50 protein-coding genes, 1 tRNA gene and 1 pseudogene (1 of these 52 running past the window's edge) are annotated in these 57,671 nt (G+C 62.2%); 34 read left to right on the plus strand and 18 right to left on the minus strand.

The features are described from left to right. Positions 1–23: 23 nt before the first annotated feature. From gabD to B2U07_RS05580, 4 genes are all read right to left on the minus strand, one after another. Positions 24–1,475, minus strand: a complete 1,452-nt coding sequence (gene gabD / locus B2U07_RS05565) for an NADP-dependent succinate-semialdehyde dehydrogenase (protein WP_275547408.1) — start codon at positions 1,473–1,475, stop codon at positions 24–26. Positions 1,476–1,528: 53 nt separating this feature from the next. Next, on the minus strand, positions 1,529–2,908 hold the full coding sequence (locus B2U07_RS05570; protein WP_275547409.1) for a hypothetical protein: 1,380 nt from the start codon (positions 2,906–2,908) through the stop codon (positions 1,529–1,531). A gap of 78 nt (positions 2,909–2,986) precedes the next feature. Beyond that, positions 2,987–4,135 (minus strand): iron-containing alcohol dehydrogenase, encoded by a 1,149-nt coding sequence (locus B2U07_RS05575; RefSeq protein ID WP_275547410.1) that lies wholly within the window; start codon positions 4,133–4,135, stop codon positions 2,987–2,989. A gap of 179 nt (positions 4,136–4,314) precedes the next feature. Then, positions 4,315–5,685, minus strand: a complete 1,371-nt coding sequence (locus B2U07_RS05580) for a sigma-54 interaction domain-containing protein (protein ID WP_275547411.1) — start codon at positions 5,683–5,685, stop codon at positions 4,315–4,317. Between the two features lie 226 nt (positions 5,686–5,911). Between B2U07_RS05580 and B2U07_RS05585 the strand changes: the two genes are divergently transcribed. Continuing rightward, positions 5,912–6,901, plus strand: a complete 990-nt coding sequence (locus B2U07_RS05585; protein WP_275547413.1) for an alpha/beta hydrolase family protein — start codon at positions 5,912–5,914, stop codon at positions 6,899–6,901. On the opposite strand, the gene B2U07_RS05590 is transcribed toward B2U07_RS05585, so the two are convergent. Genes B2U07_RS05590 through B2U07_RS05600 form a run of 3 tightly spaced genes read right to left on the minus strand, consistent with a single transcriptional unit; the run spans position 6,898 to position 9,350 of the window. Beyond that, the gene (locus tag B2U07_RS05590) at positions 6,898–7,659 is read right to left on the minus strand and encodes a DnaJ domain-containing protein (RefSeq protein ID WP_275547414.1); all 762 of its coding nucleotides are present in this window, start codon (positions 7,657–7,659) and stop codon (positions 6,898–6,900) included. The two genes, B2U07_RS05585 and B2U07_RS05590, sit on opposite strands and share 4 nt — an antisense overlap. Then, positions 7,660–8,331, minus strand: coding sequence for an N-acetylmuramate alpha-1-phosphate uridylyltransferase MurU (murU, locus tag B2U07_RS05595; RefSeq protein ID WP_275547415.1), 672 nt, complete (start codon positions 8,329–8,331; stop codon positions 7,660–7,662). Further along, positions 8,328–9,350 (minus strand): aminoglycoside phosphotransferase family protein, encoded by a 1,023-nt coding sequence (locus tag B2U07_RS05600; protein WP_275547416.1) that lies wholly within the window; start codon positions 9,348–9,350, stop codon positions 8,328–8,330. Before B2U07_RS05600 ends, murU begins: the two co-directional genes overlap by 4 nt. A 124-nt stretch (positions 9,351–9,474) precedes the next feature. Here B2U07_RS05600 and B2U07_RS05605 point away from each other — a divergent pair, with 124 nt between their 5' ends. The 11 genes from B2U07_RS05605 to B2U07_RS05655 all read left to right on the plus strand — a co-directional run bounded on the left by B2U07_RS05605 (position 9,475) and on the right by B2U07_RS05655 (position 23,619). Next, entirely contained in the window at positions 9,475–12,237 is a 2,763-nt protein-coding gene (locus B2U07_RS05605) for an LPS-assembly protein LptD (protein WP_275547417.1), read from the plus strand. Further along, positions 12,218–13,510: a peptidylprolyl isomerase gene (locus B2U07_RS05610; protein ID WP_197856919.1), complete on the plus strand. Its 1,293-nt coding sequence runs from the start codon at positions 12,218–12,220 to the stop codon at positions 13,508–13,510. The genes B2U07_RS05605 and B2U07_RS05610 overlap by 20 nt, the downstream gene beginning before the upstream one ends. A 97-nt stretch (positions 13,511–13,607) precedes the next feature. Next, a complete protein-coding gene (gene pdxA, locus B2U07_RS05615; protein ID WP_275547418.1) occupies positions 13,608–14,621 on the plus strand; it encodes a 4-hydroxythreonine-4-phosphate dehydrogenase PdxA in 1,014 nt (337 codons plus the stop codon). Positions 14,622–14,766: 145 nt separating this feature from the next. Further along, positions 14,767–15,576: a 16S rRNA (adenine(1518)-N(6)/adenine(1519)-N(6))-dimethyltransferase RsmA gene (gene rsmA / locus B2U07_RS05620; RefSeq protein ID WP_275547419.1), complete on the plus strand. Its 810-nt coding sequence runs from the start codon at positions 14,767–14,769 to the stop codon at positions 15,574–15,576. 29 nt (positions 15,577–15,605) lie between these two features. Continuing rightward, positions 15,606–15,986 (plus strand): Co2+/Mg2+ efflux protein ApaG, encoded by a 381-nt coding sequence (gene apaG, locus B2U07_RS05625; protein ID WP_275547420.1) that lies wholly within the window; start codon positions 15,606–15,608, stop codon positions 15,984–15,986. Next, complete coding sequence (locus B2U07_RS05630; RefSeq protein WP_296276307.1) at positions 15,986–16,804, plus strand: symmetrical bis(5'-nucleosyl)-tetraphosphatase; 819 nt, start codon at positions 15,986–15,988, stop codon at positions 16,802–16,804. The genes apaG and B2U07_RS05630 overlap by 1 nt, the downstream gene beginning before the upstream one ends. Positions 16,805–16,844: 40 nt before the next feature. Beyond that, positions 16,845–17,174 carry a thiosulfate sulfurtransferase GlpE gene (glpE, locus tag B2U07_RS05635; protein WP_275547422.1) on the plus strand — a complete coding sequence of 110 codons (330 nt, stop codon included), beginning with the start codon at positions 16,845–16,847 and terminating at the stop codon, positions 17,172–17,174. Positions 17,175–17,457: 283 nt separating this feature from the next. Further along, on the plus strand, positions 17,458–19,380 hold the full coding sequence (locus tag B2U07_RS05640; protein ID WP_197856913.1) for a PrkA family serine protein kinase: 1,923 nt from the start codon (positions 17,458–17,460) through the stop codon (positions 19,378–19,380). Positions 19,381–19,480: 100 nt separating this feature from the next. Next, positions 19,481–20,752: a YeaH/YhbH family protein gene (locus B2U07_RS05645; RefSeq protein WP_275547423.1), complete on the plus strand. Its 1,272-nt coding sequence runs from the start codon at positions 19,481–19,483 to the stop codon at positions 20,750–20,752. Between the two features lie 10 nt (positions 20,753–20,762). Further along, positions 20,763–22,328, plus strand: coding sequence for a SpoVR family protein (locus tag B2U07_RS05650; protein ID WP_275547424.1), 1,566 nt, complete (start codon positions 20,763–20,765; stop codon positions 22,326–22,328). A 61-nt stretch (positions 22,329–22,389) separates the two neighbouring features. Beyond that, positions 22,390–23,619, plus strand: a complete 1,230-nt coding sequence (locus B2U07_RS05655) for a multifunctional CCA addition/repair protein (protein ID WP_275547425.1) — start codon at positions 22,390–22,392, stop codon at positions 23,617–23,619. A gap of 155 nt (positions 23,620–23,774) precedes the next feature. Here the strand turns inward: B2U07_RS05655 and folK are convergent, their stop codons facing one another. Further along, positions 23,775–24,308, minus strand: coding sequence for a 2-amino-4-hydroxy-6-hydroxymethyldihydropteridine diphosphokinase (gene folK / locus B2U07_RS05660; RefSeq protein ID WP_275547426.1), 534 nt, complete (start codon positions 24,306–24,308; stop codon positions 23,775–23,777). Then, positions 24,299–24,655, minus strand: a complete 357-nt coding sequence (gene folB, locus B2U07_RS05665; protein ID WP_275547427.1) for a dihydroneopterin aldolase — start codon at positions 24,653–24,655, stop codon at positions 24,299–24,301. The genes folK and folB overlap by 10 nt, the downstream gene beginning before the upstream one ends. A gap of 74 nt (positions 24,656–24,729) precedes the next feature. Here folB and plsY point away from each other — a divergent pair, with 74 nt between their 5' ends. Then, complete coding sequence (plsY, locus tag B2U07_RS05670) at positions 24,730–25,299, plus strand: glycerol-3-phosphate 1-O-acyltransferase PlsY (protein ID WP_275547428.1); 570 nt, start codon at positions 24,730–24,732, stop codon at positions 25,297–25,299. 91 nt (positions 25,300–25,390) lie between these two features. On the opposite strand, the gene tsaD is transcribed toward plsY, so the two are convergent. Continuing rightward, positions 25,391–26,416, minus strand: a complete 1,026-nt coding sequence (tsaD, locus tag B2U07_RS05675; protein WP_275547429.1) for a tRNA (adenosine(37)-N6)-threonylcarbamoyltransferase complex transferase subunit TsaD — start codon at positions 26,414–26,416, stop codon at positions 25,391–25,393. 203 nt (positions 26,417–26,619) lie between these two features. Between tsaD and rpsU the strand changes: the two genes are divergently transcribed. The 11 genes and pseudogenes from rpsU (at position 26,620) to B2U07_RS23030 (ending at position 36,374) form a co-directional block, all read left to right on the plus strand. Beyond that, the gene (gene rpsU, locus B2U07_RS05680) at positions 26,620–26,835 is read left to right on the plus strand and encodes a 30S ribosomal protein S21 (RefSeq protein ID WP_003290642.1); all 216 of its coding nucleotides are present in this window, start codon (positions 26,620–26,622) and stop codon (positions 26,833–26,835) included. A 145-nt stretch (positions 26,836–26,980) separates the two neighbouring features. Then, positions 26,981–28,984, plus strand: a complete 2,004-nt coding sequence (gene dnaG / locus B2U07_RS05685) for a DNA primase (protein ID WP_275547434.1) — start codon at positions 26,981–26,983, stop codon at positions 28,982–28,984. Positions 28,985–29,051: 67 nt separating this feature from the next. After that, positions 29,052–30,899 (plus strand): RNA polymerase sigma factor RpoD, encoded by a 1,848-nt coding sequence (gene rpoD, locus B2U07_RS05690; protein WP_197856904.1) that lies wholly within the window; start codon positions 29,052–29,054, stop codon positions 30,897–30,899. Between the two features lie 127 nt (positions 30,900–31,026). Continuing rightward, positions 31,027–31,103: transfer RNA gene (locus tag B2U07_RS05695), tRNA-Ile, on the plus strand. 239 nt (positions 31,104–31,342) lie between these two features. Continuing rightward, positions 31,343–32,464 (plus strand): Fic family protein, encoded by a 1,122-nt coding sequence (locus tag B2U07_RS05700; protein WP_275547435.1) that lies wholly within the window; start codon positions 31,343–31,345, stop codon positions 32,462–32,464. A gap of 161 nt (positions 32,465–32,625) precedes the next feature. After that, a pseudogene (locus B2U07_RS05705) lies at positions 32,626–33,396 on the plus strand (NERD domain-containing protein). 476 nt (positions 33,397–33,872) lie between these two features. After that, a complete protein-coding gene (locus B2U07_RS05710; RefSeq protein WP_296276313.1) occupies positions 33,873–34,454 on the plus strand; it encodes a hypothetical protein in 582 nt (193 codons plus the stop codon). Beyond that, positions 34,451–34,687: an ABC-three component system middle component 6 gene (locus B2U07_RS22930; RefSeq protein WP_343252591.1), complete on the plus strand. Its 237-nt coding sequence runs from the start codon at positions 34,451–34,453 to the stop codon at positions 34,685–34,687. The genes B2U07_RS05710 and B2U07_RS22930 overlap by 4 nt, the downstream gene beginning before the upstream one ends. Then, a complete protein-coding gene (locus B2U07_RS05715; RefSeq protein WP_275547437.1) occupies positions 34,678–35,013 on the plus strand; it encodes a hypothetical protein in 336 nt (111 codons plus the stop codon). The genes B2U07_RS22930 and B2U07_RS05715 overlap by 10 nt, the downstream gene beginning before the upstream one ends. A gap of 189 nt (positions 35,014–35,202) precedes the next feature. Next, positions 35,203–35,937: a hypothetical protein gene (locus tag B2U07_RS05720; RefSeq protein WP_296276315.1), complete on the plus strand. Its 735-nt coding sequence runs from the start codon at positions 35,203–35,205 to the stop codon at positions 35,935–35,937. A gap of 65 nt (positions 35,938–36,002) precedes the next feature. After that, on the plus strand, positions 36,003–36,374 hold the full coding sequence (locus B2U07_RS23030) for a DUF2326 domain-containing protein (protein ID WP_419096323.1): 372 nt from the start codon (positions 36,003–36,005) through the stop codon (positions 36,372–36,374). 170 nt (positions 36,375–36,544) lie between these two features. On the opposite strand, the gene B2U07_RS05725 is transcribed toward B2U07_RS23030, so the two are convergent. Next, positions 36,545–37,741 (minus strand): type II toxin-antitoxin system HipA family toxin, encoded by a 1,197-nt coding sequence (locus B2U07_RS05725; protein WP_275547439.1) that lies wholly within the window; start codon positions 37,739–37,741, stop codon positions 36,545–36,547. Further along, complete coding sequence (locus B2U07_RS05730) at positions 37,741–37,992, minus strand: helix-turn-helix transcriptional regulator (RefSeq protein ID WP_275547440.1); 252 nt, start codon at positions 37,990–37,992, stop codon at positions 37,741–37,743. The genes B2U07_RS05725 and B2U07_RS05730 overlap by 1 nt, the downstream gene beginning before the upstream one ends. 291 nt (positions 37,993–38,283) lie before the next feature. On the opposite strand from B2U07_RS05730, the gene egtB reads away from it, so the two are divergent. Then, on the plus strand, positions 38,284–39,567 hold the full coding sequence (egtB, locus tag B2U07_RS05735) for an ergothioneine biosynthesis protein EgtB (RefSeq protein WP_275547441.1): 1,284 nt from the start codon (positions 38,284–38,286) through the stop codon (positions 39,565–39,567). A gap of 2 nt (positions 39,568–39,569) precedes the next feature. Then, positions 39,570–40,532 carry an L-histidine N(alpha)-methyltransferase gene (gene egtD / locus B2U07_RS05740; RefSeq protein ID WP_275547442.1) on the plus strand — a complete coding sequence of 321 codons (963 nt, stop codon included), beginning with the start codon at positions 39,570–39,572 and terminating at the stop codon, positions 40,530–40,532. Between the two features lie 351 nt (positions 40,533–40,883). Here the strand turns inward: egtD and B2U07_RS05745 are convergent, their stop codons facing one another. Beyond that, positions 40,884–41,042, minus strand: a complete 159-nt coding sequence (locus B2U07_RS05745) for a YqaE/Pmp3 family membrane protein (protein WP_003084988.1) — start codon at positions 41,040–41,042, stop codon at positions 40,884–40,886. Between the two features lie 158 nt (positions 41,043–41,200). Here B2U07_RS05745 and B2U07_RS05750 point away from each other — a divergent pair, with 158 nt between their 5' ends. Then, entirely contained in the window at positions 41,201–41,836 is a 636-nt protein-coding gene (locus B2U07_RS05750; RefSeq protein WP_275547443.1) for a response regulator transcription factor, read from the plus strand. Between the two features lie 3 nt (positions 41,837–41,839). On the opposite strand, the gene B2U07_RS05755 is transcribed toward B2U07_RS05750, so the two are convergent. Continuing rightward, positions 41,840–43,468 carry a hybrid sensor histidine kinase/response regulator gene (locus B2U07_RS05755; protein WP_275547444.1) on the minus strand — a complete coding sequence of 543 codons (1,629 nt, stop codon included), beginning with the start codon at positions 43,466–43,468 and terminating at the stop codon, positions 41,840–41,842. Between the two features lie 195 nt (positions 43,469–43,663). Between B2U07_RS05755 and B2U07_RS05760 the strand changes: the two genes are divergently transcribed. After that, a complete protein-coding gene (locus tag B2U07_RS05760) occupies positions 43,664–44,038 on the plus strand; it encodes a hypothetical protein (protein WP_197856895.1) in 375 nt (124 codons plus the stop codon). Between the two features lie 10 nt (positions 44,039–44,048). Here the strand turns inward: B2U07_RS05760 and B2U07_RS05765 are convergent, their stop codons facing one another. The 4 genes from B2U07_RS05765 to B2U07_RS05780 all read right to left on the minus strand — a co-directional run bounded on the left by B2U07_RS05765 (position 44,049) and on the right by B2U07_RS05780 (position 48,147). Then, positions 44,049–45,149, minus strand: a complete 1,101-nt coding sequence (locus B2U07_RS05765) for a GGDEF domain-containing protein (RefSeq protein ID WP_275547516.1) — start codon at positions 45,147–45,149, stop codon at positions 44,049–44,051. 81 nt (positions 45,150–45,230) lie between these two features. Beyond that, positions 45,231–46,526 carry a TRAP transporter large permease gene (locus B2U07_RS05770; protein ID WP_275547446.1) on the minus strand — a complete coding sequence of 432 codons (1,296 nt, stop codon included), beginning with the start codon at positions 46,524–46,526 and terminating at the stop codon, positions 45,231–45,233. Next, a complete protein-coding gene (locus B2U07_RS05775) occupies positions 46,516–46,992 on the minus strand; it encodes a TRAP transporter small permease (RefSeq protein ID WP_275547447.1) in 477 nt (158 codons plus the stop codon). The genes B2U07_RS05770 and B2U07_RS05775 overlap by 11 nt, the downstream gene beginning before the upstream one ends. A 153-nt stretch (positions 46,993–47,145) precedes the next feature. Next, positions 47,146–48,147 (minus strand): DctP family TRAP transporter solute-binding subunit, encoded by a 1,002-nt coding sequence (locus tag B2U07_RS05780; RefSeq protein WP_275547448.1) that lies wholly within the window; start codon positions 48,145–48,147, stop codon positions 47,146–47,148. Between the two features lie 293 nt (positions 48,148–48,440). Here B2U07_RS05780 and B2U07_RS05785 point away from each other — a divergent pair, with 293 nt between their 5' ends. The 6 genes from B2U07_RS05785 to B2U07_RS05810 form a co-directional block, all read left to right on the plus strand. Next, entirely contained in the window at positions 48,441–49,901 is a 1,461-nt protein-coding gene (locus B2U07_RS05785) for a sigma-54 interaction domain-containing protein (RefSeq protein ID WP_275547449.1), read from the plus strand. Between the two features lie 876 nt (positions 49,902–50,777). Further along, on the plus strand, positions 50,778–52,163 hold the full coding sequence (locus tag B2U07_RS05790; protein ID WP_275547450.1) for a GntP family permease: 1,386 nt from the start codon (positions 50,778–50,780) through the stop codon (positions 52,161–52,163). 99 nt (positions 52,164–52,262) lie between these two features. Then, positions 52,263–53,822, plus strand: a complete 1,560-nt coding sequence (locus B2U07_RS05795) for an acyl CoA:acetate/3-ketoacid CoA transferase (protein ID WP_275547451.1) — start codon at positions 52,263–52,265, stop codon at positions 53,820–53,822. 141 nt (positions 53,823–53,963) lie between these two features. Further along, positions 53,964–56,279 carry an FdhF/YdeP family oxidoreductase gene (locus B2U07_RS05800; RefSeq protein ID WP_296276323.1) on the plus strand — a complete coding sequence of 772 codons (2,316 nt, stop codon included), beginning with the start codon at positions 53,964–53,966 and terminating at the stop codon, positions 56,277–56,279. A gap of 73 nt (positions 56,280–56,352) precedes the next feature. Then, positions 56,353–56,910, plus strand: coding sequence for an NADPH-dependent FMN reductase (locus B2U07_RS05805; protein WP_275547453.1), 558 nt, complete (start codon positions 56,353–56,355; stop codon positions 56,908–56,910). Positions 56,911–57,151: 241 nt separating this feature from the next. Next, positions 57,152–57,671: the 5' portion of a TetR/AcrR family transcriptional regulator gene (locus B2U07_RS05810; protein ID WP_197856885.1), read on the plus strand. Its footprint extends 62 nt past the window's final position; 520 of the gene's 582 nt are visible here — the first part of the coding sequence; it begins with the start codon at positions 57,152–57,154; the stop codon falls past the right edge of the window.

The following is a 57,671-nucleotide window of genomic DNA, read 5'->3' on the forward strand; positions in this document are numbered from 1 at the left end:
CTCCCACGGCATTCACCCGTACTTCAGATACCCAGGCAGAGGTATTTGATCTCCAGGTACTCGTCCAGCCCGTACTTGGAGCCTTCACGACCCAGGCCGGAAGCCTTGATGCCGCCGAACGGCGCCACTTCGTTGGAGATCAGCCCGGTGTTGATGCCGACCATACCGTACTCCAGCGCCTCGCCGACACGGAAGGCGCGGCCCAGGTCGCGGGTGTAGAAGTAGCCGGCCAAACCGAACTCGGTGTCATTGGCCTGGCGGATCACTTCGGCTTCGTCGCTGAAGCGGAACAGCGGCGCCAGCGGGCCGAAGGTTTCCTCGCGGGCTATGCGCATGTCCGGCGTCACGTCGGCCAGCACGGTGGGCGCGAAAAAATTGCCGCCCAGCGCCTGACCACCCTGCAGTACCCTGGCGCCCTTCTCCAGCGCATCGGCCAGATGCGCCTGCACCTTGGCCACGGCATTGGCGTCGATCAGCGGGCCGGTGGTCACACCCGCTTCAGTGCCCTGGCCAACCTTGAGCCCCGCCACCGCCGCCGCCAGCTTCTCGGCGAAGGCGTCGTACACGCCGTCCTGCACGTAGATGCGGTTGGCGCATACGCAGGTCTGCCCGGCGTTGCGGTACTTGGCAACCATGGCGCCCTCGACCGCCGCGTCCAGATCGGCATCGTCGAAGACGATGAACGGCGCATTGCCGCCCAGCTCCAGCGACAGTTTCTTCAGGGTTGGCGCGCATTGCTCCATCAGCTTGATGCCGACGCCGGTGGAGCCGGTAAACGACAGCTTGCGCACGATGGGGTTGGAGCACAACTCACCGCCCACCTCACGAGACCGATCGGCGTCCGCCGGCAGCACGCTGAACAGTCCGGCCGGGATGCCGGCGCGTTCGGCCAGCACAGCCAGGGCCAGGGCGCTGAAAGGCGTCTGCGGCGCAGGCTTGAGCACCATGGCGCAGCCGGCGGCCAGGGCCGGGCCGGCCTTGCGAGTTATCATCGCCGCGGGGAAATTCCACGGGGTGATCGCCGCGGCCACACCGATCGGCTCCTTGGTAACGATCAGGCGCTTGTCGGCCTGGTGGCCGGGAATGGTGTCGCCGTAGACGCGCTTGGCCTCCTCGGCGAACCACTCAATGAACGAGGCGGCGTAGAGCACTTCGCCGCGGGCTTCGGCCAGCGGCTTGCCCTGCTCGGCGGTCATGATCTGCGCCAGGTCTTCCTGGTTGGCGAGCATCAGCTCGTACCAGGTGCGCAGGCGCGCCGCGCGCTCCTTGGCAGTCAGCGCACGCCAAGCCGGTTGCGCGGCCTGGGCGGCCTCGATAGCGCGGCGGGTTTCGGCTGCGCCCAGGTTCGGCACATGGCCCAGGGACTCACCGTTGGCCGGGTTGAAGATTTCCGTGACGGCGCCGTCGGGCGCATCGCACCACTGGCCGTCGATATAGGCCTGGTGGCGCAGCAGATCGGGATCGTTGAGTTTCATGCACTACTCCTGCAGCCGGAGACACAAGGCTCCGGCTGGTCAATTCGAAAAGCTCACTCGCTTGGCGGCAGATCCTTGGTGAAGGTCTGGTCGTTTTCGCCACGGAACATCTGCGCCCCGTAGATCAGCGCGCACAGGCCGACGCCGATGGCGAAGGCCCAGGCGGCACCCTTGATCGCCAGCACCGCGCCGATTACCCCGGCGATGCCCAGATCACGCTGGCTGCGCGCTTCCATGATCCCCAGGCGCACGCTGACGTAGCCCTGGATCAGCAGGGTCAGCGCCAGTGCCACGCCGAGAATCGGCTGCAGCAGGGTGACCACCGGCAGCAGCAACAGGCCGGTGTTGGTGCCCCAGCGGAACGAGCCGACGCCACCGTAGATGGACTTCATCGCCTGGGCGCCGCCCTTGAAACGCTCGGTGATGACCACCTGCATGGCCGACCACTGCGGGCCGCACATGGCCACGTCCGGGCCAAAAATGCTCATAAAGGCGTTGCGCCCGCCAAAGATCATGTGCGAGCGGTTGGGGTTGAAGTCGACCTTCTCGTCACTGCGGATATGGTCGGCCTCGGAGAGGATCGCCCTGGCGCCCAGCACGTCACCGAACACCACGAGGTAGGCAGCGAATACGGTAGGAATGGCGGTGACGAACATCATCAGCGGCGGCATACCGAGACCGAACACAGTGTATTCGTTCCACAGGGTGACGAAGTCAGGCTTGCTGATGCCCCACTCGATGCTTGGCCACGGTGCCTCGCCGAAGATCGGCGCGACGAACACGGCCAGCAGGATGATCGGGAAGATGCCCAGCTTGGCGAAATTCCACCACAAGCGGCTGCGTTTTTTCAATTGCTGGAAGTGCAGGGAAAAAACCAGGTAGAAGGCGATGCCGACGGCGATGGAAATGGTCCAGGGGAAGCTGTCGAAGCGCCCGCCCTCCTTGAACACGGTGACCACCGCACTGAGGCCGGCGCCCATGATGATGCCGGCCTTGAGCGCCGAGGGCACCAGCGACACCACCTTGCGCGCCATGCCCGTCATCCCCAGTCCTATGGAGAACGCCCCCAGCATCAACTGGAAGGCAATCAGCGCATGCACCCGCTCCGGGCCCTCCGGGAACTGGCTGCAGTAGGCCATCAGCAGGGGGATCGCCGGGGTGATCCAGCCCGGCACCACCGGGTCGCCGAGCAGGTGGTGGGTCAGGTACAGCAGGCCGTTGAGCATGACCACCGCCAGTGCCACCTCGAAGGGCATGCCGAGGAATTCGGTCATCAGCGGAATGGCCGCCAGGTCCACCGCGCACATGAGCAGGCCCTGCATGTAGTCGGAGAGCTCAAAGCGGTAGTGAATGAAAGGCAGACGTACCTTGAATGGCCCCAGCGGCCAGTACGGGGCTTCGACGCCCAGGTCTTGTTGATGCAGTTCGGACATTTGAATCACCCAGCTTTATTAGAGTTGTAAGCAGCAAGCCCCGGCATGACCGGGGCTATCGTTCATCGATTGTTGAAATCAGTAGGCGGCGCGGTAGATCTGCTCGATGTCGCCAGCGGTTAGACGCCGCGGGTTGTTGCGCATCAGGCGGTCGATCTTGCTGGCCTCCTCGGCCATCGCTGGGATGGCGTCCTCGGGCACATTGAAGCTGCGCATGCCCTTGGGAATGTCGACACTGGCGCACAGCTCGGCCATGGCCTCGACAGCCAGGTCGGCAGCAGCCTTGTCGCTCAGGCCGTGAGTCTGCACGCCCAAGGCGGCGGCGATCTCGGCCATGCGCTCGACGCAGGCCAGCTTGTTCCAGGCCATCACGTAGGGCAGCAGCAAGGCGTTGCTGACGCCATGGGCGATATTGAAGCGCCCGCCCAGCGGATAGGCCAGGGCGTGCACGGCGCCAACTCCGGCGTTGCCGAAGGCCATGCCCGCCATCAGGCTGGCGGTGGCCATGTCTTCACGCGCCTTCAGGTCGGCCGGATTGGCGTAGGCCTTGGGCAGCGCCTTGGCGATCAGCTTGATGGCGCCGATGGCCAGGGCATCGGTGATCGGCGAGGCATTGACCGACAGGTAGGACTCCACCGCGTGCACCAGGGCATCGACGCCGCTGGCGGCGGTCACGCTGCGCGGGCAGGTCAGGGTCATCACCGGGCTGACCAGGGCCACGTCGGGCAGCAGGTAGTCGCTGACGATGCCCTTTTTCAGTTGCGCCTTCTTGTCCGAGAGGATCGATACGTTGGTCACTTCCGAGCCGGTGCCGGCGGTGGTCGGGATGGCGATCAGCGGCGGGCCCTTGCGCTTGATCTGGTCGACACCGAACAACTCCTCCAGTGCGCCGTCGTGACCGACATAGCCGGCGACTGCCTTGGCGATGTCGATGGCGCTGCCGCCGCCGACGCCGATCAGGCCATCGTGACCGCCGTCGCGGTAAACCTTGGCGCAGGCCTCGACGATGGCGATTTCCGGCTCAGGCTCCACGCCGTCGAAAATGCCGTAGGCACGCTCGCCAAGCTGCTTGAGCACGTGGTCCACGGTGCCGGATTTGATCAGGATGGCGTCGGTGACGATCAGCGGGTTGGCGATGTTCAGGCGGGGCAGTTCGTGCGCCAGTTGCTCAACGGCGCCCTGGCCGGTCAGCAGCTTATTGGCGATCTTGAAGGCAGCAGTACTCATCATCAGGCCCTTTTGTGCATTGTGAAAACTGGACGGGTTCGGGCCCTGCCATAGCGATTCCTGTGCCAGATCGCGCAAACCTGCGTGATAGAAGGCTTGCGTCGTTTTGTCACAGCTCAAACCAGCGCCGTATCGATCAGAAAATCAATCAAAAGACGTCTATCCGATCCATTTTCCAATCAACCCTGTTCCCAGCGTTTCATCTTCTGCACCAGCGTCGCCTGGCTTAGACCAAGGGCCTTGGCCGCCTCGCGGGTGGTCTTGTGTTGCACCAGTGCCTTGCGGATCAAGCGCCGCTCCAGATTCTCCACTTGCTTACGCAGCGGCAGCAGAACGTCGCCAGCACCGTCGTGGCGAACCATGCGCACCTCATCAGGCAGATCGAACAACTCGATGGTCTCACCGATGCAGGTGACCACGAGGCGCTCGACCAGGTTGATCAGCTCACGGATATTGCCCGGCCAGGCGTAGTCGGTGAGCGCATCCAGGGCTTCCAGCTCCCAGGTCAGCGATCGTCCATAGCGCTGGTTGAACTCGGCAAGATAGAACTGAAGCAGCGGCTGTACCTCATCGGCCCGCTCGCGTAATGCGGGTATATGGATGGGCACCACATTGAGCCGATAGTAGAGATCAGCGCGAAAGCGACCATCGGCGACCATCTGGCGCAGGTCGTGGTGGGTGGCGGTGATGATGCGCACGTCTACCTCTTTCAGCTCCAGTCCACCGACTGGGATGAAGCGGCTCTCCTCGATCACCTTGAGCAGCTTGACCTGCAACGCCAGCGGCAGGTCGCCGATCTCGTCGAGAAACACCGTGCCCTGGTTGGCCAGCTCCAGCAGACCGCGCTTGCCCTTGCTGCCGGCGCCGGTGAAGGCGCCCGGCACATAGCCGAACAGCTCGGCCTCGATCAGGTTTTCCGGCAGCGCGCCGCAGTTGAGCGCCAGGAACGGCTGCGCCGCGCGTGGGCTGCTCTTGTGAATGTACTGGGCGATCAGCGTCTTGCCGACACCGGTTTCCCCCTGCAGCAACACCTTCACATCACTGGCCGCGACCTGCCGGGCCTGGGCAAAAACCCGCCCCGAAACCGGACGATCGGCCACCGGCGAGGCATGCAGCAGATCGTCACGCTGACCGGCATGCAGCTTCGCCGTGCTGTTGCGCAGCTGCTTGAGCTGCTGCAGTTCGTCGCGCTCGTGCTTGATACGCAGCAGTTCGGTCATGTCGCGCACGGTGCTGACCACGTAACGCACCTTGCCATCGGCAGCGAAGATCGGCGTGCCACTGACCAGCAGGCGCTTGCCCTGACTGACGCTCTGCATCAGCGACAGCGCCTTGCCCTCCTTGAGCACCCGCAGTGACACCGACTGGGAGATGACGCCCTGCTCCACCAGCGCCTGCATGTGCTGGCCGACCACATCCTCGCTACGCAGCCCGGTCAGACGTTCGTAGGCGCTATTGACCTTGAGGGTGATGCCGTCGGCATCGGTGATGTAGAGGCCATCGTGCAGCGCATCGATCAGCTCGCGAAATCCGGGATCATCGAAGTCCATCTGGCCGCCTTGTTACACGGAATAAAGTTAAGACAGGGTGGCATTCTAAGCCTAGAAACCAAGACCACCTGTTCTGCATCTGCTGCCAACCACCTCGCCAGGCAATAGAAATCGCCAGCGTCAGGGAGCGATATCAACATCGCTGCGTCCAGCCTCTAGCCAATATCGCCTGACAAATACGGAGCTCGACATTAGGCTCTTTAGCAGCCCCCAAGGAGCCTCACCGATGCGCCCTCACTCACTCGCACTGCTCGGTTTCTGCCTGTTCTGCGCCGCCACCAGTTGGGCGCAGGAATCACCCGAGGATGTACAGAACGCGGCGCCCGGCGAAACAGAAACGCCCGCAGCGAACGAACGTCCGCTATTGCCCGAGCGCAGCGTCAGCGACGCGCAGACTCTGGAACGACGCCTGGACAAGCGTGAACAGCAATTGCTGCAGGCCGGCGCCGAGAGCTTCCTCGCCCTGTGGTTGCCCGCCAACGTTGGCGAGCCCAGTGGCGCAGTAATCCTGGTGCCCGACGATGTGGAGAATGCCGATGGTGCGGCAGCGGTCGGTCCGCTGAGGCGCAAACTGCCCGATGCTGGCTGGCACAGCTTGAGCCTGACGCTGCCGGACCCGGACGGCGACCCGCTGCCGCTGCGGAGCACAACCGCTGCGCCCGCAGAAAGCGAAACGCCTAGCACCGAGAGCGCTCCTGCTACCGAGCCGCCGCCCGAAACGCCCGAGGCCGGCGCACAGCACGTAGGCGACAGCGCGATCAGCCCCGAGCAACGGCGCCTGGCGCACGTCGAGCGCGTGATGGCGCGCCTCGATGCCGCCATCGCCTTCGCCGAACAGCAGCAGGCCAGGGAAATCGTGCTGCTGGGCCATGGCAGCGGCGCTTACTGGGCCGCGCGGTACCTGAGCGAACGCAAGCCGGCCAATGTACACAATCTGCTAATGGTGGCGGCCGAGCTGCCTGCCGGCTTCGCTCCGCCGCTGGACGAGCTGGTTGCACAGCTGCCGGTAGCCAGCGGCGACTTCTATTACAAGGATCAAGCCACCGACCGCAGCGCAGCCCTGAAACGCCTGCAGGCGAGCAAACGGGCCAAATTACCTACCTACATCCAGGTGTCGATGAAAGCTCTGCCGGGGAATCTGGACGTGCAGCAGGAGCAGCTCTACCGCCGCCTGCGCGGCTGGCTGCAGCTGCATATTCGCGCCTCGGGCGGCTAGCGAATCGCCCGGCGCTGACGGATCAGCGCATAGGCCTGATGCAACTGGCGAGTGGTTTCGGTCGCTTCACGAATGCGCTCAGGCGAAGCGCCGGAGCCGGCCAGTTTGTCCGGGTGATGACGACTGAGCAGGCGCCGATAGGCGCGCTTTATCTGCTCGGGCTCGCTGCCCTCGTTGACGCCCAGCAGGCGCAGCGCTTCCTGATAACTGCCACCCGTCGGAGCCGGTTGCTGGCTGCGGCGCGGCGCGCATTCCTCGCCCAGGCTATCGAGCCGCGCACTGTCCCAGCCAAGCCACTTGCCCCACAGCAGGATCAACTCGCGTTCACTGGACGATACCCGGCCGTCGACCCAGGCCATGCGCCAGCAGGCCCGGAGCATCGCCTCGGCGCGCTGACGCTGGCGCTGCAGCGGCCTGCGCAGGTTGTCTCGCCCGGTCTTGCCGCGGGCGAAAGCCTCGATGGCGCGGCGCTGTCCGGCCGGGTCCAGTCCCAGTCGCTGCATTTCCGCGCGCGCCTGCTGAATATGGCTTTGCACCACGCGGCCCTCGCTCTTGGCCAGGCGCCCCAACATCAGAAACAGCAGGTCGTCATCCGCCGGCGCCGCCCGACCACCCAGACGTTCGCGCAGGTTATCCCAGTCATGCAGACGCAGGCGGCGATCGAGCACCTGCCCCAGCAGGCCGCCAAGCAAGGCGCCCGGAATGCTGGCCAGGGCCAGCCCGGCCGCTGCTCCTAGCAGAGTCGCTGGCCAGAGCACCTAGCGTGCCTCCTGCAGCAGTCGTTCGACTTCGGCCAGGCGCTCGTGCGTGCCGACATCGATCCAGCAGCCGCCGTAATGCTCACCACTGACCTGCCCTGCCACCATTGCCTCACGCAGCAACGGCGCCAGCTTGAAGGCGCCAGGCGCAGACGCGTCGAACAAACGCGGATGCAGCACGGCGAGACCGCTGTAGGTCAACCGCTCGCCTGCCGCCTCGCCGTCATGAACCAGGCCAGTCGACAAGGTAAAGTCGCCCTGCGGGTGATGCGCCGGGTTATCCACGAGAACCAGATGCGCCAGACCGGTGAGCGGCTGGCGCAACGCGGCAAAGGCGTAGTCGGTGAAGATATCGCCATTGACCACCACGAAGGGCTCGTTGCCCAGCAAGGGCAATGCCTTGAAGATGCCGCCGCCGGTCTCCAGCGGCTCACCTTCGGCTGAATAGGCGATACGTACGCCAAAGCGCGAGCCATCGCCGAGGTAATCCTCGATCTGCTGGCCCAGCCAGGCGTGATTGATCACGAGCTCGGTGAAACCGGCAGCGGCCAGGGCGCGGACGTGATATTCGATCAACGGCACCCCAGCCGCTTTCACCAACGGTTTCGGCGTGTGCAGAGTCAGCGGACGCAGGCGTTCGCCCTTGCCGGCGGCGAGGATCATCGCCTTCATGCACGCGCCCCTTCTATCGCCAGGCTGGCGAACAGTTCTCCCAGCTCGGCCAGCTCCGGCCGACGCGCCAGCACCGCCTGGATATAGGCGAAGAAACGCGGTACGTCGCCCAGATACTTGGGCTTGCCGTCGCGGTGACAGATGCGCGCGAAGATGCCAATGACCTTGAGATGACGCTGCACGCCCATTAGGTCGCTGGCCCGCAGAAAGTCTTCGAAAGAGGCCTGTACCGGGATACCCGCCGCCCTGGCGCGCTGCCAGTAGTCCTGCAGCCAGCCTTGTACACGCGCCTCGGGCCAGCTGAGGAAGGCATCCTTGAACAGGCAGGTGATGTCGTAGGTGACCGGGCCGTTGACTGCATCCTGAAAATCCAGCACGCCGGGATTGGGCGTGCTCTGCATCAGATTGCGCGGCATGAAATCGCGGTGCACCACGACCTTGGGCTGCGCCAGGGCGCTGTCGATCAACAGTTGGCTGACGCGTTGCCAGGCGACTTCCTGCTCGACGGTGAAGGCGCGCCCCAGGTGGCGTTGTACGTACCACTCGGGGAAAAGTTGCACTTCACGACGCAGCAAGGCGTCGTCGTAATGCGGCAGCTTGTCATCGAGCGGCAAACGCTGCTGCTTCAGCAGGGCTTCGATGGCTGCGTCGAACAGCTCATCGGCGTTGTGCTCGTCGATCACGTCCAGGTAGGTCTTGCGCCCCAGATCATCGAGAAGCAGAAAGCCCTGATCCAGATCGGCGGCCAGTACCTGCGGTACATGCACGCCAGCACTGGCCAGCAGGGCAGCGATACGGACGAACGGCTCGCAGTTTTCCTGGGGGGGCGGTGCGTCCATCAGGATCAGGCTGCGTTCACCCGCCTGCCAGCGGAAATAGCGGCGAAAACTGGCGTCGCTGCTGGCGGGAGTGAGTTCGGCGGCAGGCACCGCACCCCAGCCGCGAGCGGCGAACAGAGAGGGCAGTTGCCCGGCGAGCCAGGCTTGCAGCTGTTGCAGACGTACATCGTGTTCAGACATCAAGGGGTCTCCGACGGCGCTAGCCGTTGCGCGGGTCATGCTTTATTATCCAGCATCTTTTTCAGCCCATCGAGAGGCGTGCGGCCCCTGGGCCGGTAGCGCGCAGGAAGCCCGGACTAACAAGATGGCAGTAAAACACCCCGCGTTCCGCAAGAAATTCCCACTGCTGGTTACCGGCAGTTTTCTGGCCTTACAGCCCGTGTTCAGCCTACAGTCCTTTGCCGCCGAGCAATACGATTGCCAGGCGTCGCCAACGGGCGGCTGGGCATGCGCGCCGAAATCAGCCGCCAGCGCCCTGCCACCACGTCCGGTGCACAGCCGCGACGCCGTCAGCAGCGGCGGCACGACCAGCGAGGCCGTAGCCAAGCAGGACGCCGCACCGGTGCTGGTGACCGAGAGCAAGGGCCGCGCCCTCGCTTCGCGCAGCCCTGACTACAGTCACTTGGACTGGGTCCCGCGCGATAAGTTGACCGCAGCGCAACTGGCCGAAGCCGGCCCCTACTGCGCGGGTGCCTACATCGAGCCGCTACGTCCGGGCATGGACGACACCACGCCACTGGACGAGTCGCCGATGTACGTTTCCGCCAAGGCCTCGCGCTTCGAGCAGGAAAAGCAGATCGCCACCCTCGCCGGTGACGTCGTCCTGCGCCAGTCCGGTATGCAGGTCGAAGCCGACGAAGCTAGCCTGCACCAGACGGAAAACCGTGGTGAGCTGGTTGGCAACGTGCGTCTGCGTGACAAGGGCACCCTGGTGGTCGGCGACCGCGCCGAACTGCAGCTGGATAACGGCGAAGCCCGTATCGACAATGCCGAATACGTGATGCATCAGGCCCACGTGCGTGGCAGCGCGCTCTACGCCAAGCGTGAAGAGACCGCGATCATCCGTCTCAAGGACGGCACCTACACGCGTTGCGAGCCGGGCGACAATGCCTGGCACCTGAAGGGCAACAACGTCACGCTGAACCCGGCGACCGGCTTCGGCACCGCGACCAACGTGACGCTGCGGGTCAAGGACATTCCGGTGTTCTACACCCCGTACATCTACTTCCCGATCGACGACCGCCGTCAGTCCGGCTTCCTGCCGCCTAGCTTCGGCACCTCGAGCGATACCGGTTTCTCGCTGCAAACGCCCTACTACTTCAACCTGGCGCCGAATTACGACGCCACCTTGTATCCAACCTACATGGCCAAGCGCGGCCTGTTGATGGAAGGCGAGTTCCGTTACCTGACCGAAAGCAGCGAAGGTCAGGTCGGTGGCGCCTGGCTGAACGACAAGGAAGACGAGCGTGAACTGCAGTCCGAGTACGAAGACCAGCGCTGGATGTACAGCTGGCAGCACAGACAGGGGCTGAACTCGCGCCTGCTGGCTGAAGTCGACTACACCGATATCAGCGATCCTTACTACTTCCAGGATCTCAACACGGATCTGGGCATCGACCGACAAACCTACGTCGATCAGCGCGGTACATTGACCTATCGCGGTGACAGCTATACAGCTCGCCTTAATGCGCATGCCTATGAGCTGGCCAATATCACTGATGTGACGCCTTATGACCGCCTGCCGCAGATCACCCTGGACGGCAAACTGCCTTTCAACCCGGGCGGCCTGGACTTCACCTACGGCACCGAGTACGTACGCTTCGACCGCAACCTGCGCTCGGGCAACTTTATCAATAAAGAGGGTATAGAGGAGCAGAGCTGGTACGACACCCGCATCCAGGGCCTGGAGCGCGCCACCGGTGAGCGCCTGCATCTGGAGCCGGGCGTCAGCCTGCCTCTCGACTGGACGTGGGGCTACATAAAACCGCAGGTCAAGTACCTGCAGACCAACTATGACCTCAGCCTGGATCAACAAGGCAAGAACACCCTGCTCGCCGAGCAGAACTACAAAGGCACTCAAAGCCGTGGCATAGGCTTGTTCAGCCTCGACAGTGGCTTGTACTTCGACCGCAACACCCAACTGTTCGGCAAAGATTTCCGGCAAACCCTGGAACCGCGCGCTTTCTATCTGTACGTACCGGAAGAGGATCAGACGGACATTCCGATCTTCGACACCGGCGAGCCGACCTTCAGCTATGCCTCGTTGTGGCGTGAAAATCGCTTCAGCGGCAAGGACCGTATCGGCGACGAAAACAAATTGTCGCTGGGCGTGACCAGCCGCTGGATCGAGCCGAACGGGTTCGAGCGCCAGCGTTTCAGCATAGGCCAGGCCTTCTACTTCGAAGATCGCCAGGTGCAGTTGCCGGGTATCGATTACCGTAACCGTAAAGAATCCACCTCTGACGTGTCACCGTACGCACTGGAGTACCTGTATCGCTTCAACCGCGACTGGCGCTTCTCCTCGACCTTCAACTGGGACCCGGATCAGCATGCCACCCGTTCGGGCAGCGCGATGTTCCACTACCAACCGGAAGCCAATCCGAACAAGGTCGTCAACCTGGGCTATCGCTATCGTAATGACACCGTTCGTTATGACCGCGATACCGGGCGCTGGAGCACCAGTCCGGACTACGGCGAGCCGGGCAGCCCAAACTACATCAAGGACTACTACAAGATCGACCAGCATGACTTCTCCGTCATCTGGCCGCTGGCTCCGCAGTGGAGCCTGATCTCGCGCTGGCAGTACGACTACGGTCGCAACCGTACCCTCGAAGCCTTCGGTGGCTTCGAGTACGACAGCTGCTGCTGGAAGCTGCGCCTGATCAACCGCTACTGGATCGATTACGACGAGGTCAGCCTCGACCCAGCGCGCAACGACGAGCCGGACCGTGGCATCTTCCTGCAGATCGTCCTCAAGGGCCTCGGCGGCGTTACCGGCAGCAAGGTAGAAACTTTCCTCGACCAAGGCATTCAAGGTTACCGTGAACGTGAAGACCAAGCTTTCTGATCGCCTGCGCCCCCTGCTATTGGGCGCAGCGCTGCTGGCGGCAACGGCTCAGGCCCAAGTCCGCCCCCTGGACCGCGTCGTGGCTATTGTCGATAACGACGTAGTCATGCAGAGCCAGCTCGATGCTCGCCTGCGCGAGGTACAACAGACCATAGACAAGCGCGGCGGCGCCCTGCCACCGGAAGGTGTTCTGGGTCAGCAGGTACTTGAGCGTCTGATCATCGAGAACATTCAGCTGCAGATCGGCGAACGTTCCGGCATTCGCATCACCGACGAAGAGCTGAACCAGGCCATGGGCACCATCGCCCAGCGCAATGGCATGAGCCTGGAGCAATTCCGCGATGCCCTGGCGCGTGATGGCCTTTCCTATGCCGACGCCCGCGACCAGGTGCGCCGCGAGATGATCATCAGCCGCGTGCGTCAGCGCCGCGTGGCCGAGCGTATCCAGGTCACCGACCAGGAAGTGCAGAACTTCCTCGCTTCCGATCTGGGCAAGATGCAGTTGTCGGAAGAATTCCGCCTGGCCAACATCCTGATTCCAGTGTCCGAAGGCGCGTCTTCCAGCGAAATCCAGGCCGCTGACCGTCAGGCACAGGAGCTGTATCAGCAGTTGCAGCAGGGTGCAGATTTTGGCCAGCTGGCCGTCTCTCGTTCGGCCAGCGAGAACGCCCTGGAAGGCGGCGAGATGGGCTGGCGCAAGGCCGGTCAGTTGCCTCCACCGTTCGACAGCATGATCAGTCAGCTGAACCCCGGCGAAGTCACCGAGCCGGTGCGTACGCCGGGCGGTTTCATCATCCTCAAGCTGATCGAGAAGCGTGGTGGCGACACCCAGGTGCGTGACGAGGTGCATGTTCGCCATATCCTGATCAAGCCCAGCGAAATCCGCAGCGAAGAAGAAACCCGCCGCCTGGTCGAGCGCCTCTATCAGCGCATCGTCGATGGTGAGGATTTCGCCGAACTGGCGAAGAGCTTCTCCGAAGATCCGGGCTCGGCACTCAATGGCGGCGATCTGAGCTGGATCGACCCCAATGCGCTGGTGCCCGAGTTCCGCGAGGTGATGAACAACACCGCCAGCGGCGAATTGTCCAAGCCGTTCAAGAGCCCTTACGGCTGGCACGTGCTGCAGGTCATGGGCCGCCGCGCCACTGACAGCAGCGCGCAGTTCCGCGAGCAGCAAGCTGCCAACCTGCTGCGCAACCGCAAGTACGACGAGGAACTGCAGGCCTGGCTGCGCCAGATCCGCGACGAAGCCTACGTCGAGACCAAGCTGTAGCAGCCGTTCCGAACGCAAGAGCCCGGCCCAGTGCCGGGCTTTTTCGTTTCTGGCCCGGCAGCGTAAACTGGCGCCCCACGTCATAGCGAGAGCGACCATGACTGCGCAGCAATGCTTTGCCCTCACCCCAGGCGAGCCCGCCGGCATCGGCCCCGATCTCTGCCTGCTATTGGCCCAACAGGCCCAGCCTGCGCCGCTGGTTGCCATCGCCAGCCGCGAACTGCTGGCCGAGCGCGCCGCGCATCTGGGGCTGGATATCCTGCTACTGGAAGTCGGACCGAAGCACTGGCCACACCGCCCGGCGGCAGCCGGCGCCCTGTATGTCTGGGATACGCCACTGGCAGCCCCCGCCACACCGGGCAAACTGACCTCCGCCAATGCCGCCTACGTGCTGGAAACCCTCACCCGCGCGGGCCAGGGCTGCCTGGACGGGACCTTCGCCGGGATGATCACGGCCCCCGTGCACAAGGGCGTGATCAACGAGGCGGGCATCACCTTCTCTGGCCACACCGAGTTCCTCGCCGAGCTGACCCGCACCGAGCAGGTCGTGATGATGTTGGCGACCCGCGGCTTGCGTGTGGCGCTGGTTACCACCCATCTACCGCTAAAGGATGTCGCGGCCGCCATTACCGCCGAGCGCCTAGAACGTGTCACCCGCATCCTGCACACCGACCTGCAAACCAAGTTCGGCATCGCCGAGCCGCGCATCCTGGTCTGCGGGCTCAATCCGCATGCAGGCGAAGGCGGCCATCTGGGCCGCGAGGAAATCGAAGTCATCGAGCCGACGCTGGCGCGTCTGCGCGGCGAAGGTATGAACCTGATCGGCCCATTGCCGGCCGACACCCTGTTTACCCCGAAGTATCTTGAACGTGCCGATGCCGTACTGGCCATGTATCACGACCAGGGCCTGCCAGTGCTCAAGTTCAAGGGGTTCGGCGCAGCGCTGAACGTCACCCTGGGCCTGCCGATCATCCGTACCTCGGTGGATCATGGCACCGCCCTGGATCTCGCCGGCACGGGCAAGGTGGACATCGGCAGCCTGCAGGTAGCGCTGGAAACCGCCTACGAGATGGCAGCCGCTACAAGCTCAAGAGCACACGCTGTGCGTTGAAGGCGGGCTGTCGGCGCCACAAAATCGGCACTCGCAGCGCGCGCGCCTACAGCCGCAGCCTCTTTCGCTGTTAAACTGCGCGCCTTTGCCTTACCGCTCTCGGCTCCTGCTTGACGCTTGCAGCTCGAGACTTGGAGCTGCCGCTATGTCCGAATACCAACACCGCGCGCGCAAGCGCTTCGGCCAGAACTTCCTGCATGACGCCGGAGTGATCGACCGCATCCTACGCGCCATCCGCGCCAAGGAAGATGAGCGCCTGCTGGAAATCGGTCCGGGCCAGGGTGCCATCACCGAGGGCCTGCTCGGCAGCGGCGCGCAGCTCGATGTGATCGAACTCGACCTCGACCTGATCCCCATCCTGCAAAGCAAGTTCGGCGACAATCCGCGCTTTCGCCTGAACCAGGGCGACGCACTGAAATTCGACTTCGCCCGCCTCGACGCAGCGCCACGCAGTCTGCGTGTGGTCGGCAATCTGCCCTACAACATTTCCACGCCGCTGATTTTCCATCTACTGGACAACGCGCCACTGATTCGCGACATGCACTTCATGCTGCAGAAGGAAGTAGTCGAGCGGATGGCAGCCGGGCCGGGCGGTGGCGACTGGGGCCGCCTGTCGATCATGGTGCAGTACCACTGCCGTGTGGAACATCTGTTCAACGTCGGCCCCGGGGCCTTCAATCCGCCGCCCAAGGTGGACTCCGCCATCGTGCGCCTGGTACCGCATGAGACCTTGCCGCACCCGGCCAAGGATCATCGTCTGCTTGAACGTGTCGTACGTGAAGCATTCAACCAACGCCGCAAGACGCTGCGTAACACGCTCAAGCAGTTGCTGCCGGCCGAAGCCATCGAGGCTGCCGGCGTCGACGGCAGTCTGCGCCCCGAGCAGCTGGACCTGGCTGCCTTCGTCCGTCTGGCCGACCAACTGGCCCTGCAGCCCTCCGCTGCGCAGGACTAAACTGCAATCAAGCTCAACGGATCACGCGCATGTCCGACCCTCGTTATCAGATCGACGTCAGCGTCACTACCCGCTATCTGGCTGCGCAATCGCAGCCGGAGCAGAGCCGCTACGCGTTCTCCTACACCGTGACCATCGTCAATAACGGCGAACTGCCGGCCCAGTTGCTGTCGCGCCACTGGATCATCACCGATGGCGACGGCCGCGTGCAGGAAGTCCGCGGCGCCGGCGTGATCGGCCAGCAACCGCATATCGAACCGGGCGCCAGTCATACCTACAGCAGCGGAACGGTGATGACATCCCAGGTCGGCACCATGCAGGGCAGTTACCAGATGCTCGCCGAGGACGGCAAACGCTTCGACGCCTCCATCGCGCCGTTCCGCCTGGCAGTGCCCGGAGCGCTTCACTGATGGCCGTCTATGCCGTCGGCGACCTGCAGGGCTGCCTGAAACCGCTCCAGTGTCTACTCGAGCAGGTGGCTTTCGATCCCGCACACGACCAGCTGTGGCTGGTGGGTGATCTGGTCAACCGCGGCCCGCAATCGTTGGAAACGCTGCGTTTTCTCTACTCCATCCGCCATGCGCTTATCTGTGTGCTGGGCAACCATGACCTGCATCTGCTGGCGGTGGCACATAACATTGAGCGCCTGAAGAAGGGCGATACGTTGCGCGAGATTCTCGAAGCGCCGGATCGCAACGACCTGCTCGACTGGCTGCGCATGCAGAAGCTTGTGCACCACGATACCGAGCGCAAGGTGACCCTGGTGCATGCCGGCATTCCGCCACAGTGGACGCTGGCCAAGGCGCTGCGCCGCGCCGGCGAGGTCGAAGAGGTACTGCGTGACGACGCCCGCCTGCCGCTGTTCCTCGATGGCATGTACGGCAATGAGCCGGCCAAATGGAACAAGGACCTGCAAGGCGTCACCCGCTTGCGGGTGATCACCAACTATTTCACCCGCATGCGCTTCTGCACGGCGGATGGCACGCTGGACTTGAAAACCAAGGAAGGCATCGACAATGCGCCGCCCGGCTTCGCCCCCTGGTTCAGCCACCCGCAGCGCAAGATGCGTGGCGAGAAGATCATCTTCGGTCACTGGGCAGCGCTGGAAGGCAATTGCAACGAGCCAGGCCTCTACGCCCTGGATACCGGCTGCGTCTGGGGTAATGCAATGACCCTGCTCGATGTCGACAGCGGCACGCTGCACCGCTGTACCTGTCCCAAGCAATGAGCGCCCGAGGCGCCCCAAGGAATCACTGGAAGGCCCGAACATGAGCGAATTCAAGCGTATATCCCCACAACAGGCTCACGAGCTGCGCGCCCAGGGCGCCGTGGTGGTCGACATTCGCGACCCGCACAGCTTTGCCAACGGCCATATCAGCGGCTCGCGTCACCTGGACAACCACTCGCTGCATGACTTCATCACCCGCGCCGACCTCGACGCGCCGCTGATCGTGTCCTGCTACCACGGCAACTCCAGCCAGGGCGCGGCCGCCTATCTGGTGGGCCAGGGTTTCTCCGAAGTCTACAGTCTCGACGGCGGTTTCGAGCTTTGGCGCGCCACCTACCCAAGCGAAACGGCGCAAAGTTCCGAAGAATAAATTTCTTCATGCGGCAGGCCGCGCCCGCTCTGGCCTGCCGCCACTTCCCGATGCACGGTAACCGCCAGTTATCGTTTTCCCACCCTTGACGCTCTGCAGAACGAACTATCCTGTTACTCAGGCCATCCCACTGAAGGTAGAGCCGGCCAACCGGCATCGGGCCATCGGTAACGACTTTTAGGTTTTGGGGGATAGTTCCCGGCTTCTTCGGAGCCGGCGCCACCCAGCACCTGCCTGCACGACCGATCCCGAGCCAGCTTTCAGCATCGAGCGAGGTGAAGTCATGAGCATTTTCAGTCACTTCCAACAACGTTTCGAGGCGACCCGCCAGGAGGAGTACTCGCTGCAGGAGTACCTCGAACTGTGCAAACAGGATCGCAGCGCGTACGCCACTGCGGCCGAGCGCCTGCTGATGGCCATTGGCGAGCCGGAGTTGCTGGACACCTCCAATGATCCACGGCTGTCACGCATCTTTTCCAACAAGGTGATCCGCCGCTATCCAGCCTTCGCCGACTTCCATGGCATGGAAGAATGCATCGACCAGATCGTCTCCTACTTCCGCCATGCTGCGCAGGGCCTGGAGGAGAAGAAGCAGATTCTCTACCTGCTGGGCCCGGTGGGTGGCGGTAAATCCTCGCTGGCCGAGAAACTCAAGCAACTGATGGAAAAAGTGCCCTTCTACGCTATCAAGGGCTCGCCGGTATTTGAATCGCCGCTGGGGCTGTTCAACGCCACCGAGGATGGCGCGATTCTCGAAGAGGACTACGGCATCCCGCGCCGCTACCTCAACTCGATCATGTCGCCCTGGGCCACCAAGCGCCTGCAGGAGTTCGGCGGCGATATCAGCCAATTCCGCGTGGTCAAGCTCTACCCCTCGATCCTTAACCAGATCGCCGTGGCCAAGACCGAGCCGGGCGACGAGAACAACCAGGACATCTCGGCGCTGGTCGGCAAGGTGGACATCCGCAAGCTGGAGGAATACCCGCAGAACGACGCCGATGCCTACAGCTACTCGGGCGCGCTGTGCCGGGCCAACCAGGGCCTGATGGAGTTCGTCGAGATGTTCAAGGCGCCGATCAAGGTGCTGCACCCGCTGCTCACCGCCACGCAGGAAGGCAACTACAACAGCACCGAAGGCCTCGGTGCGATCCCCTACAGCGGCATTCTGCTGGCCCACTCCAACGAATCGGAATGGCACAGCTTCCGCAACAACAAGAACAACGAGGCATTCATCGACCGTATCTACATCGTCAAGGTGCCTTACTGCCTGCGCGTCACCGATGAAATCCGCATCTATGACAAGCTGCTAATCAACAGCTCGCTGGCCAGGGCGCATTGCGCGCCGGACACCCTGAAGATGCTCGCCCAGTTCAGCGTGCTGAGCCGTCTCAAGGAACCGGAAAACTCCAACATCTACTCGAAGATGCGCGTCTACGACGGCGAAAACCTCAAGGATACCGACCCCAAGGCCAAGTCGATTCAGGAGTACCGCGACTCGGCGGGCGTCGACGAAGGCATGAACGGCCTGTCGACCCGCTTCGCCTTCAAGATTCTCTCCAAGGTGTTCAACTTCGACCCGCACGAAGTGGCTGCTAACCCGGTGCATCTGCTCTACGTGCTGGAGCAGCAGATCGAGCAGGAACAGTTTCCCGCCGAGGTGCGCGAACGCTACCTGCGCTACATCAAGGAGTATCTGGCACCGCGCTACATCGAGTTCATCGGCAAGGAAATCCAGACCGCCTACCTGGAGTCCTACAGCGAGTACGGGCAGAACATCTTCGACCGCTACGTGCTGTACGCCGACTTCTGGATTCAGGATCAGGAATACCGCGACCCGGAGACCGGCGAGATCCTCAACCGCGTAGCCCTCAACGAGGAACTGGAGAAAATCGAGAAGCCGGCCGGCATCAGCAACCCGAAGGATTTCCGCAACGAGATCGTCAACTTCGTGCTGCGCGCCCGCGCCAACAACAACGGCAAGAACCCCACCTGGCTCAGCTACGAGAAGCTGCGCGTGGTGATCGAGAAGAAGATGTTCTCCAACACCGAGGACCTGCTCCCGGTCATCAGCTTCAACGCCAAGGGCAGCAAGGAGGATCAGCAGAAGCACAACGACTTCGTCAAACGCATGGTCGAGCGCGGCTACACCGAGAAGCAGGTGCGCCTGCTGTCGGAGTGGTATCTGCGCGTACGTAAATCGCAATAAAGCAGCCGCAAGCTGCAAGCCTCAAGTTGCAAGCGAAAGCGCCTGGCTTTTTCACTTGTAACTTGTAGCTTGCGGCTTGCAGCTGCCCCGGGAGGGGCTTATGAGTTACGTGATCGACCGACGCCTCAACGGCAAGAACAAGAGCACGGTGAATCGCCAGCGCTTTTTGCGGCGTTACCGTGAGCACATCAAGAAGGCGGTGGAAGAAGCGGTCAGCCGGCGCTCCATCACCGACATGGAGCACGGCGAAGAGATCAGCATTCCCGGCCGCGATATCGACGAGCCGGTGCTGCATCACGGCCCCGGCGGCAAGCAGACCATCGTCCACCCCGGCAACAAGGAGTTCACCACCGGCGAACGTATCCCCCGCCCGCAAGGCGGTGGCGGTGGGCGTGGCAGCGGCAAGGCGAGCAACTCCGGTGAAGGCATGGACGAGTTCGTCTTCCAGATCACCCAGGAGGAATTCCTCGACTTCATGTTCGAGGACCTGGAACTGCCCAACCTGGTCAAGCGCCACCTGACTGGCGCAGAGACCTTTAAGACCGTACGTGCCGGCATCAGCAACGAAGGCAACCCGTCGCGCATCAATATCGTGCGCACCCTGCGCTCGGCCCATGCTCGGCGTATCGCCCTGTCCGGCTCCAGCCGCGCCAAGCTGCGCGAAGCCAAGGCCGAACTGGAACGCCTGCGACGGGAAGAGCCGGACAACTTCGGCGACATCCAGGCCATGCAGGAGGAAATCGAACGCCTCAGCGCACGCATCCACCGCGTGCCCTTCCTCGACACCTTCGACCTCAAGTACAACCTGCTGACCAAGCAGCCCAACCCCAGCTCCAAGGCGGTGATGTTCTGCCTGATGGACGTCTCCGGCTCCATGACCCAGGCCACCAAGGACGTCGCCAAGCGCTTTTTCATCCTCCTGTACCTGTTCCTCAAGCGGAACTACGACAAGATCGACGTGGTGTTCATCCGCCACCACACCAGCGCCAAGGAAGTGGACGAGGAGGAATTCTTCTACTCCCGCGAAACCGGCGGCACCATCGTCTCCAGCGCCCTGAAGCTGATGCAGGAAGTGATGGCCGAGCGCTACCCGATCAACGAATGGAATATCTACGCCGCCCAGGCTTCGGACGGCGACAACTGGAACGACGACTCCCCGGTATGCCGGGATATATTGATCAACCAGATCATGCCGTTCGTGCAGTACTTCACCTACGTCGAGATCACCCCACGTGAGCACCAGGCGCTGTGGTTTGAGTACGAACAGGTGGCCGAAGCCTTTGCCGACAGCTTCGCGCAGCAGCAACTGGTGTCCGCCGCGGACATCTACCCGGTGTTCCGCGAACTGTTCCAGCGTCGCCTGGTGAGTTGAGGGCCAAGCCATGAATGCCAGCACGAGAAAGCGCGAGCCGATCTCCACCGGTTCGGAATGGACCTTCGAGCTGATCCGCCAATACGACAAGGAAATCGCGCGCATCGCCGAGCGCTATGCGCTGGATACCTACCCGAACCAGATCGAAGTGATCACCGCCGAGCAGATGATGGATGCCTATGCCTCGGTCGGCATGCCGCTGGGCTATCACCACTGGTCGTATGGCAAGCACTTCCTCGCCACCGAGAAAGGCTACAAGCGCGGCCAGATGGGCCTGGCCTACGAGATCGTGATCAATTCCGATCCTTGTATCGCCTACCTGATGGAAGAAAACACCATCTGCATGCAGGCGCTGGTGATCGCCCACGCCTGCTATGGCCACAACAGCTTCTTCAAGGGCAATTACCTGTTCCGCACCTGGACGGACGCCAGCTCGATCATCGACTACCTGGTGTTCGCCAAGCAGTACATCATGCAGTGCGAGGAGCGCTACGGCATCGATGCAGTGGAGGAGTTGCTCGACTCCTGCCACGCACTGATGAACTACGGCGTCGACCGCTACAAGCGCCCCTACCCCATCTCCGCCGAAGAAGAGCGGCGGCGCCAGAAGGAACGTGAAGAGCACCTGCAGAAGCAGATCAATGATCTGTGGCGCACCATTCCCAGAAGCACGGACAAGGGCGGCGAGAAGGACAACAAGCGCTTCCCCGCCGAGCCGCAGGAAAACATCCTCTACTTCCTGGAGAAACACGCGCCGCTGCTGGAGCCCTGGCAGCGCGAGGTGATCCGCATCGTGCGCAAGATCGCCCAGTACTTCTATCCGCAGCGCCAGACCCAGGTCATGAACGAAGGCTGGGCGACCTTCTGGCATTACACCCTGATGAACGATCTCTACGACGAAGGCCTGGTCACCGACGGCTTCATGATGGAGTTCCTGCAGTCGCACACCAGCGTGGTCTACCAGCCGCCGTTCGACAGCCCCTACTACAGCGGCATCAACCCCTACGCCTTGGGCTTCGCCATGTACCGCGACATTCGCCGTATCTGCGAGGAGCCCACCGATGAAGACAAACGCTGGTTCCCGGACATTGCCGGCAGCGACTGGCTGACCACCCTCAAGTTCGCCATGACCAGCTTCAAGGACGAGAGCTTCATCCTGCAATTCCTCTCGCCCAAGGTGATTCGCGACTTCAAACTGTTCGGCATCCTTGATGACGACCAGAAGGACGAGTTGCTGGTGCCGGCCATCCATGACGAATCCGGCTATCGCACCATCCGCGAGCTGCTCGCCGCGCAGTACAACCTGGGCAACCGCGAGCCCAACGTGCAGATCTGGAACATCGACCGCCGCGGCGATCGCTCGCTGACCCTGCGCCATCAGCAACACGATCGCAAGCCACTGGGCGACTCCACCGGCGAGGTGCTCAAGCACCTGCATCGCCTATGGGGTTTCGATATCCACCTGGAGGTGTGCCAGGGCGACCAGTTGATCACCACTCAGCATGTGCCACCACGCGGTAGCGCGGAGAGCGACAACGAATACCCACGGCTGGACCTGGTCATCCCGCCTATTTGATCGCTTACCGGCCGCCTTCTCTCGATCTTCGGTATCCTCTGCACTCAGTGGAGGAACACCTATGCAGATCTACAAAGTCGGCGGCGCAGTGCGTGATCGCCTGCTCGGCCGTCCCGTCAGCGAAGTGGACTGGGTCGTGGTCGGCGCCAGCGCGGAACAGATGCAGGAGCTCGGTTATCGCCCGGTTGGCGCCGATTTTCCAGTGTTTCTGCATCCGCAGACGGGCGAGGAATATGCCCTGGCACGCACCGAGCGCAAGAGTGGCCGCGGCTATGGCGGTTTCACCTTTCACGCCAGCCCCGACGTCACGCTGGAAGACGACCTGACCCGCCGCGACCTGACCGTCAACGCCATGGCCGAGGACGACCAGGGCAGGCTGATCGATCCTTACGGCGGTCAGCAGGATCTTCAGGCGCGCCTGCTGCGCCACGTGTCCCCGGCCTTCGCCGAAGATCCGCTGCGCGTACTGCGCGTCGCCCGCTTCGCCGCACGCTATGCCCCGCTCGGCTTCAACGTCGCGCCAGAAACACTGCAACTGATGCGCGAACTGGCGGAATCCGGCGAACTGGGCCATCTCACCGCCGAACGTAGCTGGAAGGAAATTTCCCGTGCGCTTATGGAGCCGCGCCCCGACGTGTTCATCCAGGTGCTGCGCGATTGCGGCGCGCTGGCGGCGCTGCTGCCGGAAGTAGATAAGTTGTTCGGCGTGCCGCAACCGCAGGCGCACCATCCCGAAGTCGACACCGGCGTGCATGTGCTGAGCGTGCTGCGCCAGTGTGCGGAGCACGACCAGCCGCTCAATGTGCGCTGGGCCTGCCTGCTGCATGATGTTGGCAAGGGGTTGACGCCGGAGGCCGAATGGCCGCGGCATATCGCTCATGAGCACAAGGGGCTGCGCCTGATCCAGGCGATCAATGAACGCTGCAAGGCGCCACGCGACTGCGCCGAACTGGCAGCGCTGGTGGGCGAGTTTCATACCCACGGCCACCGCGCGCTGGAGCTGCGCCCCTCGACGCTGCTCGAGCTGCTGCAACGCTTCGACGTGTTCCGCCGCCCGCAGCGCTTCGCCGAATTCGTCGCCGCCTGCGAGATGGACGCCCGCGGCCGCCAGGGATTGGAACAGCGGGACTATCCACAAGCCGCTTACCTGCTGGGCGCAGCCGAGGTAGCACGGCAGGTGGCGGTCAAGCCGCTACTGGAGAAGGGCTTCAAGGGCGCAGAGCTGGGCGAGGCGCTCAACCGCGAACGCCTGCAGGCGCTCAAGGCCTACAAACAGCAGCACGCCTCGTAGGAGCGGCTGGGCGGCATTCCGTTTCAGCCGCGATCATCACAGCTCCGCGGCCCGCCTTTTCGCGGATAAATCCGCTCCTACCGATCAACGCCAACCCGTAGCCCGGAAGCAATCCGGGACATTCCCAGCGTCCGTTCTCCCGGATTGCATCCGGGCTACGAAGAGCGCGCCTGCAGCAGTTCGGCCGGCGTCAACTCGGCGCCGCGCCACTGGAAGGCAGTCGGCCATAACTGCTGATCGATCTGCGCCGAGGCCCAGAGTTCGGCGAACGAACGACCATCGACCGGGTGGCACACCTGCGGCGCCAGCAAGGCCAGCGGCCAGAGCACGAAGGCGTTCTTGAGAATTTCCGCCCGCGGCAGGATCAGGCCGTTGAAGTTGCCGACCTGCTCGCCATACAGCAACACGTCGATATCCAGCGGCAGGCCCTTGCGGTCCGGCGCGTAGCGGCCGTTATCGGCCTCGATGAACTTCAGCCGGCGATCCAGCTCCAGCAGCGGCAGCGCGGTTTCGCCGACCACCACCAGGTTGAAGAAATTGCCGCTCTTGATGCCCACCGCATGGCTTTCGAAGACAGGCGAGCAGCGCATGTCACTGAGCAGGCCAGCCAATGCATCGAGCCCGGCAGCAAGGTGAGCCTCACGCTGCACATTACTGCCGAGGCCGAGATAGACGCGAGTCAGAGGCATCCGCGCTCGATCTCCACACCCACGCCGCCACGTGCGGCCGGCACTGCACCGGGCTTGGTCAGTTTCAGGCGAATCCAGGGAATATCGAACTCATCCATCAGGAGCTGCACCAGGCGCTCGGCGAAGGTCTCGACCAGAATGAACTGCGATTCGGCCGCGAAGGCCTGGATGCGCGTGGACACGCTGGCGTAGTCGAGCGCCAGATTGAGGTCATCACCCGCTGCGGCCGGGCGGTTGTCCCAGGCCATCTGCAGGTCCAGACGCAGGCACTGGCGAATGTCGCGCTCCCAATCGTAGGCGCCGATCACCGTGTCGACTTCCAGCCCCTCGATAAATACTCTGTCCACCGTACTCTCCGCGCCACGACAAGGGCGCTGCACCTCGTTAGAATCGGGCCACCCCATGCCCTGGAATGGCCACCATGTTCTGGCTTCTGGCAATCCTTGCCTACCTGCTCGGTTCGTTGTCCTTCGCCATCCTGCTCAGCCGACTCGCTGGCGGGCCTGACCCGCGTGCCAGTGGCTCGGGCAACCCCGGCGCCACCAACATGCTGCGCGTGGCCGGCAAGAAACTCGCCGTCATGACGCTGATCGGCGACCTGTTCAAAGGCCTGCTGCCGATCCTGATCGCCAAGCTGTTCGGCCTCAGCCTGCACCAGCAGGCCTGGATCGGGCTGGCGGCGGTCGTCGGCCATCTTTACCCGCTGTACTTCCGTTTTCGTGGCGGCAAGGGCGTGGCCACTGCCGCCGGCATGTTGCTCGGCCTCTATCCACCGGCCGCCTTGCTTGCCCTGACTGCCTGGGCGCTGGTGTTCCTGCTGACCCGTACCAGCTCGTTGGCATCGCTAATTGCCACGCCGCTGACGCTACCGCTGCTGGCCTGGCAACAACCGGAGGCCTTGTTACCGGCCTGCGTACTCACCGGTTTGATCGTGTGGCGGCACCGCAGCAATCTGCGCGATCTGTTCGCCGGTCGCGAGCGGCGTTTTTGATTCGATAACAAAAACTGTAGGAGCGAGCTCTGCTCGCGAATTTTCCGGTTCGCGAGCAGAGCTCGCTCCTACGCGTAATCCCTTGGGGCGCTCACAGCGCTGGCAGCGACTCCATCGGCCAACGCGCCTTTACCTTGATCGCCAGATCTTCATGCTGCCCGGCCAGCAAACGCTGGCAACCGGCATAGGCAATCATCGCACCGTTGTCGGTGCAGAAACGCGGACGCGCGTAGAACACCTTGCCCTTCATTTCACCCAGCATGCGTTCCAGATGCTCACGCAGCGCCTTGTTGGCGCTCACGCCACCCGCGATGACCAGGCTCTTCAGCCCGCTCTGCTTGAGCGCGCGCTTGCACTTGATGGTGAGAGTCTCAACCACTGCCTGCTGGAAGGCCAGCGCGATGTCGCGACGGGCTTGGTCGAGGTCGTCGTCGCCAGCACGGCATTGCTGCCAGGTATTCAAGGCGAAGGTCTTCAGGCCGCTGAAACTGAAATCCAGGCCCGGACGATCAGTCATCGGCCGCGGGAAGACGAAGCGCCCCGGCGTGCCCTGTTCCGCCAGCTTGGCGATCTCCGGGCCGCCGGGGTAATTCAGCCCCATCAGCTTGGCAGTCTTGTCGAAGGCCTCACCGGCGGCATCGTCCAGCGACTCGCCGAGCAATTGGTACTGACCGATGCCATCGACCCGCACCAGCTGGGTGTGGCCGCCGGACACCAGCAAGGCGACGAACGGAAAGGCCGGCGGCTGTTCTTCCAGCATCGGTGCCAGCAGGTGACCTTCCATATGGTGCACGCCGACGGCCGGAATGCCCCAGGCAAAGGCCAGCGCCTGCGCGCAGGAAGCGCCCACCAGCAGCGCCCCGACAAGGCCGGGGCCCGCCGTGTAGGCCAGTGCATCGATATCGCTGGCCTGCTTGCCCGCTTCATCCAGCACCTGGCGGATCAGCGGCAGCATGCGTTTGACGTGATCACGCGAGGCCAACTCGGGCACCACGCCGCCATACACACGGTGCAGGTCGATCTGGCTGAACAGGGCGTCAGCCAGCAGGCCGCGCTCGCTGTCATAGAGCGCGACGCCGGTTTCATCGCAGGAAGTTTCCAATCCCAGTACGAGCATAGAGCTTGAACCTTGGTTTGCCGCGTGGAACAAAGGCGCGCATGATAAGCGCCGCCCGGCGGAGCGACCAGCGCTTTTCGACCTAAGGGCTTTGCATTCCGCGCGACGAGGCGGTAACATCCGCAACCCTTGAAAACCGACGCATCCCGAGCCATCTGCCGGGCACGCGTTGAAACCGGTAATTAAAGATAGGTACGACCTGGATGCCAGCCGTCAAAGTTAAAGAGAACGAACCCTTCGACGTAGCTCTGCGTCGTTTCAAGCGCTCCTGCGAAAAAGCCGGTGTACTGGCTGAAGTTCGCAGCCGCGAATTCTACGAAAAGCCGACCGCTGAGCGTAAGCGCAAAGCCGCTGCCGCTGTTAAGCGTCACGCCAAGAAAGTGCAGCGCGAGCAGCGCCGCAGCGTTCGCCTGTACTAATAACGTACACGCCACGCTCGAATGCCCGGCTTATGCCGGGCATTGCATTTGAAAACTCCGCCTCGCGCTTAGCGAGTGAGCGGAGTTTTTGCTTTTCTACCCATCCGTTGTCCAGCGCCTGCGCCGGGCAGTATGCTGAGCGTCTATGGCCGGCCTGATCCCGCAATCCTTCATCGATGACCTGCTCAACCGCACCGACATCGTCGATGTGGTGAGTTCGCGCATCCAGCTGAAGAAGACCGGCAAGAACTACAGCGCCTGCTGTCCTTTCCACAAGGAAAAGACCCCCTCCTTCACCGTCAGCCCGGACAAGCAGTTCTACTACTGCTTCGGCTGCGGCGCCGGCGGCAATGCCCTCGGCTTCGTCATGGACCACGATCAACTGGAGTTCCCCCAGGCGATCGAGGAACTGGCCAAGCGCGCCGGCATGGACGTGCCGCGCGAGGAAAGCGGCCGCGGACACAAACCCAGGCAGCCTGTCGACTCGCCACTCTATCCGCTGCTCAATGCCGCCGCCGAGCACTATCGCCAGGCCCTGAAAAGCCATCCACAGCGCAAGTACGCCGTGGACTATCTCAAGGGCCGCGGCCTAACCGGCGAGATCGCCCGTGACTTCGGCATCGGCTTCGCGCCGCCCGGCTGGGACAACCTGCTCAAGCATCTGGGCGCCGACGCCCTACAGCAGAAAGTCATGATCGACGCCGGCCTGCTGATCGAGAACGCCGAAAACGGCAGGCGCTACGACCGCTTCCGCGACCGCATCATGTTCCCCATCCGCGACAGCCGCGGCCGGGTGATCGCCTTTGGCGGCCGCGTGCTGGGCGACGACAAGCCCAAGTACCTGAACTCACCGGAAACCCCGGTATTCCACAAGGGTCAGGAACTCTACGGCCTGTACGAGGCGCGCAAGCACAACCGTGATCTCGACGAGATCATGGTGGTCGAAGGCTACATGGATGTCATCGCCCTTGCCCAACAGGGCCTGCGCAATGCCGTGGCGACCCTGGGCACGGCCACCAGCGAGGAGCACCTCAAGCGCCTGTTCCGCATCGTGCCCAGCGTGCTGTTCTGCTTCGACGGCGACGCCGCCGGGCGCAACGCTGCCTGGCGCGCCCTGGAATCGACACTGTCGAGCCTGCAGGATGGCCGCCGCGCACGCTTTCTGTTTCTGCCCGACGGCGAAGACCCGGACACCCTGGTACGCGCCGAAGGCACCGATGCTTTCCGCGCGCGCATCAACCAGCATGCCCAGCCACTGGCCGACTACTTCTTCCAGCAACTGTGCGAAGAAGCCGACCCGCGCTCGCTGGAAGGCAAGGCGCATCTGGTGACCCTGGCCGCGCCGTTGATCGACAAGATTCCCGGCAACAACCTACGCGCCCTGATGCGCCAGCGTCTGAGCGAGATCACCGGCCTTTCCGGCGAAGCCATGAGCCAGGTCGCCAGCGCCCCACGCAGCCATGCGCCAAGCACACCCAACCATGCGCCCAGCAGCGACTACCCGGATTACGGCGACATTGCCGATAGCGGCTACTACGACAACCTGCCGGATGTCGGCGGCTACGAGCAGCCTGCCCCACCCCAGCAGCAACATTACGAGCGCAACAACGAAGGCGGCAAAGGCAGCTGGAAGAAAGACGGCGGCGGCAAGTGGAACAAGAAGGGAAAGGGCGATTTCGTGCCACGTGGCCCGCGTACTGCGGTGAGCGTCGAATCACCACATCTGATTGCCCTGCGCACCCTGCTGCACCATCCGCAGCTGGCGCAAAAGGTCGAGGATGTCAGCCACTTCGCCGACGAAGAGGACACCTACGCGCAACTTCTCGTAGCGCTGGTCGGCGCTCTGCAGAAGGCGCCCAACCTGCGCTCGCTGCAACTGATCGCCCGCTGGCACGGCACCGAGCAAGGTCGCCTGCTAAGGGCACTGGCAGAAAAGGAATGGCTGATTCAGGGCGACAACCTTGAACAGCAGTTTTTCGACACCATTACTACACTTGCAAATAGTCAATCGCAGAGGCGGCGTGAAAAGGCGCTCCGCAGCATCATTCATAAAAGCCCCAGCGAGCTCACAGACGAGGAAAAGACATTGCTCAGAGAGCACTACAGCCTCACTTCCTCACCGAGCAGCAAGTCCCCAACTGGCGCCTAGAGCCAAAACCGAGGTATAATCCTCGGCTTGTTTTCAGCCCGCCAAGACCTTCAGTGGATAGGGTGTTATGTCCGTAAAAGCGCAACAGCAATCTCGTTTGAAAGAATTGATCAGCCGTGGTCGCGAGCAGGGTTACCTGACGTACGCGGAGGTCAATGACCACCTGCCGGAAGATATTTCCGATCCGGAACAGGTGGAAGACATCATCCGCATGATCAACGACATGGGGATCAACGTATTCGAGAGTGCTCCGGATGCGGACGCCCTGTTGTTGGCCGAAGCCGACACCGACGAGGCTGCAGCAGAAGAAGCCGCTGCCGCCCTCGCCGCCGTTGAGACCGATATTGGCCGCACCACCGACCCGGTGCGCATGTACATGCGCGAAATGGGTACCGTGGAACTGCTGACCCGCGAAGGCGAGATCGAAATCGCCAAGCGCATCGAGGAAGGCATCCGCGAAGTCATGAGCGCCATCGCTCACTTCCCCGGCACTGTCGACGGCATCCTCGCCGAGTACAACCGCGTCACCACCGAAGGCGGCCGCCTGGCCGAAGTCCTCAGTGGCTACATCGACCCGGATGACGGCAGCGTGCCTGACGAAGCTGCCGCCCCCGTTCCCGTCAAGGAAGGCGCCGCCGCTGAAGAAAGCGACGACGAAGAAGAAGACGAGAACGGCGACGACGAGGAAGAAGAAGGCGATGGCGGCCCGGACCCGGAAGAAGCGGCTCGCCGTTTCACCGCCGTGGCCGAGCAGCAGGACAAGGTCCAGAAGGCCCTGAAGAAGCACGGCCGTGGCAGCAAGCAGGCCATCGAAGAGCTGGCCGCCCTCGCCGAGCTGTTCATGCCGATCAAGCTGGTGCCCAAGCAGTACGAAGCCCTGGTCACCCAGGTGCGCGATGCCCTGGACCGCCTGCGTGCGCAAGAGCGCGCCATCATGCAGCTGTGCGTACGTGATGCGCGCATGCCGCGTGCCGACTTCCTGCGCCTGTTCCCGGGCAACGAAATCGACATGGACTGGGCCGGCGACCTGGCCAAAGGCAAGGCCAAGTACGCCGAAGCCCTGGGCAACCTGCAGGGCGACATCCAGCGCTGCCAGCAGAAGCTGGCTGATCTGGAAGCCGAGTGCAGCCTGAGCCTGGCCGAGATCAAGGACATCAACCGTCGCATGTCCATCGGTGAAGCGAAAGCTCGCCGCGCCAAGAAGGAAATGGTCGAGGCCAACCTGCGTCTGGTCATCTCCATCGCCAAGAAGTACACCAACCGCGGCCTGCAATTCCTCGACCTGATCCAGGAAGGCAACATCGGCCTGATGAAGGCGGTGGACAAGTTCGAATACCGCCGCGGCTACAAGTTCTCGACCTACGCCACCTGGTGGATTCGCCAGGCGATCACTCGCTCGATCGCCGACCAGGCGCGCACCATCCGTATCCCGGTGCACATGATCGAGACGATCAACAAGCTCAACCGCATCTCCCGTCAGATGCTGCAGGAAATGGGTCGCGAGCCCACTCCGGAAGAGCTGGGTGAGCGCATGGAAATGCCCGAGGACAAGATCCGCAAGGTATTGAAGATCGCCAAAGAGCCGATCTCCATGGAAACCCCGATTGGCGACGACGAAGATTCGCATCTGGGCGACTTCATCGAGGACAGCACCATGCAGTCCCCGATCGACGTGGCCACCGTCGAAAGCCTCAAGGAAGCCACTCGCGAAGTGCTGGCCGGCCTCACTGCCCGTGAAGCCAAGGTCCTGCGCATGCGCTTCGGTATCGACATGAACACCGACCACACCCTCGAGGAAGTGGGCAAACAGTTCGACGTCACCCGTGAACGTATCCGCCAGATCGAAGCCAAGGCGCTACGCAAGCTGCGTCACCCGACGCGAAGCGAGCATCTGCGCTCCTTCCTCGACGAGTGATACCAGAATCCCCGGCCCAGGCCGGGGGTTTTGCTTTGTGAAGCACATTGCACACGAAACCTTTATCCAGCCAGATCAAGCGGTTGGCGCTGGCGAGAACGCATCGGTATAATCCGCCGACCTCTGAGGGCCTATAGCTCAGTTGGTTAGAGCAGAGGACTCATAATCCTTTGGTCCACGGTTCGAGTCCGTGTGGGCCCACCACCTTCAAAGCCGCGCACTGCGCGGCTTTGGTGTTTCTGCGATGAAAAAAAATCGCTGCAACGCCGTCCCGCCGCCCACAAGCGTCCACCCGCCCCCAAAGGCTATAAAAAGCATCCGGGATGCCAACTCTATAGCCGCGCGGCATGGGAGCGATTAGACAGTGAGCCGAATAGCCGGCATTATCGGCTCACTGAATGAGCCGAATAGGCTCACTAATCGGCTCACAGATGCACGCCCCTATGAATGACCCTCTCTGGATCTGGCAGCAGCCCGACTGGCCGCATTTCAGTTGGCAAGGCGAAGCGCTTGCTCCGCTGCTGCGCGCTTGCGGTCAGGCTCAGGGGCGTTTGTTAGGAATGCTCGGTGCGGTGGGCAATGACACCGAAGTGCAGAGCAGCCTGGATGCCATGCTGCAGAACATCGTCACTTCTTCAGCCATCGAGGGTGAGCAGCTGAATGTCGGCTCGGTGCGCTCATCACTGGCACGGCGCTTGGGGCTGAACGAAGAGGGTCGCACCACCTCACGTTCCGAAGGCCTGGCGGAACTGCTGCTCGATGCCACCCATGCGCATCAACAACCGCTGAACGAACAGCGACTCTTTACCTGGCACCGTTGGCTATTCCCCAGCGATGACCAACTGCTGGCTCGACCGTTACACATCGGCACACTGCGCGGCGAAGAGCCGATGCAGGTGGTTTCCGGACGCATCGACCGCCCGACAGTCCATTTCGAAGCCCCTCCCCGCGCGGGGCTGGAAGCGCAATTGGCGGACTTTCTCGCCTGGTTCGATAGCAGCCGCAGCGATGCCAGCCTTGACCCCTTTCTGCGCGCCGGCATCGCCCACTTCTGGTTCGTGACCCTGCACCCGTTGGATGACGGCAACGGCCGCCTTACGCGCGCCATCACCGATCTGGCATTGGCTCAGGGCGAGCAACAAGCCATCCGCTTCTACGCCATGTCGGCGAGCATCCTCGACGACCGCGCCGGTTACTACCGCATCCTCGAAGCCAGCCAGAAAGGCGGGCTGGATATCACCGCCTGGCTGCAGTGGTTTCTCGCCACCTTACTCAACAGCCTGGAGCAGGCCCTTGCTCGTATCGACCGCGTGCTGGTCAAGGCGCGCTTCTGGCAGGCACACCGCAGCCAAACGCTATCGGCGGAGCAGATCAAAGTGCTTAACCGCCTGCTCGATGGCGGCGAACGGGGTTTTGAGGACGGTATCAGCGCAGCCCAGTACCAAGCCTTGGCCAAGGTATCCAAAGCCACCGCCACACGTCACCTGGGCGATTTACTCGAAAAGGGCTGCATCGAACGACTGCCCGGCGGCGGGCGTAGTACCCGTTACCAGATAGCACGCTGAGCTGAGTCCTTCGCCCCTGGTGCGTCATCGCGCCATAGGACAATGGTCGCGATCCCCTTGAGCACTCGAAAGCAATTGGCCATTATCGGCTCAGTACCAGGCATCTGGATTTCGGCACACCTGCTCGCCTCTCCATCAAGCAGCTCGGCTCAAGGAAGAAAATGGATTACAGCCCGATAGTCGCTCAGGTCTGGGGCATGCTGACCTGGTTTATCCCCGCAGCTCTGCTGATCGGCCTGCTCAAATCGCCCTGGGCCAAGGGGCAGATCGGCGAACTGCTGGTGCGCCTGTTCGCCCACTGGCAGCTGGACAAGCAGACCTACCGCCGCCTGCACAACGTCACCCTGAACACGCCAGACGGCACCACGCAGATCGACCACGTATTCCTCTCGCCCTACGGCATCTTCGTGCTGGAAACGAAGAACATGAGCGGCTGGATCTTCGGCAGCGAGAAGCAGGCGCAGTGGACGCAGAAGCTCTACAAACGCACCTTCAAGTTCCAGAACCCGCTGCCGCAGAACTACAAGCATCTCAAAGCGCTAGAAGCCACCCTTGGCGTCAACCCCGAACACCTGCATTCGGTCATCACCTTCGTCGGCGGCAGCACCTTCAAGACCGAAGTGCCGGCCAACGTCACTCAGGGCATTGGCTTTATCCGCTATATCTAGTCATTCCAGCAGCCAGTCTTCAGCGCGGCTGAAGTCGACGCCATGCTGCACGCCCTGCAAACCGGCCGCCGTGCACCTACCCTCGCCACCCACCGCGAGCATGTGCAAAACCTGAAGCGCCGGAGCGATCCGACAGCCGAGCGGCAATGCCCGAAATGCGGCAGCGCACTGCTGATTCGTACCGTGAAGACAGGACCTAAGGCTGGGCAGCAGTTTTGGGGATGCTCGGGGTTTCCCAAGTGCCGAACGATGCAGAGCTTATAGATGCAAAGGAAAGCAGAGAATCATGGTCTGTCCCCAAATACTGGCATTCTTTAATGGTAGGTCTTCAGCGTCCCGTCGCTGCGCTGTAGGTGCTGGCAGTGTAAGATCAGACGACTAGGGTCATAGATAGCCTCTTTGACCGACCATAATGGCTACGGAGGGCGAAGAATGCTCAGTTTCTTGAAAGCATCACTTGGCGTTGGATGTGGTTTGGGGGCGCTAGCAACCGGTCTGCTCTATTCTTTCTATCGCGAATGGATTAAGTCAGATCTTTTAAATCACCTACCCCCTGAGCTGCTGTTGCAAGTCGTACATCTATAGTCTAGGGGCTACCGTATTCTGTTTCATAGTGCTGATTGTGGCGCATGTAGGATCGAAGTCTAGTGGCGTCACTGCAACTGCTGACAATGGCGGCACCGCTGTCAACTCGACAGGCAAAGGAAGTGTTAACGTAACCGTTAATAGGCCCAAATGAGATGACTAAATCTCAGACAGCCGAAGCAAATAACGGCGGAATAGCAGTAAACAACAATGGCGGCGAAGTGAGCGTCACCATAACCGCCCTCTCAAAAGTAACCTCCATATTAAATCCGCTGTTAATTAAAATTATCGAAGCATACAAGCCTGAAGAATCAATCGATGGCGAAATCGTCGACTATCTTGGAGTAGACGAGAAGCTTGAGTATAACGCTGTAGCTGCGTATGCGGAAGACATTCGAGAATACAGTGGTTACATGGGCCTGATAGAGGCCTTAATTGAGAGCATTGATAACGAAGACCCAGGTGCGAAGAGCCGGTTTCTCTGGGCCATTCAACAAAAGTACAAGCAAGCAAAGAAAGAACTGCTTATAGAAGGCAGTATTCGCACAACAAACAAAAGCGAAATTTTTGAATTTATTAAAAACAATTCCGACCGAATTCTACTCAAAGTCTCGAAACTTATTGATGAAACTTTCGAAGGCTTTGACGGCGCCACCATTGAGATCGTGCACTCAGCCAAAGAGCTCATAGTTTGCTACGGCTTTATAAATTGCAAAATTTTAGAGCCACCGAAATGATTTTAAGCAATGCACAATCCCCCGCCAAAAGCCCATATATAATAGGCGGACAAATTCTCTCCACCCTTAAAAACAACAACTTTAGCGAGATGAGCCCACTGCTTTTGCATCGTGAGTTCAATCTAGCCTATGACGAAGTCTCTTTTGCATACTTCATGTATGCTCTAGATTGGCTTTTCATTGCTGGATGCATTGAGCTAACTAAATCCGGCGATATTAGTCTATGCAACTGAAGCTACTATCTGTATTCGATGGCGAGAAGGAAATTCGGCGCATTGAATTCAAAGACGGAATAAACATCATCACCAACTCAGGTGCAAATGGAAATCAGGTCGGTAAAAGTAGCTCTCTTAGAGCCATAAATTTTTGCCTCGGCGGATCCCACGACAGCTTTTGGGTCGACCCCGACAATGGCAAAATAAATGAGCAAATAAAAGACTTCCTTACCAAGGGAACAGTTCGATTTGAGCTTACACTTAAGCTTGCCTCCGGCCTACATAAGCTCAGCAGAACTCTTTTCGCACAAGCTCAAAAGAATCGCGACGTAATAAAGAGCTAAAATTTTATCAATGGTGCTCCTTTCCACGGTAGCGAAAAATACAAAAATGAGGTCGCAAAATTATTTGGCTACCACCGAAGCCAACCGACTTACGGTGCTATTAAGAATAAATTCTTCAGAATTAATCGCCAGACGTGCAACAGCTCAATCAAATATTTGACCGCCTACACAAGCGACAATGAATACTCATTGATATATTCATACCTGTATGGATTTGACGGAATCAATAGTATTCAGGATCTAAACCTTATTGATGACGAAATAATATCCGAGAAAGAGCGCATTAAGGCGCTGCTTGGCGGCCATAAAATCGAAGCTTTAGAATCCACCCTTAAAGAAATTGACTCCCAAATTTCAGACTTAGAATCCCGCGAGGATGACTACGACATTGTTGACAGCCAAAACCATGCAATTTCGAACCTTAAGCAATCCAGGCAGGATGTGGCACTAATTTCTACAAAAATTGCCAACTTAGAAACAAAGTTATTTTACAATCAAAAAACAATCGAAAGATATAAGCACAACATTGTTGAAGCTGACATTAATGCGATCTCTGCACTTTATAACGAAGCAAAAGCAGTAATCCCCAACCTAACTAAAACCCTTGAGCAGACTATTGAATTCCATAACTCGATAATGTTTAGAAAAGCGAAATACGTTGAAGAACTGAGCAAAGCGGTTAGAGATGAAATTTATGACTTAAAAACTGAGCTCGGGAATAAACTTGATACCGAAAAGAAGGTTGTCAAAGATATTTCAAGGGATAGCCAGTTTAGCGGATTCATCCTAATCGAGAAGGAAATTCAAAATAAGCGCGAGGAGCGAGGAAGAATAACCTTCATTATTGACGAAGTAAGAAACTCAGAAAAAATAATAAAAGAAAAGTCAAAAAACAAGAAGATATTCGTAAAGATATTGCATTAAGTCATACGGACTTCGATACCAAACTAGCAGCATTCAATAAAAGCTACCGTTTCATAACCAAGAAAATATTCGGCTCACATTATAATGAGCTGTTAGCATGTGACGACGGCTCCGGAAAACTACGATTCTCCATCAAGTATGAAGAGCTAAACACTGGTGACGGCGCACCAAGAGCTGCCGCGATGGCGTTTGATATGGCTTACGTTGATTTTGGCAATAAAAGAAGCTCAAGATTTATCTCGTTTACAGTCCAAGATTATCTAGAGTCGGCAGACGAGGAGAAATTAAAAGCGCTCTTCATGATTGCAAATTCGAGAAAGATCCAAACAGTCGTCTCGATCCTGAGTGATAAATTATATGGCTTGAGCAAAATTTTCCTGAAAGAGAATGTAGTGCTCACGCTTTCTGCTGATGACAAATTTTTCAAGATCAAATAATTTAAATGGATCTCTTTACCATATATCGTACCTAGCAAACATTAAACCGTCCTCAATATCCATGCCTTTATATCTAGCGCAGAACAACCAGGGACAGACCACGATTTACCGCTGAAAAGCTTGGTCTGTCCATCGTTCCTCCCTGCACTGCGACCTCAAATCTGCCTCCACTAACCAAAGCTCTGCATAAAAGGCCTGGCACACTGCCTGATTGCCGCGACCACATGCGGTGCTTGTTCGCTCAGCTCGGTTGAGCGCGCCAGCACTCGTTCCAGTGCTTGCAACTGCTCGCGGATCAATTCTTCTGGCCGCGCCACATCACAGACTTGAGCAAAATCCAGCAGCCCTTGGCGCGACGCGAAGAGCGACTTGTTGCCTACGAGATCCAGCGCCAAAACGTCCTCTGAGATATAGGCAGTGGTATTGACGATATCGTAGGCCGGTGCCAACCGCGCATCGCGCTGGGTCGGGTTGGAATACAGCAGCCCGAAGTTTTTCAGATGGGCATCGCCGTTACCGACGATGCAGCTCAGGGTGACGATGGCGAATAGCTGTGCCAGCGAGCCTTGCACCTGCTCGGGCGCACAGAACAGGCGGATGGCCTTGGCGATGGCTGAATAGCTCTTGCTGTACTTTTGCTGCGCAGCCAGCCCCATCAAGGCCGCCATGTCCTCGAAGCCGATGGGGTTGAGTTGTTTATCCCGGTCGAAACGGCGCATGACGAACAACTTGGCGTTGTCGGAAAGGTAGAATTCCGGCACCGCGATGCCCGCCTCTTTGGCGATGGACATGCAAAGGAACTCGTTGATCGCCAGCCCTGGAAACTCGTCTCGACCGCTCTTGATGATCAGCTCGGAGGTTTTCGAGGTGAAGCGTTGCGGCATCGCGCCCTGGTGCTCCGGCACCAGCACCTTGGGCTGAACGCCCGAAATCCCGGCGCGCAGGATGTAGCGATCCACCAGGCTGGCAAAAATATCTTCTGCTCCATCCCAGGCGAGGATTTCTTCCAGTTTTTCGCCGGGGAATTGCTGTCTGCGCAGCAACGCATCCACGTCAGGCGAACTGACCGTCACCCGCCCGATAGGCGAACTGCTGCCAGACAGCGCCAACAGCAACATCGGGTCAAGGTTGGCCACCTTGGCCAGGCGGTTGCGTAGCTGTTCAAGGACGTAGCCTTCCGGCAGGTTCATCTGGAAAATGGGGTGCAGTTCCCGATGGCGGTATTCGTCCAGGCGTACCGGCATGAGCAAGCTGATCGCTGCCTGCGCCTTGGCATTCTCGTGGTAGCGGAACAGATAGTCAGTGCCACTGGCAAGCACCTTGCCGCTATCGCCCTCAGGCGTTGCAACCTGCAGCACGGCTGTCATCAATCGAACACTCCCTGTATTTCGTCCAGCGTGGGCATGGCTGCTGGAACCACCTCGAGTTCGGCATCGAGGGCTGCCAGGGCGCGTGCATAGGCCGTCATCCCCACCGTGAGATCGCCCTTCTCGATGGCAATGACCTTTTGCCGCGTGATACCCGCCAGCGAAGCGAGCGCAGCCTGCGTCAGCCCGCGATTAAGACGGCGCTGCCGAAGCTGATCGCCAAGTCGTAGCGTGATGAGGGCATAGTCCATGTTCTTTATACGTAACAAATCATATTAAATGTAACGTATACCGAACTATCCGAGAAAGCAAAGCGAATCAGGTTGCTCGTACAGGCCACTGAAAACCCTAGGCGAGGCAGCCGATGCCATACAGATGGCAGCCTCGCCCAGTTTTTTGGAGACCCAACGCCCCTACGGTTAACTGCCCCCGTTTGCACCCCTGCCATATTAACGCCACATTTTTCCCTGAACCTTTGCCCCTCTCGCCCAGTCGGCTTAAAGAACCGTCGCGCTTTGCGACGCCAGCAAAGGATGCGCGATATGCCGAACCGCGCCAGCAGAATCGACGTTTCACAACTGCAACTCGAACAGCTATGGCAGCGTTATCAGCGGGTACGCGCTGCCACGGAAGGCCTCTGCGAGCCGCTGGAAGCCGAGGATTACGTGATCCAGAGCATGCCGGACGTCAGCCCGCCGAAATGGCATCTGGCGCATGTGACTTGGTTCTTCGAGGCCTTCGTGCTGCAGCCCTTCCTGCGCGGCTATCGCCCGCTGGATGAGCGCTACGACCATCTGTTCAATTCCTACTACAAGACCCACGGCACGCCCTTCGAGCGGGCGCGGCGTGGTTTGTTGTCGCGGCCGGCGGTAAGCGAGGTGTACGCCTATCGCAGCCATGTCGATCTGGCGATGGAGCAGTTGCTCAACAGCATGGGAGCCGACCTCAATGACGAGGTGCTGCAGCGGGTCGAGCTGGGGCTGGAGCATGAGCAGCAGCATCAGGAGCTGCTGCTGATGGATATCAAGCACATCCTGGCGCAGAACCCGTTGCGCCCGGTCTATCGCCACGACCTCATGCCGGGCGGCGCCGAGGCGAGCGAGCTGCGCTGGGTTAACTTTCCCGCCGGCTTGCGCCATGTCGGCCATGCCGGCGACGACTTCGCCTTCGACTGCGAGCGGCCGCGCCATCGGGTGTTCGTCGAGGCCTTTCAGCTCGCCAGCCGGCCGGTGAGCAATGGCGAATACCTGGAGTTCATCCGCGACGGCGGTTATCGCAGCACGGCGCTGTGGCTGGCGGATGGCTGGGACCATATCCAGCGCGCCGGCTGGCAGGCGCCGCTGTACTGGCAACGCGAGGGCGACGACTGGCTGGAGCTGACCCTGGGCGGCCCGCGCGAGCTGGATTTGGATGCACCGGTCTGTCACCTGAGCTACTTCGAGGCCGAGGCCTTCGCCACCTGGGCGCAGGCGCGCCTGCCGCGCGAAGAAGAATGGGAAGTTGCCGCGCAGGACGAACCGCTGTGGGGCAACTTCGTCGAGAACGATCATCTGCAGCCGGTAGCCGCGGGCGCCGGCAATGGCCTGCAGCAGCTCTATGGCGATGTGTGGGAATGGACCGCCAGCGCTTACCGGCCCTATCCCGGCTTTCGTCCGCTGGGCGGCAGCCTGGGTGAATACAACGGCAAGTTCATGTCCGGGCAGATGGTTTTGCGCGGCGGCAGCTGCGCCACCCCCGAGGATCACGTTCGCCCCACCTATCGCAACTTCTTCTACCCCACCATGCGCTGGCAGTTCTCCGGCCTGCGCCTGGCCAAGGAGCTCTGAGCATGGCATTGGCAATCCGCACCAACGAACAGTCCATCAGCCCGGAACAGGAAAGCCTGCGCGAAGAGGTGTTGCGCGGCTTCGCGGCCAGTCCGAAGGCGATGTCGCCGAAGTTCTTCTACGATCACCGCGGCTCGCAGCTGTTCGAGCTGATCTGCCAGCAACCGGAGTACTACCCGACGCGCACCGAGGAGACCATCCTGCGCCTGGCGGCGAACGATATCGCCGAGCTGGCCGGGCGCAACGCCAGCTTGGTGGAGCTAGGCAGCGGCGCCAGCCGCAAGATTCGTCTGCTGCTCGAAGCCCTGCGCCCAACGCGTTACCTGGGCGTCGATATTTCCCGCGAGTTTCTGGATATCTGCACCCGTCGCCTGGCCGCCGATTATCGCTGGCTCGACGTGCACGCGCTGTGCGCGGACTTCAGCCAGCCGCTGAAATTGCCTGCCGAGGCGCTGGGGCAACGGCCGCTGGCGTTCTTCCCCGGTTCCAGCATCGGCAATTTTGACCCGGATGAAGCCCGTGCCTTTTTGCGTAATTTGCATCGGGCGCTGCCGGCCGGCAGCGGCTTGCTGATCGGCGTGGACCTGCTGAAGGACCGGCAGGTGTTGGAGCGCGCCTACAATGATGCGGCCGGGGTGACCGCGCTGTTCAACCTCAACCTGCTCGAGCGCATCCGCAACGAGCTGGACAGTGATATCGACCCGCGGCGCTTCGAGCATCGGGCCTTTTTCAACGAGGCCGAGTCGCGTATCGAAATGCACCTGATCAGCAAACAAGCGCAACAGGTACGCATCGAGGATCGCGTGTTCGACTTCGCCGCCGGCGAAACCCTGCACACGGAGAACTCCTACAAATACACGCCGAGCGGCTTTTGTGGATTGGCGGGTGAATGCGGCTTCGCCTCGGTCGCCATGTGGCGCGACCCGGCCCAGTTGTTCAGCGTGCATTTTTTGCGGCGGGAATAATGGCCGTGTAGGAGCGAATTTATTCGCGATCTAGTTTGGGCACCGAGTCGGGCCTATCGCGAATAAATTCGCTCCTACAGAAAGAGGATGCCTTGGCTTCGTTGCATGTGGGTCTCGGCGTTTGGCGATGAGGACGATGCCTGGGACGCAACCTAACGGTGAATGTGGCCTCGCCTCGGGCGCCATGTGGCGCGACCTGGCGCAGTTGTTCAGCGTGCATTTTTTGCAGCGGGAGTGATCGCCGTGTAGGAGCGAATTTATTCGCGATCATGTTTGGGCACCGAGTCGGGCCTATCGCGAATAAATTCGCTCCTACAAGAGAGGGTGCCTTGGCTTGGCGGCTTATGGACCTCAGCGCTTGGCGATGATGTACACCGCGTGGACGATGCCGGGGATGTAACCGAGCAGGGTGAGCAGGATGTTCAGCCAGAACGCGCCGCCGAAACCCACCTGGAGGAACACGCCCAGCGGTGGCAGCAGAATGGCGATGAGGATGCGGATTAGGTCCATGTGGTACTCCTTTACGTTCCATAAGGGGTACTGAAACAGACCCAAGGCAGCGCCTTGCAGTTCATTCGCGATGACGACGCCTGCTGCAGTACTGAGAACCAGCCACTGGCACCAGCGGGGATATGACTTTAGTCTGGCGCCAGGATGGAATCGCCCATATGCCTGAACAATTACAACAAGAACGCATCATCGTCGCCGATGATCATCCGGTTTTCCGCGATGGTCTGTGCCGCATCGCCCAGCGCGTCTTTCCCCAGGCGTGCCTCCTCGAAGCCGGAGACATGGACGACGTGCTGCACCTGGCGCACGCCGGCACGGCGCCGAGCCTGTTCATGCTCGACCTGCTCTTCCCCGGTCAATCACCGCAGGCCATCAGCGCATTGCGGGAGGCGTTTGCGCGCAGTTCGATCGTCGTCGTGTCGATGATCGACAACCGCGAGCTGATCGATGAAGTGATGGCCGCAGGCGCCGATGGCTTCATCGGCAAGGCGACGCCACCTGATGAAATCGCCGCTGCGCTACTGGCCGTGCGCGAAGGTGAGTTCGTCCTGACCCTGGGCCCCGCCGGCGTGCCGGCCTTCGCCGAAGACCGCCACCTGCTGGAACAGCTGACGCCGCGGCAGCAGGAGGTTCTGCGACTGGTGGTGCGCGGCCTGTCGAACAAGGAAATTGCCCGCGAGCTGGCGATCTCTCCCTTCACCGCGCGCATCCATGTTTCCTCGCTGCTGCGCACGCTGGACGTCAGCACGCGCGCCGCAGCCGCGGCCAAGGGTGCCAAGGCCGGGCTGGTGTGACCCTCACGCGGCCTTGAGCTTGAGTTTCAGCGCCACCAGCAGCGAGCGCAGCTCGGCGGGCTGCACCGGCTTCGACAGAATCGGGATATCGCTGTCACCCACCTGTTCCTGCACACGACGCACGTCGTGGCCGGTCATGATGATCGCCGGCACCTTGCGCCCGCTGCTGCGACGCAGGTGCTGAATACAGTCGGCGCCCGAGGCCTCGGTGCCGAGGTCGAAGTCCGTCACCACCAGATCGAAATGCCTCGACGCATCGGGCAGCGTGTTGAAGGTGGCAACCTCGCAGCCCCATTTCTGTAGCAAGGTCGCGGTGGCCAGCAGCACGTTGTGGTCATCCTCGATCAGGCACACGCGCAAACCATCGAGCATACGCGGCATTTGCGGATCACTACGCCAGGTAGCCGGTTTCGCACTGGGCGCTTCGACCCGCTGCAGGCCGTCGATCAGCGCCCGCGTGCCGCGCGCCTCCACCGAATGAATATTCACGCGCATGTCCATCAGCGCGCCCAGCCGTCTGACGATCGCCAGGCCCAGGCCCATGCCCTCGACGTCGCTGTCTCGCTCCTGGCGCACGCGGTAGAACTCTTCGAAGACACTGTCCAGATGGTCGGCGGCAATACCGCGCCCCTTGTCGTAGACCTCGATGGCAACGCCTGGCCCGCGGCGCCGGCAGGCGATCAGCAGCGGCTTGCCGGGAGCGTATTTCAGGGCATTGGAAAGCAGGTTCTGCAGCATGGTGGTGAGCAGCACCGGATCGGCCCGCACGTGAATCGGCGGGCAGCGCAGGCGTACTTCGACGCCGGCCCAACGCGCCGCCTCGGCATTCTGCTGGATCAGTTGCTCAAGCAGAGGGCGCAACGCCAGCGGCTCCAGTTGCGGTACCACCTTGCCGCTATCGAGCGAGTACATGTCGAGAATGGTGCGGAACAGGCGCGCGACGCTGTGCAGCGACTTGTCGATGTTCTCCACCAGGCGCCGCTGCTCGGCGCCCAGACTGCTGTCACGCAGGCAGGCGGTGAACAGGCTGATGGAATGAATGGGTTGGCGCAGATCGTGGCTGGCCTGGGCGAGAAACTGCGATTTGGCGCGGATAGCCGCCTGCTCGGCCTCGGCCGCCTGACGCGAGCGCCTGAGCAGGGCGTGCATGTAGGCCGGCGCCATGATGGTGGTGAGCAGCAGCGTGACGATCAGGTAGGGCTGCGACTGCCAGTAAGGCGAGGTGCTGGCGGTCACCGTGAGCGACAGCAGCGCCATGACCGTGGCCAGCAGCAGGTAACCGGAGCCGTAGCGCAGGCCGTAGCCGATGGTGACCCAGATCAGGATCGCGTAGACCGGCAGCATGGCCGCGCCGCCGTTTGCCAGTGCCACGGTGATACCGGCGTAGTCGGTGAGCATGGTGAACAGCCGCCGCCCGCGATAGTGCCCCGGACGACGCAGGATATCGGACCAGATCAGCGTGGCCACGACGCAGAACAGGCCTTTGAGCAGGAAGATCTTCCACACCAGCGCGGGGTCGATCAGGGAAAAATGATACAGCGCTGCGGTGTAGCAGCCGGCAACGGCCACGAAGATCATGCGCACCCCGGCCTGGGCGCGCTCTGTGTCATAGGCGGAAACCTTCCTGGTCATGGCAACCCCCTGCTGACCGCTCTCATCTTGTCTGCCGGCACCTTAGGCCGGAGTCTGCCACCGGTGCAAGGAACTGGTTGGCAGGCGATTCGCCATCAGTACACCCGTACTATTTCGTGCCTGCCGCCGTCGTTCCTAGAATCCGGGCAACGCCTCGGCACCGGGTTGGGGCACGGTCATTGAAGGGAATGTCTGATGAACATCAAGGAACGAAGCCTGGCGATCGTCCTGAGTACCGTTGCACTGGCCTCGCTGAGCGGATGCCTGGCGCAGAACACGCAAACCCAGGGGCTGCAGAACACCCAGCTGGCCAGCGACCCATGCGCCCCGACCGCGACCAGCAGCCTGATCGCCACCGGGCGCAGCCTGCTGGACATGGCCAATACCGTGCTCGAGACCCAGCACAGCCTCAACGGCAACTCCGCCACTTACGCCCAGCGCATGCAGGTCGCGGAGAACGCACAGAAGGTCAACCAGGGCCATAACGTGCTGAGCAACGTCGAGACCCTTGCCGGTGCCGGCCAGCAGCCTTGCGTGCCCGCCGCGGCGCCAGCCAGCGCGTCGCGCTGACAAACGCCATTCAAAGCCGAACGTCGAGCTTGTCCAGTAGTAGCTCAGGCGGCAGGTCGGCGCTGACCAGTTGATTACGCCCGCGCTGCTTGCCGCTGTACAGGCGGCGATCGGCGGTGCGGTACAGCTCGGCAGCGCTGCGGCCATCCCTCGGCCAGGCGGCCAAACCGAAGGTGGCGGACAGTGCGATCTGAGCACCGTCGTACTCCAGCGGTTGATTGGCGATCTGCTTGCGCAGCTTTTCCACCAGCGGTTCGGCGCCCGCGCTGTCGGTATGGCGCAGCAGCAGGCCGAATTCCTCCCCGCCCAGGCGCCCGAGAAAGTCGGTCACGCGCAGACGCTGCTGCAGTAGCTGGCAGATGTGCTGCAGCGCCATGTCGCCGGCATCGTGCCCCCACTGATCATTGACCTGCTTGAAGTGGTCGACGTCGAGTAGCACCAGCACCAGATGCCCGCTGCTGCGCTCGGCCTCCTGGATGCTGCGCTGCAGCGCGTGCTGGAAGCTGCCGCGGCTGGCCACGCCAGTCAGCGAGTCGGTCTGCGCCAGGCGCTCCAGCTCCTCGTAGGCCTGCATGCGCAGGCCGTCGTAGATATGCACGAAGACCAGGATCAATACGCCACACAGAGCGGCGTTGCCGACGTCGATCAGGCCATGAGTGTCCAGGTTCAGGTGGTTGTCGGCGAAGTACAGCAGCAGGCCGGCGAGCATGAACGGCGCAGTGAGCAGGAAGGCGCGACGCTTGCCCAGCAGCAGGTAGGCCAGCAGCGGAATCATGTACAGCCAGACGAACGCCGCCGAGGACGCATCCGGCATGACGATGATGTAGAGGATGAAGCAGAAGGTCGGGATCAGGTACAGGTAGATCCACAAGTACAGATGCCTGGCGCGTTCGATGCGCCAGGCACCGAGCAGCAGCAAGGCCGTGAACAACACTTCAACGATGGCGAACGGATAGTTGCCGGCCAGCGCCTGCAGGATCGAAAAGCCACCGAGGGTCAGGCCGGTGGCGAGCAGGATGGTACGCACCAGTGCGCGCTTGCCAGCCTCCAGAAGGCCGTCGCTGTGCCCTGCACCTACATCCCTGTGATCGTTATAGTTGCCATCGCCCATTTTATTGCCCAGCACCACCTGCGACGGTGCGCAGCCCCCGCGCTGCACACCTTCAGGCAACTATAGACGGCCTTGCCTGTTTTACACCGCGTAACCCATTACGCGCGGCAGCCACAGGGCGATTTCAGGGAAGATCGCCACCAGAAGCAGGGCGCTGGACATCACCACGACGAACAGCGCCGCCCAGCCGACGGTCTGCTCCAGACGTATCTTGGCGACTTCCGCCGTAACCATCAGGTTGATCGCCACCGGTGGGGTGAACTGACCGATGGCGATGTTCATCGCCAGCAGGATGCCGAACCACACCGGATTCCAGCCGAAATGCTGCATGACCGGAATCAGGATCGGCATCAGGATCAGGTAGATCGAGATGGCATCGAGCAGCATGCCGGCCAGCAGTACGGCGAGCATCACCAGCGCCAGCAGCACCCAGCCGTTGTCCGACAGCGAGATCAGCCATTCGGCCAGGTGGCGGAAGGTGCCGAGCATGGTGCCGGCCCAGGCGAAGATACCGGCCAGGGCGATGATCAGCATGACCACGCCAGAGATCACCCCGGCCTCGCCACACAGGCGCCAGAGGCTGCGCCAGTTCAGTTCGCGGGTGAGGAACAGGCCGACCAGCACGCCGTAGGTCACGCCGACCACAGCCGCTTCAGTGGGCGTGAACAGCCCGCTGCGCAGGCCCCCGAGGATCAGCACCGGAGCGAACAACGCCGGCAGCGCCTGCTTGAAGCTTTCACCCAGCGGCGGACGCTCGCTCGCCTCCGGCGACTCCCAGCCATAATGACGCGACAGCAGCCAGGCCGGCACCAGCAGCACCAGACCGACCAGAATGCCGGGAAACAGGCCGGCAGCGAACAGCGCGCGCAGGTCCACGCCTGGCACCACGATGGAGTACAGAATCAGCGCGATCGACGGCGGAATCAGGATCGCCGTCGAAGCCGACGCGGCGATCAGCGTGGCCGAGAACGGCTTGGGATAACCAGCCTTGGTCATGCTCGGCAGCATCACCATTGCCACGGCTGCGGCGTCGGCCGGCCCGGAGCCGCTCATGCCGCCCATGATCAGGCACACCAGCACCGCGACCATGGCCAGGCCGCCATGACGCGGGCCGATCAAGGCCTGGGCGAAGCGCACCAACCTGAGCGCTACGCCGGCCTTCTCGAACACCAGGCCGGTGAGGATGAACAGCGGAATGGCGATCAGCGGGTACTTGGCCACGCCGTTGTAGGTGTTGGTGCCGAGAGTGGCGAGCATGTCCGGCGACAGGCCGGCGATGATGCCGATGGCCCCGGACAGGCCGAGGGCGAAGGCCACCGGTACGCCGAGCGCCAGCAGTACGGCGAAACTGAGGATCAACCAGAGATCAGGGCTCATCGCTGATCCTCCCGCGCAGGCGATCGAGGGTCATCTGGGTCAGGCGCACGAACACCAGCAGCGCCAGGATCGGCAGCCAGACCACGTACCACCAGTTGGGCAGTCCCAGACCGGGCGATTCGGAATCCCACTGGAACTCCTCCCAGGCGAACTGCCCGCCGTACCAGCACACCAACCCCAGCACCAGCACGCCGGCCAGCCACTGCAGCAGGATCAACGGCGTGCGCAGGCGCGGGAACAGGCGCTCGAGCAGGCCGATACGAATGTGTCGGTTGCTGCGCATGGCCACCGAAGCACCGGCGAAGGTGAGGATGACCAGTAGGAACACCGAGATTTCCTCGGTGAAGGCAAAGGATGCATCGGTGAAATAACGCACCACGACATTGGCCAGGCTGATCAGACTGATGATCACCAGGGCCAGGGTGGCCAGAACGCGCTCCAACGGCGCGTCGAGTTGCTTACTCATAAGAACCTCGAATGACCGGATCGAGGCGCTCGTGCAGTGGCGCTCCCTGCCCTCTCCCCGACCCCTCCCGCAAGCGGGAGAGGGGAGCAGAGCAGGCTAAGGGACATCCACCACTACGCCCCGTAGTGTGGGCTTCCGGTCAGATAAAACGAATCAGGGCTGGGCCACGGCCTTGCGCGCGGCTTCCATCAGCGCGTCGCCGATGCGCGGTGCCCATTTCTCCTGCACGCTGGCAGTGGCCTCGACGAACGCGGCGCGCTCGGCGTCGGTCAGTTCGATCACTTGCACGCCGCGCTCACGCACGTCGGCCAGGCGCTGGGCCTGAGCGCCACGCGACAGCTCGATCTCCCACTTGCCGGCGTCGATGGCGGCCTGGCTGAGCAGTTCGCGATCTTCCTCGGGCAGGGATTTCCATACGCGCTGGTTGACGGCGAACACCAGTGGGTCGGCCATGTAGTCCCACAGGGTCAGGTACTTCTGGCCGACCTGGTCGACACGCGCCACGTCGAAGACCGACAGCGGGTTTTCCTGGCCGTCCACCGCGCCGGTGGTCAGCGCCGGCTTGGCATCGGCCCAGCTCATTTGCGTGGGGTTGGCGCCGAGAGCAGTGAAGGTGTCCTGGAACAGCGGCGAGCCGACCACGCGGATCTTCAGGCCCGCCAGATCGGCCGGGCTGCGCACCGGCTTGGCCGAGTTGGAGATCTGCCGGAAGCCGTTCTCGCCCCAGGCCAGCGGCACGATGCCGCGCTGCTCGATGGCGGCGAAGGCCAGTTTGCCGGCTTCGCCCTGGGTGATGGCGTCGAGGTCGGCATCGTTCTTCATCAAAAACGGCAGGGAGAATAGGTTGAGTTCCGGCACCTGCGGCGACCAGTTGATGGTCGAGCCCACGGCCATGTCGATCAGCCCCGAGCGCATGGCGGAAAATTCCTTGGTCTGGTCGCCGGCGACCAGTTGCGCGTTGGGGTAGACGCGCAGGGTGATGCGCCCTTCGGAGCGCTCGTTGACCAGATCGGCCCACTTCTGCGCGGCCTGGCCCCAAGGGAAGGCATCGGAAAGTACGGTGGAGACGGAGTATTCACGCGCCTGCGCGGTGGCGCACAGGGCGGTCAGCGCAGCGCCGGCGGCGAGCGCGGAGAAGAGTCGCTTGAGTTTCATCGGGGCGTCCTTGTGGATCTTGGTGTTGTCGTTGTGGCACCGGCAAAGCGGTGCGGATCCAGCGGCGGGCGTATGGCTCGCCTGGCGCGCCAGGTCAGCGCGAAAGGGACACGGCAGGTGTCAGGGCTGCCGGGCAGGCCTTGTGAGCGATCGGCAGGTGCCGGCGGGTTACGCGCAGCCGCTCAACTATTCCAGAAGCGCGCGGCGAAAGCCATTGTCCGATGACTGTTGACGTTGCCCGTGCGCAGCAGCGCCAACCATAATCAGCGGCTTCTGACTTCGGACATTCGCCCATGGCCATCTCCCACGACGACCTCGACCAGCACGGCCTGATCATCGGCGTGTCGCCGGAGCGCTTCCGCGCGGTGGCCATGCCGCTGCTGTTCGATCACCTCGATGCGCAGTGCGAGGGCACCATCGCGGTCAACCGCCAGGCGCGCATCGTCTGGATCAACGACAAGTACGCGCAGAAGGTCGGCATCGCCGATGCACGCACGGCGCTGGGCAAGGAGATCGAGGAAGTGCTGCCTGCCAGCCGCCTGCGCGAGGTGGTGGAAAGCGGCCAGCCGAGCATGCTCGACCTGATGGCCTTCGGCGGCGAGCACTTCGTGGTCACTCGCATTCCGTTGCGCGACGAGGACGGCACCCTGGTCGGCGCGCTGGGTTTCGTGCTGTTCGACCGCGCCCGTCACCTCAAGCCGCTGATGGCCAAGTACGCCAACCTGCAGACGCAGTTGCTCGCCACTCAGCACGAGCTGGCCAAGGCGCGCCGTGCGCGCTACACCATCGCCGGGTTCATCGGCGCCAGCAGCGCTGCCAGCGAGGTGAAGCGCAAGGCCCGTCGCGCCGCACAACTCGATGCCACGGTGCTGATCCGTGGCGAAACCGGCACCGGCAAGGAGCTGCTGGCGCAGGGCATTCACAACCTGTCGCCACGCGCCAACGGGCCATTCGTCGCGGTCAACGTCGCGGCGATTCCGGAAACCCTGGTCGAGGCCGAACTGTTCGGCACCGCGCCGGGTGCCTTTACCGGCGCCGACCGCAAGGCGCGTATCGGCAAGTTCGAAGTGGCCAACGGCGGCACGCTGTTTCTCGACGAGATCGGCGACCTGCCGCTGCCGCTGCAAGCCAAGCTGCTGCGCGTGTTGCAGGAGCAGGAGGTGGAGCCGCTCGGCTCCAACCAGGTCAAACCGCTCAATGTGCGGGTGATCGCCGCCACCCATATCGACCTCGAAGCCAAGGTGGCGGCCGGGCAGTTTCGCGATGACCTGTACTATCGCCTCAACGTGCTGGCCCTGCGCGTGCCGCCGCTGCGAGAACGTGCGGGCGACATTCCCGCGCTGATCGAGCATTTGCTCGATGACCTGGCCAACCGCTCCGGCCTGGCGCCCATGGAGCTGAGCGACGATGCCCTCGCCCTGCTCTGCGCGCAACCGTGGAAGGGTAACGTGCGCGAGCTACGCAACCTGCTGGAGCGGGCGCAACTGGCGGTCGATGGTCGGCTGGATGGCGAAGTTCTGCGTGGATTGCTGGTCGACCCGGTTGCGCCGAGTGCGCCGACACCCGTTGTGCCAGTGATGGCGAGTACAGCGCAGACGCTGGCCGAACAGTTGGCGCAGGCCGAAAGGCAGGCGCTGCTGGCAGCGCTGCAGGCTACCGACGGCAATCGCCAATTGGCTGCCGAACGCCTGGGAATTTCCCGCGCCGGGTTCTACGCCAAGCTGGCGCAGCATGGGCTGGGACGAAGGGGTTAAGCGCTGGCGGCTGGTGGCTGGTCGTAGGAGCGGCTTCAGCCGCGATTGCCACCGGATCGGAAATCGCTTCGCGGCTAAAGCCGCTCCTACAGATTCCGTTGCCATCCGCAATTGCGTAGCCCGGATGAAATCCGGGGCAAAGGTTCGCAAAGCTCCCGGATTGCATCCGGGCTACGGCATTGGTTGTGGGAACGGCTGGGCGGCATTCCGCTTCAGCCGCGATTGTCACCGGGCCGGAAATCGCTTTGCGGCTAAAGCCGCTCCTACAGATAACGTTGCTGGCCGCAATTTCGTAGCCCGGATGAAATCCGGGGCAAAGGTTCGCAAAGCTCCCGGATTGCATCCGGGCTACGGCATTGGTTGTGGGAGCGGCTGGACGGCATTCCGCTTCAGCCGCAATTGTCACCGAACCGGAAATCGCTTCGCGGCTAAAGCCGCTCCTACAGATAACGTTGCTGGCCGCAATTGTGTAGCCCAGATGAAATCCGGGGCGGGCACGACGCCACGGCAGTTGGCGGGTTTCACCCGCCCTACGGGTGACTTGTATTGTAGGGCGGGGTGAAACCCGCCGGATGTATCGGCTGGAGGAAATCCGAGGATCGCCAGCGTCCAGAATTCTGGACACAAGGCAAATAGGAAATCCATAAAATTGGAAAAATCCATAAAAATGGACACTCACCTCATTCGACCTACTTGCCCCACGCTCGGCGTTGACGCCTGCAATCCCCGGCCCATCAACCTTTTCGCCACCTTGACCAAAGTCTCATCCCACCCTGGCACGACTCTGGCTCTATACCCGGCAAAGGCGCGCTGCCTTACCCGCGCCTTCTCGATAAACGGCTTCAGCCGCTAGAACAACAACAAAAGGAACCACCCATGGGTACCCTCGGTATTCTGATTTCCCTCGCATTGTTGATGTACCTCGCCTACCGCGGCATCAACGTTCTGATTCTCGCCCCGCTGCTGGCCCTGCTGGCGCTGCTGTTCGCTGGTGACATTGCCCTGCTACTGCCCACCTACACCCAGGTGTTCATGAAAGCCATGGGCGGCTACGTGATCCAGTTCTTCCCGCTGTTCTTGCTCGGCGCCCTGTTCGGCAAGTTGATGGACGACTCGGGGTCGGCGCGCGCCATTGCCCATGGCATCGTTGCCAAGGTCGGCAGCGAGCGTGCCATCCTGGCCATCGTGCTGGCCTGCGGCATCCTCACCTACGGCGGCGTGTCGCTGTTCGTGGTGGCCTTCGCCGTGTACCCGATCGGCGCTGCGCTGTTTCGCGAAGCGGGCATCCCCAAGCGCCTGATCCCCGGGGCCATCGCCCTCGGCTCGTTCACCTTCACCATGACCGCGCTACCCGGCACGCCGGCGATCCAGAACGCTATTCCCAACCCCTTCTTCGGCACCGACGCCTTCGCCGCGCCGGGCCTGGGGGTAATCGCTGGCCTGATCATGTTCGGCCTCGGCACCTGGTGGCTCACCGCGCAGTCGCGCAAGCTGATGGCCGCCGGCGAAGGTTACGGCGAGCACCGCGAGGATCCGGTCAGCGAAGAGCGCCGCGACATCCCCGGCTTCTGGCTGGCGCTGCTGCCGATCTTCGTGGTGATCGCGCTGAACTTCCTGATGGCCAAACAGATTCTGCCGGCCGTCGACACCAGCTACCTGGCCAAGCCGGAATTCGGCGGCCTGCAGGATGCCAAGTCGCTGATCGGTATCTGGTCGATCATCGTTGCTCTGGGCGCCGCCATCGTGCTGCTGATCGCCATGCACTGGAAACGCTGGATGGATCTGAAGAAGAGCGTCAACGACGGCGCCTTCGGCTCCATGCTGCCGATCCTCAACACCGCCGCCGAGGTGGGTTACGGCACGGTGATCGCCTCCCTGGCCGGCTTCGTGGTCATCCGCGACCTGGTGCTGGGCGTCTCCAGCAACCCGCTGATTTCCGAAGCGGTGGCGGTGAACATCCTCGCCGGCATCACCGGCTCGGCCTCCGGCGGCATGTCCATCGCGCTGAAGACCCTCGGCGAGCAGTACCTGACCATGGCCACCGCCGCCGGCATCAGCCCCGAGCTGCTGCACCGCGTCGCCGCCATGGCCTCGGGCTGCATGGACACCCTGCCGCACAACGGCGCGGTGATCTCGCTGCTGGCGATCTGCAAGCTCACCCATCGCGAGTCGTACAAGTTCATCTTCGTCAACACCGTGGCCTTCCCACTGGTGGCGCTCGCTGTCGTCATCACCCTGGGCACGCTGTTTGGAAGCTTCTGATGACCGCTGTAGGAGCGGATTTATCCGCGAAATTTCGCGGCTGAAGCGGAGCGCCGCCCGGCCGCTCCTACAGTCCTCTGCAATGCACGAGTACCCGCAATGAGCAAGATCATCACCGCCGCCGAAGCCGTGGCGCGCATTCCCGATAACGCCAACCTGGCCACTGGCGGCTTCGTCGGCATCGGTTTCGCCGAGCAGATCGCCATCGCCCTGGAGCAGCGATTCGTCGCCGAACAGGCGCCGCAGGGCCTGACTTTGGTGTACGCAGCCGGCCAGGGCGACGGAAGGGGCCGCGGCCTCAACCACCTGGCCCATGAAGGCCTGGTGCGCCGGGTGATCGGCGGTCACTGGGGCTTGGTGCCGGGGCTGCAGAAGCTGGCCGTGGACAACCGCATCGAGGCCTACAACCTGCCGCAGGGGGTGATCTCCCAGCTGTTTCGCGACATCGCCGCCGGCAAACCGGGGCAGCTGTCGCGTGTCGGCCTGGGCACTTACGTCGACCCGCGCCATGGCGGCGGCAAGCTCAATGCGCGCACCACCGCCGACCTGGTGCGGCTGATGCCCATCGATGACGAGGACTATCTGTTCTACCCGACCTTCCCGATCAACGTCGGCATCGTCCGCGCCACCAGCGCCGACCCTGACGGCAACCTCAGCTTCGAGCGCGAGGCGCTGACCATCGAGAGCCTGGCCATCGCCATGGCCGCGCGCAATTCCGGCGGGCTGGTGATCGCTCAGGTCGAGCGCATCGTCGAACGCGGCTCGCTCAACCCACGCCAGGTGAAGATCCCTGGAATTCTGGTGGATTGCGTGGTGCAGGCCGAGCCGGCCAATCACCAGCAGACCTTCGCCACCGCCTACAACCCGGCCTTCGCCGCCGAAACCCGCGTGCCGGTAGACAGCCTGACGCCAATGCCGCTGGACGTGCGCAAGCTGATCGCCCGCCGCGCGGCGCTGGAGCTGAAAGCTGGCGCGGTGGTCAACCTCGGTATAGGCATGCCCGAGGGCGTGGCGGCGGTGGCCGCCGAAGAGGGCGTGATCGAGCGCCTGACGCTGACCGCCGAGCCCGGCGTGATCGGCGGCGTGCCGGCCTCTGGCCTGGATTTCGGCGCGGCGAGCAACCACAGCGCATTGCTCGATCAACCCTACCAGTTCGACTTCTACGATGGCGGCGGCCTGGACATCGCCTTTCTCGGCCTGGCCCAGGCCGATGCGGCGGGCAACCTCAACGTGTCGAAATTCGGCTCGCGCCTGGCCGGCGCGGGCGGTTTCATCAACATCAGCCAGAACGCCAAGCAGGTGGTGTTCGTCGGCACCTTCAGCGCCGGTGCGCAGGATATTCGCATCGAAGGCGGCCAGCTGCGCATCGTCCAGGACGGCGAGCTGCGCAAGTTCGTCGCCGAGGTGGAGCACCGCACCTTCGCCGGTCGCCTGGCCGCCGAACGCGGCCAGCCGGTGCTCTACGTCACCGAGCGCTGCGTGTTCCGGCTGACTGGCGAAGGCCTGGAGCTGATCGAAGTGGCGCCGGGCGTGGACATCGAACGCGACATTCTCGCGCGCATGGACTTCGCGCCTATCGTGCGCCAGCCGAAACTGATGGACGATCGACTGTTGCGCCCCGAACCGATAGGCCTGGCGCAGTGCCTGGCAAGCCTTTGAGCGTGAACTTGCGGGCCTGAACGGGCCCGTTTTTTTAAACCGGCACGATGCGCCCGCTTGCGCCATGCACGGGCAAACAACCTGAACCATCTCCCGCCCCCTCCGTCGTAACTGCAAGACGACGAGCCAGGGAGACGGAGCATGAAACCCCGATTCAAACCCTATCGTGGACCTTCCGGTGGCTGGGGTTCGGCCAATGCCGTGGGCACCATCCTGCTGCGCGAACGGGCGCCATTGACCGGCGCTGCGGCGCTGCTCAAGCAGAACCGCCCGATCGACGGCTTCGCCTGCGTCAGTTGCGCTTGGGCCAAGCCCCACCCGTCCAAACCCCTGGCCTTTTGCGAGAACGGTGCCAAAGCCACGGCCTGGGAAACCACCAGCCTGCGCTGCACGCCCGAATTCTTCGCCGGCCACACCCTCAGCGAGCTGCGCAACTGGAGCGACTACCAGCTGGAGCAACAGGGTCGCCTGACCGAGCCGATGCGCTGGGATGCGACGACTGATCGCTACCTTCCGGTGAGCTGGGACGAGGCGATCGCTGAGATCGGCGCCGAGCTCAAGGCACTGGAAGACCCCGATCAGGCCGTGTTCTACGCGTCCGGCCGTGCCTCGCTGGAAGCCTCGTATATGTGGCAGTTGCTCGCGCGCCGCTTCGGCACCAACAACCTGCCGGACAGTTCCAACATGTGTCACGAGAGCACCTCGGTGGCCTTGCCGGAAAGCATCGGCGTGCCGGTCGGCACCGTCACCCTAGAGGACTTCGGCAAGACCGACGGCCTGATGATCTTCGGCCACAATACCAGCAGCAACAGCCCGCGCATGCTGCATGACCTGGACGCCGCCCGACAGCGCGGCGCGCCCATCCTCACCTTCAATCCACTGCGCGAACGCGGCCTGGAGCGCTTCACCAATCCGCAATCGCCGCGGCAGATGCTCACCGGTGAGTCGGAGGTGGTCACCACGCACTATCACCAGCTCATCATTGGCGGCGATGCCGCGGCCATCGCCGGCATCTGCAAGGCCTTGCTGACGATGGACGACGCGGCGCGCGAGAACGGCCAGGATCGTGTGCTGGACATCGCCTTCATCGAGCAGCACACCCAGGGCTTCGAGGCTTTCGAGCGGACCATTCGCGGCTATGCCTGGGAGATGCTGGAGCGCCGCAGCGGCCTGACCCGTGGCGCGATGGAAGGCGCCGCCAAGGTGTATGCCGGTTGCCAACGGGTCATCGCCATCTACGGCATGGGCCTGACCCAGCATCGCCATGGCGTGACCAGCATCCAGATGCTGGTCAACCTGCTGCTGATGCGCGGCAACCTGGGCAAGGAAGGTGCGGGCATCTGCCCGGTGCGCGGCCACTCCAACGTGCAGGGTCAGCGCACCGTCGGCATCACCGAGAAGGTGGCGCAGGTGCCGGTCGACCGCCTGTACGAACAGTTCGGCTTCAACGTACCGGAGCAGGACGGCACCACCACGGTGGACGCCTGCGAAGGTGTGCTCAACGGCAGGATCAAGGCATTTCTCTCCCTCGGCGGCAATTTCGTCCGCGCCACGCCGGACAGCCAGCGCCTGGAGCCGGCCTGGAGCAAGCTGCGCCTGACCGTGCAGATCGTCACCAAGCTCAACCGCAGCGCCCTGGTGCACGGCGAGAAGGCCTACATCCTGCCCTGCCTGGGGCGCACCGAGATGGACATTCAGGCCAGCGGCGCGCAGTACCACACCACCGAGGACAGCACCGCCTGCATCCGTGCCTGGCAGGGTGTGGTCAAGCCGGCCGGTGAGCAGCTGCGTTCTGAACCGGCGATCATCGCCGCCCTGGCCAAGGCAACGCTGCCCGCCAACCCACGCATGGACTGGGATGCCTGGGTGGCCGACTACGGGCTGATCCGCGAGGCCATCGCCACCAGCTATCCGGACATTTTCCACGACTTCAACACGCGCATGCTCGAACCGGGCGGCTTCCACCGCCCCCTGCCGGCCACCTGGCGCGAATGGAACACCGACAGCGGCAAGGCCAACTTCACCCGGCCGGACACCCTGGCGCTCAACGACGACGTCGAACAGAACCCGGAACGTCGTGACGTGCTCAACCTGATGACGATCCGCAGCAACGATCAGTTCAACACCACGGTGTACGGCTACGATGACCGCTTCCGCGGCGTGCACGGCACTCGCTCGGTGCTCTTCATGCACCGCAACGACATGGCCAGACTGGGGCTCAGCGAAGGCGATCAGGTGCAGGCGAGTACCGCCGTCGACGATGGCGTGCAGCGCTCGGTCGGGCCGCTGCGTGTCACCCCGCACGACATTCCCGAAGGCTGCTGCGCTGCCTACTATCCCGAGTGCAATGTGCTGGTGCCGCTCTGGCACCATGAGAAGAAGGCCAAGGTGCCGGCGGCCAAGTCCATCCCGATCACCTTGCGGCCCTTCATCGCCACGGCACGAGCATTGGAGTGAGACAAGACGGAACCCGATTCCTCTGACCGGTCTATAGTTGCTGCCTGTTTATTCATTCGCCAGAGGAACAACCATGAGCAAGACCTACAACGTCGCCGTATTGGTCGGCAGCCTGCGCAAGGCCTCCATCAACCGCAAGCTGGCGTTGGCGCTGGCCGACCTGGCGCCCGCCTCGCTGAACCTGGAAATCCTCGAGATCGGCGACCTGCCGCTGTACAACGAAGACGCCGACGGCGATAGCGCTCCGGCGTCCTATGCGCCGTTCCGCAGCAAGCTCAATGCGGCCGACGCCGTGCTGTTCGTCACCCCCGAGTACAACCGCTCGATTCCCGGCGCGATGAAGAACGCCATCGACGTCGGCTCGCGCCCGTACGGCCAGAGCGGCTTCAGCGGCAAGCCCGGTGCCGTACTCAGCGCCTCGCCCGGTGCTATCGGCGGCTTCGGCGCCAACCACCACCTGCGCCAGTGCCTGGTGTTCCTCGACGTGCATGTGCTGCAGCAGCCGGAGGCTTATCTGGGCGGTGCCGGCAATTTCTTCGATGAAAACGGCGCGCTCAGCGACGGCATCAAGCCTTTCCTGCAGAAATTCATCGACGCCCACGCTGCCTGGGTAGCCAAGCAGGTCGGTTGAACCAATAAATGACCGCTCGGGCCGTCAGGGAAACCTGGCCCCGAGCGGCATCGCGGCCAGGAAGCGCAAACGCATCCTGGCTTGCTCATCTCGCACGAAATCCTTTTAAGTCCCTCCCGCAGACCTTCTGAAGCTGCTCGACCCAACCGGCGCCGCGCACAGGAACTGACTGCAGATATGCCCTGACCCACGGCCTGAATGACACTGGCCACTAGACCGATCGGTCTAGATAATCCAGGGCATGACCAAGACCACTCGCGACAATCTGATCGACGCCATGATCGATGCCCTGCAGCGCAAGGGCTTGCACGGCGTCGGCCTGAGCGAACTGCTGGCGGCCGCCGGTGCGCCCAAGGGCAGCCTTTACCATCACTTCCCGGGCGGTAAGACCGAGCTTGCGGTGGCGGCCATCGAACGCGTCGGCCAGCGCGCCGAGCAGGCTTTCGCCGCGCTCTTCGAGCGCCAGCCCGACCCGCTCGATGCGCTGAGCGCCTGGCTACAGAGCGCACTTGGCCAGTTGCAGAACAGCGCGTTCGAACGCGGCTGTCCGCTGGCTGCCGTCGCCCTGGAAAGCGGCCCGGACGATCAGCAGATTCGTGCCGCCCTGGCCAACGCCTTTATGGTCATTCGCCAGGCGCTGCAGCAGCAATTGCAACGCCATGGTTATCCACAGCCGCAAGGCCTCGCTGCCCTGTTCGTCGCGCTCTACGAAGGCGGCCTGCTGCAGGCGCGCGTCGCCGGTAGCAGCGAACCGCTGAAGC

The sequence above is a fragment of the Pseudomonas sp. UBA7530 genome (assembly GCF_002479365.1).
Lineage (GTDB): Bacteria > Pseudomonadota > Gammaproteobacteria > Pseudomonadales > Pseudomonadaceae > Aquipseudomonas.

What these genes read in the sequence shown, in the direction of transcription:
- gabD (WP_275547408.1), bottom strand. Translation starts at nt 1,475, where the DNA reads ATGAAACTCAACGATCCCGATCTGCTGCGCCACCAGGCCTATATCGAC.
- B2U07_RS05570 (WP_275547409.1), bottom strand. Translation starts at nt 2,908, where the DNA reads ATGTCCGAACTGCATCAACAAGACCTGGGCGTCGAAGCCCCGTACTGG.
- B2U07_RS05575 (WP_275547410.1), bottom strand. Translation starts at nt 4,135, where the DNA reads ATGAGTACTGCTGCCTTCAAGATCGCCAATAAGCTGCTGACCGGCCAG.
- B2U07_RS05580 (WP_275547411.1), bottom strand. Translation starts at nt 5,685, where the DNA reads ATGGACTTCGATGATCCCGGATTTCGCGAGCTGATCGATGCGCTGCAC.
- B2U07_RS05585 (WP_275547413.1), top strand. Translation starts at nt 5,912, where the DNA reads ATGCGCCCTCACTCACTCGCACTGCTCGGTTTCTGCCTGTTCTGCGCC.
- murU (WP_275547415.1), bottom strand. Translation starts at nt 8,331, where the DNA reads ATGAAGGCGATGATCCTCGCCGCCGGCAAGGGCGAACGCCTGCGTCCG.
- B2U07_RS05600 (WP_275547416.1), bottom strand. Translation starts at nt 9,350, where the DNA reads ATGTCTGAACACGATGTACGTCTGCAACAGCTGCAAGCCTGGCTCGCC.
- B2U07_RS05605 (WP_275547417.1), top strand. Translation starts at nt 9,475, where the DNA reads ATGGCAGTAAAACACCCCGCGTTCCGCAAGAAATTCCCACTGCTGGTT.
- pdxA (WP_275547418.1), top strand. Translation starts at nt 13,608, where the DNA reads ATGACTGCGCAGCAATGCTTTGCCCTCACCCCAGGCGAGCCCGCCGGC.
- rsmA (WP_275547419.1), top strand. Translation starts at nt 14,767, where the DNA reads ATGTCCGAATACCAACACCGCGCGCGCAAGCGCTTCGGCCAGAACTTC.
- apaG (WP_275547420.1), top strand. Translation starts at nt 15,606, where the DNA reads ATGTCCGACCCTCGTTATCAGATCGACGTCAGCGTCACTACCCGCTAT.
- B2U07_RS05630 (WP_296276307.1), top strand. Translation starts at nt 15,986, where the DNA reads ATGGCCGTCTATGCCGTCGGCGACCTGCAGGGCTGCCTGAAACCGCTC.
- glpE (WP_275547422.1), top strand. Translation starts at nt 16,845, where the DNA reads ATGAGCGAATTCAAGCGTATATCCCCACAACAGGCTCACGAGCTGCGC.
- B2U07_RS05640 (WP_197856913.1), top strand. Translation starts at nt 17,458, where the DNA reads ATGAGCATTTTCAGTCACTTCCAACAACGTTTCGAGGCGACCCGCCAG.
- B2U07_RS05645 (WP_275547423.1), top strand. Translation starts at nt 19,481, where the DNA reads ATGAGTTACGTGATCGACCGACGCCTCAACGGCAAGAACAAGAGCACG.
- B2U07_RS05650 (WP_275547424.1), top strand. Translation starts at nt 20,763, where the DNA reads ATGAATGCCAGCACGAGAAAGCGCGAGCCGATCTCCACCGGTTCGGAA.
- B2U07_RS05655 (WP_275547425.1), top strand. Translation starts at nt 22,390, where the DNA reads ATGCAGATCTACAAAGTCGGCGGCGCAGTGCGTGATCGCCTGCTCGGC.
- folK (WP_275547426.1), bottom strand. Translation starts at nt 24,308, where the DNA reads ATGCCTCTGACTCGCGTCTATCTCGGCCTCGGCAGTAATGTGCAGCGT.
- plsY (WP_275547428.1), top strand. Translation starts at nt 24,730, where the DNA reads ATGTTCTGGCTTCTGGCAATCCTTGCCTACCTGCTCGGTTCGTTGTCC.
- tsaD (WP_275547429.1), bottom strand. Translation starts at nt 26,416, where the DNA reads ATGCTCGTACTGGGATTGGAAACTTCCTGCGATGAAACCGGCGTCGCG.
- rpsU (WP_003290642.1), top strand. Translation starts at nt 26,620, where the DNA reads ATGCCAGCCGTCAAAGTTAAAGAGAACGAACCCTTCGACGTAGCTCTG.
- dnaG (WP_275547434.1), top strand. Translation starts at nt 26,981, where the DNA reads ATGGCCGGCCTGATCCCGCAATCCTTCATCGATGACCTGCTCAACCGC.
- rpoD (WP_197856904.1), top strand. Translation starts at nt 29,052, where the DNA reads ATGTCCGTAAAAGCGCAACAGCAATCTCGTTTGAAAGAATTGATCAGC.
- B2U07_RS05700 (WP_275547435.1), top strand. Translation starts at nt 31,343, where the DNA reads ATGAATGACCCTCTCTGGATCTGGCAGCAGCCCGACTGGCCGCATTTC.
- B2U07_RS05710 (WP_296276313.1), top strand. Translation starts at nt 33,873, where the DNA reads ATGACTAAATCTCAGACAGCCGAAGCAAATAACGGCGGAATAGCAGTA.
- B2U07_RS22930 (WP_343252591.1), top strand. Translation starts at nt 34,451, where the DNA reads ATGATTTTAAGCAATGCACAATCCCCCGCCAAAAGCCCATATATAATA.
- B2U07_RS05715 (WP_275547437.1), top strand. Translation starts at nt 34,678, where the DNA reads ATGCAACTGAAGCTACTATCTGTATTCGATGGCGAGAAGGAAATTCGG.
- B2U07_RS05725 (WP_275547439.1), bottom strand. Translation starts at nt 37,741, where the DNA reads ATGACAGCCGTGCTGCAGGTTGCAACGCCTGAGGGCGATAGCGGCAAG.
- B2U07_RS05730 (WP_275547440.1), bottom strand. Translation starts at nt 37,992, where the DNA reads ATGGACTATGCCCTCATCACGCTACGACTTGGCGATCAGCTTCGGCAG.
- egtB (WP_275547441.1), top strand. Translation starts at nt 38,284, where the DNA reads ATGCCGAACCGCGCCAGCAGAATCGACGTTTCACAACTGCAACTCGAA.
- egtD (WP_275547442.1), top strand. Translation starts at nt 39,570, where the DNA reads ATGGCATTGGCAATCCGCACCAACGAACAGTCCATCAGCCCGGAACAG.
- B2U07_RS05745 (WP_003084988.1), bottom strand. Translation starts at nt 41,042, where the DNA reads ATGGACCTAATCCGCATCCTCATCGCCATTCTGCTGCCACCGCTGGGC.
- B2U07_RS05750 (WP_275547443.1), top strand. Translation starts at nt 41,201, where the DNA reads ATGCCTGAACAATTACAACAAGAACGCATCATCGTCGCCGATGATCAT.
- B2U07_RS05755 (WP_275547444.1), bottom strand. Translation starts at nt 43,468, where the DNA reads ATGACCAGGAAGGTTTCCGCCTATGACACAGAGCGCGCCCAGGCCGGG.
- B2U07_RS05760 (WP_197856895.1), top strand. Translation starts at nt 43,664, where the DNA reads ATGAACATCAAGGAACGAAGCCTGGCGATCGTCCTGAGTACCGTTGCA.
- B2U07_RS05765 (WP_275547516.1), bottom strand. Translation starts at nt 45,149, where the DNA reads ATGGGCGATGGCAACTATAACGATCACAGGGATGTAGGTGCAGGGCAC.
- B2U07_RS05770 (WP_275547446.1), bottom strand. Translation starts at nt 46,526, where the DNA reads ATGAGCCCTGATCTCTGGTTGATCCTCAGTTTCGCCGTACTGCTGGCG.
- B2U07_RS05775 (WP_275547447.1), bottom strand. Translation starts at nt 46,992, where the DNA reads ATGAGTAAGCAACTCGACGCGCCGTTGGAGCGCGTTCTGGCCACCCTG.
- B2U07_RS05780 (WP_275547448.1), bottom strand. Translation starts at nt 48,147, where the DNA reads ATGAAACTCAAGCGACTCTTCTCCGCGCTCGCCGCCGGCGCTGCGCTG.
- B2U07_RS05785 (WP_275547449.1), top strand. Translation starts at nt 48,441, where the DNA reads ATGGCCATCTCCCACGACGACCTCGACCAGCACGGCCTGATCATCGGC.
- B2U07_RS05790 (WP_275547450.1), top strand. Translation starts at nt 50,778, where the DNA reads ATGGGTACCCTCGGTATTCTGATTTCCCTCGCATTGTTGATGTACCTC.
- B2U07_RS05795 (WP_275547451.1), top strand. Translation starts at nt 52,263, where the DNA reads ATGAGCAAGATCATCACCGCCGCCGAAGCCGTGGCGCGCATTCCCGAT.
- B2U07_RS05800 (WP_296276323.1), top strand. Translation starts at nt 53,964, where the DNA reads ATGAAACCCCGATTCAAACCCTATCGTGGACCTTCCGGTGGCTGGGGT.
- B2U07_RS05805 (WP_275547453.1), top strand. Translation starts at nt 56,353, where the DNA reads ATGAGCAAGACCTACAACGTCGCCGTATTGGTCGGCAGCCTGCGCAAG.